Raw genomic sequence first — 57,671 nt, forward strand, 5'->3', positions numbered from 1 at the left:
TTAGGCTTAAAGATTATTCCGTACATCCAAACAAGATGGGTTCAAATTATATTACCAATCATTTTTTGTTCTTAATTGGTCAGGTCGTTTCGGATTTAATAAAATAAATCACCCTTATTACTAAGATACCAAGTGATAACAACATACAGTTTAATAATTTAATATGATTTTAAAAAGGGTATGTTAAGAAGCGATTGCTCTTATTGAACAATCGCCTCTTCCCCTTACCTGTATGTATTGGAAAAATGAAACACTATAATGAATCATCCATTTATCTTGTTTTATTGCCTCAGCAATTTTTTTGATTAATTCTTCAAGTTCTGCTGATTGATATTCGACATTGGCTTCACTCACCATATTTAAAAATTGTCTATGAAAGCTCGGTGGTGTCAAGGTTATTCCCCAATAGACGAGACTTTTAAACGGTCTATTTGTGTTGTGGGCGAATGTTTCAACGTGATGTATTTTTTACTAAAAACCTTAGAAAGTTATACAAGAAATGATTCCAAACTCGTGAATGTATGGCATAGTATCACTCCACCCCATTTCTATAATAATTTCCTTTATGACCCGCTAATGATTACGTTTCTTGCAAGAGGATTTTTGCGAGACGAAAAATACCTTCCTCAATTGCTAACTCATCCATTTTAGCAAATCCGAGTACCCATCCTTTTCGATTATTTTCTAAGCAATACTTACTAAGTGGATAAACACGTATCCCCTTTTCGAGTGCGAGGCTCGTCATTGCTTCTTCATCAAACGATTCTTCCGCTTCAAGAAGCATATGCAAGCCCGTTTCAATGCCACTTAGCTTGAAACGTTCCGCTAGTCCTGACGCTATGATTGCCTTCGTCATAGCTTCATGTCTACGTCGATAGACATTTCTTGCTCTCCTCATGTGACGCATAAAATGACCGTGCTCAATAAAATGAGCAAGTGTTAATTGCTCCATAATTGGGAGATGTCGATAAGTTAATTGTTGTACTTGCGCAAGTTGGCGAATGGCATCTTTTGGACCAATGACAGCCGAAATTCGTATGCCAGGAGCAACCATTTTAGAAAAACTCATCATATATAATGTGTTTTGGGGTTGTTGGCTAAACAAGGTAGGAAGCGGGCCACCCCGATACCTAAATTCACCATCATAATCATCTTCTACAATCCAAAATTGATCTTTCACAGATTTTTGCAGCAATTGTTGTCGGCGTGGCTCAGACATAATGACACCAACTGCACATTGGTGAGAAGGTGTAACAAAAACGAGCTTGGTTTGTGGATGAATAGAATCCACTTGTATTCCGTACTCGTCAACAGGCACAGCAATAACATTCATGCGCCGATATTTCATGGTCATCCAGGCAGCAGGAAATCCAGGATCTTCAACAGAAACTGTTTCTCCTTCCTTTAAAAGAGCTTGGGCAATCAGATCGATGCTATGCTGTGCGCCAGAGGTTAAGATGATTTGGTCAATATCTACATGTACACCTCTTTCAAATGTCAGGTAACGTTGAATTTGTTCACGTAGCGGTGTAAAACCGTAGGCATCGCCATAACCCCAATTGGTCAGGTCTGTTTCTGCTGAAGCCTGTAAAAAAGATTGTCTCCATTTTTTTCGGAAATGCTCGTCCAAATACGGCTCATGGGGGCAAAAATCGATTGCAACGTTTTGATTTGCTTTACCTCTAAACCAACTGTTTAACTCATCAACTGCCGCGTTTAATAAAGGTAATACTGGCGTAGATGGTCCCTGAAGAATGACCTCTTCTGACGAGTTCTTTTTATATCCCCATTCACTTACCCTTGTTCCACCACGCCAATTTGTCACGGTATATCCACGACTAAATAATTCCTCATAAACAATTTGTATAGTTGAGCGTGAAACACCTACTAATAAGGCGAGTTCTCGGGATGGAGGAAGCAACTCCCCTGGTGGCCATTTTCCTGTTGTAATATGATGAATAGCTTGGTCAAGTAACTGCTGCCATATAGGATTTTTATCGTCTCGGTTAACTTTTAACATTCAATTCACTTCCAATTAGAATAAAGATTGTTAAATTAAGTGAAAATTAATAGTTTCGTACAGTCAATCATTATTATACTATCAAATCGATAATTTTATAGGAATAGGATGGTTTTAGTATACTTTGCTTCATCTAAACAAATGCTATTATTCTTTTAAATGCTACTTCTGCAGCATGAATCGTTCTATCAATATCATGTATGGAATGGGCAGTCGATATAAATATGCTTTCATATTGAGACGGAGGTAAAAGTATACCCTGTTTAAGCATTTCCCTATAAAAACGACAAAACATCTCGGAATCTATTTTTTGAGCATCATCAAAATCTTGTAAAGGATGATCGATGAATGCGTATCCAATCATTGTCCCAGCTTTTGTTGTTTTAAGGGGAATATTATAGTTATGAGCTACTTTGGATAAGCCTTGAATAAGCCTATTAGATAACTTTTCTATATACTCGTAACTGTCAAGATTTAATTTATTTATTGTCGTATACCCCGCTACCATCGCTATTGGATTACCTGATAAGGTTCCAGCCTGATAAATATTCCCTTCAGGAGCGATTTGATTCATAATCTCTTTTCTTCCACCATATGCGCCAACAGGCATCCCCCCACCAATGATCTTACCTAAACAAGTTAAGTCTGGTTTTATGTTATAAAGCCCCTGAGCAGAATGATAATCTATCCGAAAGCCAGTCATGACCTCATCAAGTATAAATAGCCCACCATATTTTGTAGTGAAAGAGCGTATCGCTTGAAGAAATTCAGGATTAGCTGGTATTCCTCCCATATTGCCTGCAAATGGTTCTACTATAACGGCTGCAATTTGTGAGCCATATTTATCAAATATTTTCTTCAAGACTTCGATATTGTTATAGGGAATGGATATTGTATTTTTAGTTATTTCTAAAGGTACACCTAGACTATCAGGGAGGCCTAATGTAGCAATTCCTGAACCTGCCTTTACTAATAGATGATCACTGTGTCCATGATAGTTTCCATCAAATTTCACAATCATGTTTTTGCCAGTAAAGCCTCTAGCTAGTCTAATGGCGCTCATTGTCGCTTCTGTACCTGAGTTAACCATTCGAATCTTCTCTATGGAAGGAATACGAGTAGTTATTAATTCAGCTAGCTTATTTTCTTGTAAAGTTGGCAATCCAAAACTTGTCCCACTATGAATGGCTTCAAGAAGTGCACCTAAAACCTCCTTATCTGCATGTCCATGAATTAATGGTCCCCAGGAAAGAACATAATCTATATAGCTATTGCCATCAATATCATAGATTTTCGAGCCTTTCCCATGGCTAATAAAAATGGGCTTCATCCCAACCGATTGAAATGCTCTTACTGGGCTGTTTACGCCACCAGGCATAAGCTTTTTTGCTATTTCAAAGGCTTCTATTGATTTCATCGTATTTATTTTAAAAACCGCCTTTCTTATTGAACGATCTTAGCATAACGTATTACGGATTGATAAAAAACATCCAAAAATGCGAATTTTAACAGTCCATAAAGTAGGTACACTAAAAAACCACTAACCCTAGATAACTAGGATTAGTGGTGCTTAAAGTGATTTGATTTAACAAGTTTTGAAAACCAGTACTATGTATGTGGGATTTTTTCAATATTGAACATTTCCCCTAGTGCAATTGGATTTTCTTTCGCGGTAATATGTTGTGGAACAATTCGGTAAACTTGAACCGGCCCTCCGAAAACGGCTGATCGATATTTGTCCACATGTTGCTGGGATAAGGGACGGTTATAGTAACCAGGTACATATTTATTTATCATTTCTTGCAACATATGTGTCGCTTCATTTAGATCGACGATAGGTTGAGCCTTACCAAAAACCATGACACTCATATAAGCGGTGTCCGTTTTAGCGGGTACTGGATTAGTAATCGTTCCATATTCTTCGCAAACTGTAAAGCAGACCTCTGGATTCTCTTCCATCACTTGATTTCGTCTCCCGCCAGTGGCTCCATGGAAATAAAGCACCCCATTTGTCCACACAAAATTAAGTGGGATAACATATGGCAAATGACCGTCAACCATACCTAGATGCCCAATGCGAGCTTGCTGCAAAAATGTATCTATTTTGTTCTTGTCCAACACTTCTCTTACTTTGTAACGTACCTTAACCATGGTTATCACTCCTACTTGTAGTATGATGTGATTTTATCAGCCTTTGGATTGAATAAAAACGTCCATAATTATAGCAATCAAGCAATCCATTTTCAGAGGAGCGTTAAATTTTAAAAATTATGATTAACTATTAGCTGGTATAGTTCAAAGTTTTATTATGTGTAAAAGAAATGAGAGTGAAATAATGCTCAGTGCCATTGTTTCATATTAGTCATATTTAGTTACAGAAAAATTCTTTAACCTCATAGGATTCTCTTTGAACGAAAAGTTAGTGAGTTTAATAGTATCTCTGCGTCAAAGTGGGCGCTGAAAAACAGGATATTTTTCATCTTAAATTAAAACACTAATGTTCTAATCTAGTTAAACCACTAGCCTCTACTTCCGCTAGATAATTATTTTGATTTAAATGTTTCCATAGACGTTGTATTGCTTTATTTTTTAGGTGAATAAAACTTAGTATTCTTACTTACCTTATTACTTTTTTATATTGTTTATATGATTTTTTCATAATTTCCATTTGAAACCTTTCCTTACTATTTCCTAAAAACTAAAACCAGACTGTCTATTTCATTTACGTATCCTTCAAGATTGTAATCCGTTAATAGAACAGAGACTATATTTATCTTTTTCATTGCTTCCTGTCACCCCATTTGTAATTAGTCGCTTTGTATCTTATGGCTGTTGCAACTCTTATTCAACTATTTTACATCGTTAATCAAATAAGAGTTAACAACTTTATTGTCAGTTAATAGTCTCCATATTGTGTACTTTTAATACTGAGGAACTTTAGCCGTTTTCTCCTACGATTGTAGATATGACATCAGAAATTTCAGCTTTAATAAAAGTACCTTCTGGAAAACAAAGAACAATCTCATCCACCGTCGTAATGGGTACATCAAAGTGACAAAGAGATTCCCCGTTACAGTAGTATTGAATGCGTATATTGATAGTGAATCGAATTGGAACCAACTTCCCTGCATGAATTCCAGACAAAGGTTTTATGTCGTTATCCAAAACAGTAAAGCTGCAAGTATTTGGAATTGTTTTACAAAGGATCGTTAGTTCTTCGCCAGCTCTCCGACATTTGAGAATTTGCCTATTACAATTTTCCGGAATTGGAACCTTTCTTTGATGTTCCGTACAAAAAACGACCCAATCATGCACACACTGTGCTTGAATACATTCGAAATGGTTATTATCTTTTAGATAATGTTCATTTAATTTTTGACGCTTTCGAAGTTCATTCCGTGGTTCACAAAGGGTCCCTTGAATTTTTAATACCTCTTTAGATTGTACTTGTACATTTTTAGACAAGACAATATCTAACAGTAAAGGACAAGTTGTACAACATGGATGTGTTGCAGGAACTAATACAAGCTCCAACCTAAGATTAGACGCATATCCGTCAAAGTTTGGCCCACAAGTGCAACCGGGTCCAATAAATGTTTGACCAACTACAAATAATTCAACAATAATCGGTTGTTCGACCAGGGTTGATGATGCAGCTACTTCAAGTCCAACAAAGGGATCAAATAATTTAATTATTGATTGTCCTGATTGCGTCGGCTGAAAGTCAATAATCGCATCTGAGTACGATAAAAATATACTATTTGGTGGTACTGTATTAACCACAGCTTGGAATTCACCTGGAATTATATTGCCAGTAAAAGTAGCATTACCAGTTGTGATTACCGCAAATATTTCATCTATACTTAGGCCGCCAGCTGTATTTGGTTCACAAGCAAAGTTTAGTAAGGTGTTTAGATTAATAAAAAATGTTTCATTGGAACAAATGATTTGAGGTGCGAGTAGAGTATTAGTGATTGCTCCGCATACAGCAGATTGGGTGTCACTTACGGTTTCTGAACAATTGATTGATAACTTCATCGTATAACCTCCCAAAGTAGGCTTTCGTTCTTTTTTAAATGGCTGTTTGTAGTATATGAATCTTTAATAAAAATGGATAGTCTTATAACGATGAAATCAAATAAAAAGTCTATGTATAAACAAAACCATCATTCGAACAAATAATGCTCAAACGACGGTTTCGATTTTTATTAGAAAATGTTTAGCCAGTGCTTATAAGCTTATTGGCTGACTAACTTCGCTATATTTGCCTTCAAAGAATGCAAGTGGTGATCCATCGCTCATCGCGATATCGGTTACTTCTCCAATAAAGAGTGTATGGTCTCCCGCAATTTGTTTGCTATGAACATTACATACAATATTTGCTAATGCATTTTTTAATACTGGTAGCTCATTAACCCAGTCAAATTCTACTTCGCGCTCTTCTTTAATTTGTCCTGCAAAATGCATGGATAGTTCCTTTTGTTCCTCTGATAATATATTCACAGCAAATTTGCCCGAAGTATTAATTTTATCCAGCATTCTAGCTTTTTCGCCAATAGATATTAATACTAATTTAGGGTCGAGCGAAACAGACATAAATGCGTTTGCTGTCATACCGTGTGCTTCTCCTTCAATCACTGTCGTAATTACTGTTACCCCAGTAGCAAATTTACCCATTGCGTTTCTAAAAGTTCTATCATCCATCATGTTACTTCCTCCTTAAATTATAAGTATTTTAGATAGTGTTTAACCCCCTTGGAAATCAGAAATAGTAATTTCCAAGAATTATTATTTAAATATTCAGACTTATTAATAAATACTTTTAATCTTCTATTTAACAACCAGCTCTTCCTGAGGTGATGATTGATCTATTAGGCTTTCTTCCGTGACTTGCACTTTGCGTAAAAATGTTACAGAGATAAATGAAGCCACAGAAAGAATCGCAATAAAAATAGCTAGTGGAATCCATGAGTTATTGTAAGTACTTAGTAAAACTGTAGCTATCATGGGAGCGGTTCCTCCAAACAATGCTGACCCTGCTTGATAACCCAGTGTAATTCCCGTATATCCAACATTGGTACTAAACATTTCTGTAAACATTGTTCCAATAATACTTGCAATGGAAGACCAAAGAATGCCTAAACCGATAATAGAAGCGGCATAAACCCAAAATGTTGATGCTGTTGATAATAAATAATAGTAAGGAAAAGAGAATAACGCAATTCCAGCTGCTCCGGTCATGAAAAGACGTTTACGGCCCCATAAATCAGATAATTTTCCCATGATTGGTATACACAATGTCGTCACAATGGTTGCCACAGTAATGATGTTTAATGCTGTAGTCCGCGAGAAACCAATGTTATCTGTCGCATAGGAGATAAAAAATGTGGTGAAAATATAGAATGGACCCACTTCCACACATTTTGCACCCAATGAAATTAAAACAGCTTTCCAATGATAACGTAAAGTCTCAACAAGAGGAACTTTCACAACATTGCCTTTTTGTTTTTCTTCACTAAATGCCGAAGTTTCCTCGATGCCACGACGTATCCACAAACCAGTAATCACTAGAGCTGCACTTAGTAGAAAAGGAAGTCTCCAGCCCCATGAAAGAAACTGTTCTTCTGGAAGTAAACTTACAATTGAAATAGCAGTTGTTCCAAGTAACATGCCAAGAGGGATTCCCATCGCAGGGAAACTACCATAGAACCCTCGTTTTTCTTTTGGTGCATTTTCAACAGCTAAGAGAACAGCTCCTCCCCATTCCCCACCAACAGCAATACCTTGAAGGAGTCTTAAGAACACAAGTAGAATAGGGGCAAAAATTCCGATTGTACTATATGTTGGTAACAAACCTATACATACTGTTGAAATTCCCATTAACAGAAGTGAAACGACAAGGGTGTTTTTCCTACCAAATTTATCGCCCATATGACTAAAAATGAGGCCACCGAGAGGTCGAATAAAAAACGTAACACCAAAAGAAGCATAAGCAAGTAACAAACTTACGTATGGATCATGGCTTGGGAAAAATAATTTATTAAAAACAAGCGCTGCTACGGTACCATAAAGAAAGAAATCATAAAATTCAATTGTACTGCCAACTAAACTAGCAAATAATACTTTTCGGGAACTTGCAGTCGATTTTTCTTTTCCCATTCATCTCATTCCCCTAACTATTTTATTTTAAATACAAATTTGTACATCAACTTTAATTCTTAATAGGAACCTTATCCATGTAAGCTACTCTATCTAAAAATTTAACAGTGATTTCTTGTTGATTGACTTCTTTCAACCTTTCTAGTTTATTACTGCTCAGTTCAAATCTGTTTTTAGGAGAGCCAGAATATTTTAAAAAACCTTGAATAGCATAATCTCTATTAGCGATTTCTACTTTATATAAGCCTCTTTTCGGCAAAACATACTTCCCCTGAATTTGAAACTCTATACGATTTAATTTCTGTTGTATAGTCAAATCTTTCGGAAAATTGATCAATCCTTTTATTTCATAATGTTTTCCCAAGTAATATGGAACTAATTGAACATCACCTTCACGTATTAATTCTCGAATTAACGTTGAGCTTATCTTGTGATCGTTCGTGATTCTTTTTGAGATCACAGTAACATCAAAGAGATTGTATTTACGGGCCTTTCGTAAATAATCTACATTCCCTTGAGCTTTGTAACCAAAGGTAAAGTCAAAACCTACGACAATATGTGTAGCATGTAGATTCGTTATATATTGATTAATAAATTCACTTGCAGGAAGTGAAGCGAAAAGCATTGTGAATTCCATTACAAAAACTTTATCAACATCGAAATGAGACATCTCTTCTAGTTTAGAAGACAATGGGGTTAAATATTTTCTATCGGTTTCACATTTGATAATCTCACTAGGATGAGGATCAAAAGTCATTACTGATAATTTACAATTTTTTTTATGAGCGATTTTCTTTGCTTGCTGTAATAAAAATTGATGACCTAAATGGACACCATCGAAAAAACCTAAAGCCATCACATGAGGTTCTTGAATTTCAAAATGCTCTTTCATTGGATGTGTTAAATGTATGGTTTCCACTATGCTTCACCTTCCTTACAAGCTAATTAGTAATCAAAGAAACAAATCCTATTATCACCAATGCATACTGTATTGTGTATACATTGATGAACAATAAAAATCGCAAAATATTGTATAGCTTCAGAGGTTTTTAGATGAGACTCATCACCTCATCTAAAACATCAAAATCTACTTAATTTTATAGGACCTTTGAGTAATAACGAACTTCGAATATTTTACAGCCATTTGGCGATTGCCATGGTCCATGTTCCATTCCAGGAGGACGACATGCCACCATTCCAGCTGTAAATTCTTCGTTCAGACGTAAGTCGATTAACGATCCCTCAATAATGTATAATTCTTCCCAGAAATCATGGATTTGCACACCATCTGGAGATGTATCTGTTCCTGCATCGAGTTCTAGAATACGTGTTGCTACTTCAGTACCTGGAATTTGTGCAATAATTCGTTGTGAAGAGCCTTCTACAGTTTTTGAAGGGACTGTCTCAAACGTCTTGAAGTCAACAAATTCATGCTCTTGTTTTTCCTGATCAGCATAGTAACGAACTTCAAAAATTTTGCAACCATTAGGTGATTGCCATGGCCCATGCTCCATTCCAGGAGGACGACATGCAACCATTCCTGCTGTAAATTCTTCGTTCAGACGTAAGTCGATTAACGATCCTTCGATAATATATAATTCTTCCCAGAAATCATGCATTTGCACACCGTCTGGAGATGTATCTACTCCAGTACCAAGTTCTAGAATACGTGTTGCTACTTCAGTACCTGGAATTTGTGCGATAATCCGTTGTGAGGAGCCTTTTACAGTTTTTGAAGGAGCTGTCTCAAATGTTTTATAATCAACAAATTCATGTTCTGGTTTAATAACCACTTCTATTTCTGAATTTCCCATTTCACACTACCTCCGCATCTGCTAAAATATGAACCTTATAATGTAATTTGATTTTTCGGTCTGCTAAACGATCATATAATTCTGCTGAAAAACCGTTGCCGTAAATAAATTCTCCAGTTATAATTGGTAAAGTTCCACAAAACACCATCATATCCTCACAATAATAACCACGTTCTTCTATAATTTTAAGTAAATCTTTAGGCTGCAAAAATTCTCCGAGTGTTCCAGCCTGATACTCTTGTTTAATTCCATCAACAATCATCCAACTTCTCATTTCAATGTCATCCCAGCGGCTTTCTATATCATCTAGTAACCAAAATTGTGTTGAAATTGGCTTGCCGCAAACTTGTTTGGATTTTTGAATGGACAGTTTTTCAAGTTCACGATCTGTGTGATCACTTCCAAGTCCTACATACCATATCCCTTTAACATTCATAATAATTACTTCTGCTTCCCCACTACTACTTTCTTGGACAACTGAAATAGATTGACTTGTCGTAATAAGATTTGTTGAAACATCGTAAATCATCGGAACCTGAGGTGGAGCTGGTACGCCAATCTCTCTTAATTCATCAATATGTTTTTTTACAGATGCCTGATCTTTACCCGTATAGCCGGCAATAAGTAGGCGTTTAGGGGTAGCTTCAATGCTCTTTCCCGAAACGAAAATATTCATCCACTGAATTCCTCCTGTCTATCTAAAACTCGATGCTTTAAATTAGGAAAGGCTTCACGAATAGCAGCGATTTGAGAAGGAGCAATTTCTGTTTTGACAATAGTCTCTTCATCGCCTCCGCTTGCCATTACAATTCCCCAAGGATCAACCACTTGACTATGACCACCTAAATGGATGCCATGCGTATTACCAACACAATTACTCGAAATTAAAAAACATTGGTTTTCTAATGCCCGAGCTGTATTAAATATTTTCCAATGTTCCAATCTGGCATGTGGCCAAGCAGACGTAACAAGAAGTAATTCTGCTCCTAAATCTACTTCTGCACGATACAATTCAGGAAAACGTAAATCGTAACAAGTGGATAATCCTACCTTCCCAAAGTCTGTATCCACTACAGTTGTTTCATTTCCTCTTGTTAATATTTTCCCCTCTTGTGAACCATAACGGAATAAGTGAATTTTTCTATAGATTCCAATGAGTGCACCCTCTGGTGAAAATAGAACGCTAGTGTTATAGAATTTTCCGTTATTTCTTTCTATGAAACTGCCTGCAAATAGATAGGATTGGATTTCCTTTGCCTTTGAAGAAAATCGTTGTACAAAATCGCCATTTATTTCTTCTGATTCATCAACATAACGATCAAATGCAAAGTACCCTGTCGCCCATGTTTCGGGTAGTATAATTAAATCTTGTCCCTTTAATTGATCAATCATTGCTTCTACACGATCGATACGAGCGTTTTTAGATTCATGATCTTTAATTTCTAACTGTATTGATGCAATCTTCATTTTTTCAACATCCTTTTATCTGGATTTCCTAAACCAACTCCTCCACTTGTGTAGGAAGAGAATAACTTTCTAAAAATGTCTCCACCATTTTTACAGGCTCTTCATATCCATAATTTCTAAATGAATAGCCTTTCGTCACGAATGGTGCACCATTATAGAACAATTCATATTGTTGATGTCTACCACCAAACTCTGAGCCTATGATATCCCATACTAACTTAAATAATTTGATTCTCTCTTCAGCCCCAACCCCTGTTGAACGTATATATTGATAGATATCATCTTTCGTCTCTGGATTGATCAATTCTTTGTATGAGGAAGGTAATTGCAAAACACCTCCACCACAAAGCTCTCTTAAAATTCGAATAGTAGATGCATAGATAATATCCTGTTGACCGATTACACCATAAAGAAAACGCGGATCTGGTCGAGCAACTCCATTTTTATCAATGATACAATTATATTCTGAAGCTAATAGGTTACCTTCTACAGAGGCTGCAATAGATGCAAGTTCCCCTAACTTTTCTTGAACAGAAGGAATTTTATCTATACCGTTCATGGCTGTAACTTTTCGAGCAGCACCAATTAAAAATTTCAATTTATTACTAAATCTGATTTGTGCTTGATTATTGCCTAATACATGGGCAGGTGTTTCATGGAACTGAGCCTTCACAATATCAATATCTTTATAAACAAAGATATCTGACCATGGAATAAATACATCGTCAAAAACAACTAAGGAATCGCTCTCATCAAAACGAGAAGATAATGGATAATCAAATGTACTTGGCGATTTGTCAGCGTAACTAGGTCTCGCATAAAATTTTAACCCTTTTGCATGAATCGGTAATACAAAGGATAAAGCATAGTCTTCATCACCAGGACGTAGTGGCGTAAGACAACTAACAAATAAGTAATCCGATACTGCAGATGCTGTACCAAGCATTTGGGAACCTCTTACCACAATGCCGTCCTCTTTCTCTTCATAGACGCCTACTGGGAGGTATTTATCTTCCAGCTCATGTGCTGCTTTACTTCGATCAATTTGTGGTGGAATGATTACATATGTTACATATAAATCATTATCTCGAACATGTTTATAGAAATTTAAAACATTTTCTGCAAAACCTTTTCTCCCTCGTTCAAATACTTCCGGTGAACTGGCGAATGAGGCTAAAAAACTAGCGACATGATCGGGACTTCTGCCAACAAAACCACAAGTTGCTTCAGACCATTTAGAAATGGCCAATCTGCGTTCTTTCAGTTCTTCACGACTCCTGGGAATCATATAAATTTTGTTTGCTAACGTTCCATCATCCGTTTTATAAATCATATTGTGTGATTCATCTAACGCTAAATCATATAAACCAGCAATCGTATTTGTAATTCCTTTAAAAGCAGGGTGTGTAGCTACATCTTTGACTCTTTCTCCATTTATGTAGATCACACGATCGTCTTTCAATGCTTGTAAATATTCTTGACTTGTTCTCACCATATTTAATTCCCCCTAATGTGTTGTTTAAATAGATGCTATAAGTAACAATCTTTCAGAAAATCATTAACCACGGAAGTTTAATGTACACTGTATTGTGTATACATTAATTTCTGTAATAATTCTAAAAATTACAATAATTTAATACAAACTAATACGCAAGCGCTTACAATGAAGCAAAATAGTATTGGGTCTACTTATTGCTCAATTAGGAATTTGTAAACATCCTAGCGATTAATTTAGCTTGTTTGAAGTAAAACCCTACCGGATAATAGTAACCTCCTTAACACCTCCCTTCAAACATTAATGGCTATTAGCTATTATCAATAACCATTAATGTTTCCTTTGTCTTTTCTAAATGATTTAAAATCATCTTTGATGCTAAATCAGGATTTTTTTCCTCTATAGCTTGTATGATTTGTTGGTGTTCTATTAAAACACTTTTCATTCTACCAGGCTGCCTAACTGCTCTTAAACCCATAAGCTGTGTAAGGTTGTGAAGATTAGTCAAAATTTGTTCCATTATCGTGAATTTAGCCAACTTTGTAAGAGAAAGATGGAATTCATGATCTAACCCAATAAATCGAATAGCATCATCATTTTGCAAAGCTTCTTCTTGTTGCCTTAAAATTAGCTTCAGTGACTTTAATTGTTCAGGAGATGTAATTATTTTTATTAGCTTCTTTACTGCCTCAACTTCAATAGCACTTCTTAATAAAAAGATTTCTTTCTGTTCATCTTCAGTAAGTTTTTTTACAGTCATTCCTTTTCTGGGAATAGAAACAAGTAAACCTTCCTTTATCAAATCTTGAAGAGCTGCTCTTACTGGCGTTCTTGAAGTATTTAACTTTTCTGCCAATTGAACTTCTGTAAAGATTTCATCGATAGTTATACCACCGTATAGAATCGCTTTTTTAATTTCTTTGTACACTTTATCTTGCGTTGTTTTTTCTTTCTCAATTGGCTTTAATTGTGCCCCTTCCATAATAATCCATCCTTTTTACTAAGTCTTTACCATACGAAATTAAAAATTTGAATTTATATAATGGTTTAAACTTTTTATGTTTTATGTATACATAATACATAATACGTTTATTATAAGTCAACACTTTTTTGTTTTTTCTGAAATTTCAGATTAGTAGATTACTTAATTTAATTCAATTCAATTCAAGTAAAGGAAAAAGTCTAACCTCTAGCTTATTATACAAAAATGTCAAAAAAATCATTGCAAATTAAAGAACAAATAGCAGAGACTTCACCCTAATTCTTAATTAGCTAAATAGGTCTCCACTTGCCTTCCCCGTCAGCACCAGAAAAAAGCTGTCTGAAATGGCAGCTTTTTTTCTGGTGTAACTATGGTTTTTTATAAGTTATCTATTGCTTCCTTTCCTTTCTTCCAATATTGCGAATTCGCCCCACCCCGCTTAACAAAGCAGGAATTAGAATTGGCAACATGACAAAAGTAAGTAGAACAAGCCCTAGAATAACCGTTATGGCTATTTCAATAAGCGTTATGACACCTGAAGGCATTAATGCCGCAAATGTACCTCCAAGAATGATCGCTGCTGATATCACCACACCTCCAATGTGACGTGTGGCATCGATAATAGCTTTTGTCGAATTCCCCTCCAGCTCTCTATAACGCATCATCAAGAAGATACTGTAGTCTACTCCTAATGCAACAATCATGATGAAACTAAAGAATGGTACATTCCACGCTAGTTCACTCATATTGAGAAATTTAGCGCTTATAATACTACTCATACCTATGGCAGTATAGTACGTTATGAGTAAAGAGGCTAAAATAAAAATTGGTTTTAGGAAAGAACGAGTAATAATGATCAGAATGATACCAATGCCTATTAGCATGATGGCTGCTGTTCGAGTGAAATCCCCACTCGCAATTTCTTCAAGATCCACATTTTGCGATGTTCTTCCACCGATTGCTACCTTCGCATCACGAAACTCACTACTTTTAATGATCGCTTGTATCTCTTGCTCAATTTGGTCAACAATTATCATGGCTTCCTTTGAATAAGGATTCACATCTAAAATGATGCCCATCTGAGTTATTTTCCGATTATCGGACATATACATGTTCAATGATTTTTGGAACTCATCACTCACTAAAACATCCTTTGGCATATATAACTTTTCAGAAGCCTCTGATTCACTAAGACCTGTTAAATAGTCTTGCACATTTGTTAAACCTGTGCTGACGTCTTGTAAACCTTTTGTGCTTGCTGATAATCCTGATTGTAAGGTTGCCATTTTATCTGCTAAATCCGTTAGTCCTGTTTGCAGTTGCTTTTGTCCCTCGTTAATCGTCATTAATCCTGATTCAAGGGAGGGTACTTGGCTTGCGATTTGGTTAGACCCCTTTGCTGCAGATTGCAAACCATGTGTTAAGCTAGAAGATGCTTCATATAGTTGATTCACACCTGCTTGTAATTGGGAGAAGCTACTGTTCACTTTGGCAAGAGAAGCATTTACTTCCCTAAATGATGTCATGGCCCCTTCGAATTGAGCTGTCACTGTGTGTAATTTCTCTGATAATTGCTCTAATTGCTGCCTTTCAGTTGATGCAATGCTAAGCGTTGTTTGTACATTCATATCATTAGCTAACTCTGGTTTTGACTGTACGAGTGCATGCGTTGCACTTTCAATTTGTCTATATCCTTTTTCTGCACTTTCAATCCCTTGCCCAATGCTGGTAAAATTCGTACTAAATGAGGACAAACCTTTTTCAAGTTCCGTATAACCATTTAATAATTGTGACATCGAAATGGATAAAGTGTTCGTATTTTCTTTTACAGAAGCTAAACCATTTTCTAGTTCTTGGACGCCATTTGCTCCTGCACTTACGCCGTTTGTTAATTGATCAATAGCAGTCCCTAAACTAGAAACACCTTTTGTCATTTCATCTGTTCCTTGAATTAATGCCTGAACATTTTGAGCAGCATTTGTATCTGTTTGTTGGAATTGTTGCTCAGCTGAAGACAAACCATTACTAATCCTACCTACACCTTCATTCGCATCACCTAAGCCACTCTTTATTTGTTTAGATTGCTCCGTGATGTATAGGTCATCCATTTTTTCTCCAACTGGTCGTGTAGCTGTTAATACTTTAGATACACCGTCAATCTGCGAAATCTTTTCAGCTATTTCATCTAATGCTTGTAATGATTTTGCATTATCCAGTGCTTCATTTGACTGTAAGGCAAGTGTAGTAGGTGATGAAAAACCTGCTGGGAAATGCGCTTCAATCACATTAATCCCTTGCTTTGAAGCATAACGATCATCGATTTCCAACAAGTCATTATAGCTTAGAGAATGACTAGAATTCATGATAAAAGGAACGCACAAAATCGCTGTAAAGACTAGTGCAACGAAAGGTCTTAAAACAGATAGCCTCGCTAAAAATCCCCAGATTTTACTGTCATTATGACCAGTAAAAGTTTTCGCTGGCCAGAACATCTTTTTCCCCAGTAAAGCCATAAAAAAAGGATTTAAGGTCAATAAGACCAATAAGAGTACAGCTACGCCAATTGCTACAGCTGAACTTGCTCGGTATAACCCGAATTCCGCCAAATAAAGAGCCATAAATCCAATAAACACCGCAAGCGCACTATACAGAACCGTTTTTCCAGCTGTTTTATACGTGCTGCGCACTGCTTTCCAACGATCTTCCTGCTTCACCAGTTCTTCCTTAAATCGAGTGAAGAGTAAGATATTATAATCTGTGCCGATACCGAATAAAATAACAACTAAAAATACTTGAGTAAAATTCGAAAATGGGTAATTAAACTGATCTACTAAGTGTGCAATGATTCCTAGTGACACTAAGTAAGCTACTCCAACCGATAAAAGAGAGACGAATGGCACTATTGGTGATCGGAAAACAAGAATGAGCACAGCGATAATAAAGATAATCGCTATTATTTCTGTTTTCTTAATCCCCTCTTGTGTGGATTGAACGAAATCTTCCATTACCAGACTGTTTCCTGTTAGATAGGTATCTACATTTTTACTATCTATAATTTTAGTAAGCTCCTTCGTTATCTCAGAAATTTCTCTATTATTCTGCTCAACAGAAAGCTGAGCTAGAATGGTAGTTCCATCTTCAGAAATGAGCTGTTTTTTCGTTTGCTCATTATCTAAATGAGTCATAATCTCCTTCATACCAAGCTGAGTTTGTTCTTTTTTTAATTCTTTAATGATTTTTCCTACTTCTTCTTTTTGTTCCTTTGTTAATGCTTGATCATTCCCACTATTGAAGACAGCAATAATTTGATACCTTTCCCCACTGTCATTATCCATTTGATTAAGCAGATCTTCTGCAATATTGCTTTGAGCACTTTCGGGAATAGTAATTTGCCCTTTTTCTCTAACCAATTGATCTAAATTAGGCATCGTCGTGACGATAAGGACTGTCATGACTATCCATAAAACGAACGATGTTACTCGCCAATTCATGATTTTTTTCATCATCATTTCTCTCACTTTCACTTTACTAAATTAATAATTATCTAGAGAATGCTAACCTCTAGATAAACGATTATAAAATCATACAGGTGTATACTTTTATTCGTAAATCAAGTATACTTAGCCTCAGAAAACGGGACAATGTTCAATTTTCGTCTATATGTACAACTTTGAACATTGACATATCAATGTGTTCAACTTTAGAAAAATATTTTAGGAGTGCAAAAAAAATGAGTGGGAAAGCAGAATACAAAAGCGCAATTCGCTCAAGAAAAATGATTAGGCACGCATTTGTAGAATTAGTGCTGGAGAAGGATTTAGAAAAGATCACCGTAAAAAATATTGTTGAACGAGCTGAAGTAAGTAGAGGAACATTCTATGCTCATTACTCGGATATTTTGGCGGTTATTGAGGAAATTGAAAATGAACTAATGGGCAAAATGGTAGAGTTTCTGAATGATTTTAAAGCGGTCGAAATCATTCAAAATCCGATGCCTTTCTTTTTAAAAATGGTGGACTTTTTACAACAAGATATTGAATTTTACCGAAAGTTAATCTTTGTACAGGGGGCCTCTTGCTTTGTCGTGAAATTAAAAGACATTCTGATCGAGAAAATCATTAGTTTTCAAGAAACTATTCATCCCAGTCAAGAACGTCAAGAATTTGTATTACGTGTCCATTTCTTAGTAGGTGGGCTAATGTCGATGTATCAAGATTGGTTAGCAGGAAAATTCGATTGTTCATTAGAAGAGCTCACAAAGTCCATCAGTCGAATGATGATACAAGGGCTACAATCTTATACGTTCAAATAAAGTGCTATTTACTGCAAAAAAGAAGCTGCAATCACAGCTTCTTTCATATTTACCTCTATATATCAGCTAGCTTTTGCCCATAAGCACTTGCATAAATTGCTTAATGAATTTTAGCTTGTAAGAGGAAAATCTATTTATGCCAAAATATTCAATGTGAATTCAGCGAAAAAACAACGAAGGAATCATCAAGATCGAAATATCATTTTCTAGCATAGGCATTTTTGGAAGCATGTGCCAACACCATTATATTTTCCTTCACCATGTTCATATTAAGCGTGGTCACTCCGAAAACTAGTTAAATTGGCCATTAAATAAGAAGGAAACACCCCTCTATACATTTAATAATTCAGATCAATAGTAACCAAGATAGCTTAGATGACTACTTGATTTTCACAATTATCTTCCCCTTTGCCCTTCCAGACTCAGCATATCCCATCGCTTTTTGAGCTTCTTCAAATGTAAAAGTTCGATCAATGACGGGTTTGATTTTACCAGATTCAATATAGTCCGCAATTATACGTAATTGATCACCGCTTGGCTTCATAAATAAAAAGGAATATTGCGCATGATGCTTCTTTTCAAGTGCAGTCAGTTTATAACTTGCTGCTGAAAATAATAGGGTTTTGAAAAATCCTGAATCATTTTCTTTAGCAAAACGGGCATTTGGCATGCCAGAAACAGAAACAATTTTCCCTCCATTTTTGATGATCCCGAAAGATTTTTCAAGCGTCTCACCCCCAAGTGTATCAAAGACGGCATCATAATTTCCCAATATTTCTTCAAACTTCTCTGTCTTGTAATTGATCACTTCGTCTGCACCAAGAGATGTGACTAAGTTTGCACCAGCTTCACTAGCAGTTGTTGCTACTGTGGCACCCATTACTTTAGCCAGTTGAATAGCAAAAGTGCCTACACCACCAGACCCTGCATGAATTAAAATCTTTTGTCCTTTTTGTAAGTGCATGATGTCATGTAATGCTTGATATGAAGTTAACCCAACGAGAGGGATGGATGCAGCTTCCTCAAAGCTCAAGTTTTTAGGTTTTAGGGCTATATCATCTTCATGTATTGCGATAAATTCGGCAAAAGTACCGATTTTACTTTTACGTGGACGTGCATATATTTCATCGCCCACTTTAAAACGAGTTACTTTTGTGCCAACCTTTACCACAACTCCCGAAAAATCATTTCCAAGGATTAGAGGCATTTTATATTGTATTAACAACTTCACTTTCCCATCGCGTATTTTAAAATCAATAGGATTAATACTAGCGGCATGAATTTCTGCAAGTATCTCATATTCACCAATTTCAGGTGTAGGTATTTCTGCTAACTGCATCGGGGCTTTGCCATATTGATTGATAACCATTGCTTTCATCGTTTATTCCTCCAAATAACTTATCGTATTCTCAATAAAATTCCTTTAATAGCGTCTCAATATCCGTAACAAGTGTTTTTAGTAAACCTAATTTTGTGCGTATATCTATATAATAAAAGTTTTTTGTCCCTTCTTTACGCATTAAAATAACACCGGCATCACGTAAAATTTTAAGGTGATGTGACACAGCAGGTCTAGAGAGATGGGTTTGTTCTGTGATTTCGCCTACACGTAATCCTGTTTGACAATCCGTAGCCATTAACACAAGTAAAATAGATTGACGTGTTTCATCACCAATGGCCAATAGTACCTTTTGACAGTTGATAAAATTTTCTTTAATGGTGTGTAGTTGGTCCTGTTTAGTCATGTAAATAATCCCTCCTTTAATTAGTTGAATAGTTTAAGTTATTGAACCATCCTATGGATACAACCATAAAGTACAATGCTATTCTGTGCAATATTGAGAAAGAAAATCGAGACGAATCCAATCTTTGGAGGTGAATTCTTTCTCGACAACAAAAAAACACAGAAGTCACATGGACCTCTGTGTTATTTGCTTTCCTTAATGAGTGCCTTCATATCTCCAACAATAGTTTCAACTGGTACGTTTGTCGCGCCATCATAGTCTTTTACAACTGTGCCGTCTGCGTTCACTAAATAATAGCTCGACATATGTATGACTTGGTCTGAGTTTGGATCATTTTTGACTAATGAATTGAATGATTTACGTGCAAATTGTTCGATAAATTTTTGTTGATAGCCCGTTAATAGCTGCCATTTGCTTTCATCGACAACATTATACGTATTTAAATAGTTCGTTAATACCTCAGGCTTATCCACCTCTGGATCTACACTAAATGCGACAATTTGATAATCCTCAAGGCCTTCATCCTGTAGTGCTTGCTGGACCTCTGTCATATTAAATGTCATTGGCGGACAGATCGTCGTACAGTTTGTAAAAATAAACATTGCTAGCCAAGGCTTACCTTTTAAATCATCTAGGCTCACTTGTTCATTTTTTTGATTCATTACATTGAAATCTTGGACCTCAATGTTTACAGATGGCTCAAATTTGTAGCTTCCGCAAGCAGCTAAAATGCTGCTGAATGCTAGAACTAAAACGAGCAATATACTTTTCTTTTTCATTTGTGGTACCACTTCCCTTCATTTCATCATCTTATTTTATTCATTCTAGAAGCCAAATACAAGATAATGGACTTACCCCCAGATTGCTATTTGTATAACATGTGAACATTAACTAATTCTGGTATTTCATTACACTACATCTTCCAAATGACACATCCTTTTCAAAATTTTTTTGAAAGCTTTTTTTTATTATTTTCGTTATTTCCCAAGAGAAAGAACAGTTGTTATATAACAAACTAGTTCTACCTTTTACACTTCTCTGGGTTTTAATAGAAGAATAATAAAATACAGAAAATTCTCTTTTGTGAGTATATTTTCTCCTACATTCAACTTTATCAGCAACAAACTATTTCAATAATATTATTTCACTCGAAATTCTCGTTCTCTTTAATACCATTTTATTCTATTAAACACTTAATATTTCTATGTTATTTCTACGTAACTAAACTGACTAAAAATTATAAAAACTCAAAATTTAGTATTGCATTATAAGAATATCCCCCATAAAATAAGTGAATATAACGACGAAAGAAAAAGAAATATGTCGTTTAAAACAGAAATATATAACTTTAGGGGGAATAATAATGGCGAATGTTTCTAGTGAAAAACAGGCTCAATCAATTGATTATCATGCAATTGAGGCAATGGAATCGTTTAATACCTTTGTGAAAAAGAAAAATACCTTTCTTTTCTCGATTACAGCAGTGTTTCTAATTCTTTATATTTTGCTTCCGATCCTTGCCTCCCAACCTGTACTACAACAAAAATTATTCGGAAATATTACGGGTGTATGGGTATATTCTGCAGGGTTATTTATCATGACCATTGTGCTCTGTACAGTATATGTAAAAAAAGCTGCTTCATTCGATAAAGCTGCGGCTGCTGTGCTAGCCGAGTATCATGCGAAAGGTGGTAACTAAATGAATATTGTATCTGTAGGTTTCTTTTTAGCCATTGTTGGATTAACACTTGTCGTTACCTATATTGCAGCAAAACGCACTTCCTCAGCTGCTGATTTTTACACAGCCGGTGGTGGATTAAAGGGGTGGCAAAACGGCTTTGCGATTGCTGGTGACTATTTATCAGCAGCTGCCTTTCTTGGGGTGTCTGGTGCGATTGCCTTAACTGGTTTTGATGGTTTCTTCTTCTCTGTTGGCTATGTTGTAGCAAATTTAGTGCTTCTTTATGTCATTGCTGAGCCTATGCGTAATTTGGGGCGTTACACATTAGCAGATATGTTAACGGCTCGTTTTAATGAAAAACGAATTCGTGGCGTGGCTGCATCAGGTACGATTATTATTGTGATTCTTTACATGATTGCACAGCTTGTAGGTGCTGGTGCATTAATTAAACTACTATTTGGAATTGAATATTGGATTGCTGTGTTAATTGTCGGCGTTATGATGACAACATATGTATTGTTTGGCGGCATGACAGCAACTTCGTGGGTACAAATTATTAAAGCAAGCTTGTTATTATTTGGGACAGGTCTATTAGCGGTATTAGTGTTAATGAAATTTGATTTCTCTCTTATGAAAATGTTTGACACAATTGCAATGGATCATGGGGAAGAATTCCTTGTGCCTGGGATTAAATACACAAGCACAATCGACTCCGTTTCGATGATGATGGCGTTAGTTTTAGGAACATCAGGTTTACCACATATTTTAATGCGTTTCTTTACCGTAAAAGATGCCAAGACAGCACGTTCTTCTATTTCTTGGACAACTTGGATTACAGCTATTTTCTTCTCACTAACGATCTTCTTAGGGTTCGGTGCGCTAAACTTTGTTGGATTAGATCAAATTCTTGCTGAAAGTAAGGCTGGTAATACGGCTGCCCCACTTCTAGCGCATTATTTAGGCGGAGATGTCTTGATGGCATTTATTGGCGCCGTAGCCTTTGCGACGATTTTAGCTGTTGTGTCAGGCTTAGTGTTAACGGGGGCTTCTGCTATTTCTCATGATATTTATGGAGAAATCATAAAAGGAGGGAAATTAACTGAAAAGCAACAGGTTGTAGCTGCACGTACAGGCTCTATTTCGATTGCGATTGTGTCTATTATTCTTGCATTGTTTGCCCAAAGCTTAAATGTTTCGTTCCTAGTATCCTTTGCCTTTTGTATCGGTGCCTCAGCCAACCTACCTGTGATCCTTTATACAATCTATTGGAAGAAATTTAATTCCACAGGAGCTGTAACAGCTATGGTAACGGGTTTAGTGTCCTGTTTAATTTTAGGCGCAATGGGACCGAATGTCTGGAGCCCCGTTGAAGGTGCAGCCATCTTTGTTGGTCAACCGCTTGTACCACTTGCTGTTCCTGCGATTATTACGATTCCATTAGGCTTTATTGCTGGGTACCTTGGTACAGTTTTGACAGCTAGCAAAGTACCACAGGAAGAAGCTGAACGTATTTATCAAGAAATTCGTGTGAAAGCGAATACAGGCGTATCTGTTTCTGATATTTCTCATTAATATTTATTCACCTCTTGCATAATGAATTCCAATTCAAAAAATGCAAAAAAATAGGCAAAAAATTCGATTTTTCATCGAGTTTTTCGCCTTTTTTGTTATTCAATATCTACTAATTTATTTATTGAACAATACTATTTCTCTTCCAAAAAACAGAAAAAATCCAATTCCCACTAGGTAAATGGTGTTTAATTTTAATTGAAAAAACAAGATTTTCTTGTAAATTTACCCTTCTATTTTTGTCAAGAATCTAGATTTCCCTTTGCTTTATTTATTTATCTGAATTTTCTAAAACCCCCTATATTCTTGAGTTTGTGCCATTTTTTCTCTCTCAGGACTATTTTCTGAAAAATTTTTTTTGCATAATTTTTCTGAAATGTATTGCAATTTTGTGAACTGTTTCATAAAATGAAAATGTGAATTCACTAAACTAGCAAAATCAAGTCTTGAGGTAGAAAAAATATACACAAAATGGGGAATGTTAATGGCGAACAATCAGGCAAAAAAAGGTATCGTGATTGACTATGATGCAATTGCAAACCAAGAATCATTTAAATCTCTTGTACGCAGAAAAAATTCTTTTCTTTGGTCTATAACTGTCATATTTTTATTGGCATACATGTTGTTACCAATTCTGACATCGTACACGACAATTCTACATCAAAAGGCATTTGGGGAAATTACTTGGGTGTGGATCTATGCAGCAGGGCTATTCATCATGACATGGGGGTTATGTCATTTATATGTAGCTAAGGCAAACAACTTTGATAGAGAAGCAAAAGCGATTATCGCTGAATACGAAAACGGAGGTGGCCGCCGATGAGTAACGGAATGAGTTTTACAGCCATATTCTTCTTCGTAGCCATAGTTGGTTTAACATTAGTTATTACATGGTGGGCATCTAAACGTACATCTTCCGCAAGTGATTTCTACACTGCAGGTGGTGGCTTAACAGGCTGGCAAAATGGACTAGCTATCGCTGGAGACTATTTATCAGCAGCCTCTTTCCTAGGTATCGCTGGTGCAGTGGCGTTATTTGGATTTGACGGATTCTTCTTCTCTATTGGTTATTTAGTAGCTTACTTAGTGGTGTTATACATCGTTGCTGAGCCATTACGTAACCTTGGGAAATTTACATTAGCTGACATGATTACAGCGCGCTTCAATAATGCAAAAGTTCGTGGAACAGCTGCTTTAAGCACGATTACAATTGTTTTATTCTACATGATTGCACAACTAGTTGGTGCAGGAGCACTTATTCAATTACTTTTAGGAATCGACTACTGGATTGCCGTGTTAATCGTAGGTTTCATGATGACAACATACGTATTATTCGGTGGTATGACAGCGACATCTTGGGTGCAAATCATCAAAGCTTGTCTGTTAATGCTTGGTACAGTGATTATTTCGTTCTTAGTATTAAAAGAGTTCGGCTTCAGTATCTCGACAATGTTTACAGAAATGACAACAGCTACTGATAGTGGTGCTGCTTATTTAAATCCAGGTCTAAAATACACAAATGGACTTGATACAATCTCTATGTTAATTGCCTTAGTATTGGGTACTGCGGGTCTTCCACATATTTTAATGCGTTTCTTTACAGTAAAAGACGCAAAAACAGCTCGTTCATCGGTTATTTGGGCTACTTGGATCGTAGGTATTTTCTACGTTCTAACAATTTTCTTAGGTTTCGGTGCAGCAGCATTCGTTGGAAAGGAAGATATTATCGCTGCAAACGCTGCTGGTAACATGGCTGCCCCACTGCTTGCAGAAGCACTTGGTGGAGACATCCTATTCTCATTCGTTTGTGCGGTAGCCTTCGCAACAATCCTAGCGGTAGTAGCAGGTCTTGTACTTTCAGGTGCATCTGCCCTATCTCATGATATTTATGGACAAATTATTAAAAAGGGTAAAATTACAGAAAAAGAGCAAGTTCTTGCAGCTCGCATTGGTTCCATTACAATCGCTGTTATTTCTATCCTATTAGCACTTGGCGCACAAACATTAAACGTTGCATTCTTAGTATCTCTAGCATTCTGTATTGCGGGATCTGCTAACCTTCCAGTTATTATCTATACAATTTATTGGAAACGCTTTAATACAGCTGGTGCTGTAACGGCGATGTTAACAGGTTTAATTTCTGCATTAGTGTTAGTTGCTATTTCACCAAACGTATGGAATCCAGTTGAAGGTAAGGCGATTTTCGTTGGTGAACCATTAATCATGTTAACGAACCCAGCCTTAATCTCTGTACCACTTGGTTTCCTTGGTGGTTTCATCGGTACATTACTTTCTAAAGAAACGGATGACGCGAAGTATCGTGAAGTTGACGTTAAAGCAAACACAGGTATTTCTGTACAGGACGTATCTCACTAATCACTCAACACCCTCGTAAGCATCTCGCTTACGAGGTTTTACTTTTTCTTCCCTATTCGCTACTATAGAATGAGAAAAAGATTGGAGGTTATGCTCATGTCACAATCAAGGGCTAAAAAGAAACGGATGCATGTTAAACGAACTGTCGGCAAGGATGTTGAAAAAAACCGTCAATCTATATCCTTCAGTACACACGAGCGCATAACAAAAACAAAGAATGAGAAACTCGATCATGATTTCACAAAACATAAAAAGCAGTATAAGGACGACTAACGTTCCCTATACTGCTTTTTCTTTTAAAGCCGATAAAAGGCATTGGTGTTTTGCGTGATAATTTGAGCCACTTCCTGTGTCGACAACCCCTTGATGGACGCTATGACCTCAATGGTCGAATGCATCATCCACGGAGATGTACGCTTATTTGTAAACGGTCCTTCAAAAGGCCAAGGACCATCCGTTTCCACCATCATTAGTTCAATGGGATAAGCTTGTATCAACTGTTGAATTTCTTGTTCATACAAACAATCAGGGGTGATCGAAATAAAATAGCCATGCTGAATCATGCGTTTCACCACAGCCTCATCCCCTTTAAACCAATGAAAATGTGCTTGGCGAAGCTGATGTTTGTCAAGTAAATCACAAACGATGCTAGCATCCTCATAGACAGCGTGTAACACTATTGGCTTATCCAATTCCTTTGCCAAGACTATAAAACGCTCTAATAGAGCCACATAAAGTCGGTCATCTATCGTTTGCTCTTGTTTTAAATAATAAGGTAGACCCACCTCACCAATAGCAACCATATCATCCTGATGCGAACGAATCCAATCAAATAAAGCTGTCTCATCATTTGGACTTAGTAAAGGCTGTTCCGGATGAAAGCCAAAAGCAGCCTTTACTTGCTGATAGCTATTCGATAAACGCAACGTTCTTTCACAAGAGGAAAGTTGCATACTAACCGCGATTACAGCTTTCACTTCTTCTAATAAGGAAGGAATTTCCTCATCGGTGTACTGATCCAAATGAATATGCGCATCAATCAACATACATATCACCCTTTTCCTCCTGTAAATACATAAATAATTGTTGCTTTAACGCTGTGAATGCTGCAGAATGTCGAATTTCCTCTTTCCGAGGTCTCTCAAACGGCACGATGATTTCCTTTTTAACCGTCGCAGGACGTTTGCTTAAAACAAGGATCCGATCCGCTAAAAAGAGTGCTTCCTCAATACTATGCGTGACAAATAGTATTGATTTACGATAGGCTTCCCAGATGGATAATAGCCACGCTTGCATTTCCAGTCTGGTGAATTCATCCAGCGCAGAAAATGGTTCATCTAAGCATAAAATAGGCTTATCACTGACCATCGCACGTATAAAAGATACACGCTGTTGCATGCCGCCTGACAATTCGTTTGGATAAGCATGGATAAATGAACCAAGCCCCACCTTTTCAAGCCACTCTATAGCACGTTCAGTATTTGGTTGATGCTGTAATTCCTCTACGAGTGTGACATTCTCTAAAATCGTGCGCCAAGGTAGTAGACAAGGCTGCTGAGGCATATAACCAATCGTTCCTCTTTTTCGCTGAATGTCCTCTTCATTTAATAAAATGGACCCTTGATCAATCGTAGAAACGCCACCAATTAATTGAAAAAGGGTACTCTTACCACTGCCAGAGGGACCAACAATGGCCACAAACTCTCCAGCTTTAACGTCAAAGGATACATCTTCAAGAACTTGCAGGGTATCAAAGGATTTAGCGATGTTTTGAATGCTGAGCATGATAGCCTCTCCCCTTCACCATGAATTTTTCAAGTAAGCGAATACTGCTAAACAACAGTAAGCTTAATAAAACAATCGCAAAAATGGCTACGAATACACGATCAGTGCGGAACGAGGACTGTGCTAGGGTCATATAAACGCCTATTCCTTTTTTTGCACCAAGCCACTCCGCAATAACAGCGCCCATCACACTATACGTCGCAGCAATTTTTACACCTGAAAAAATCGTTGGGTATGCATGAGGCCATTCAAGCTTCCAAAAAGTTTGCGCCTTTGTAGCACCAACCATGGCAAAATAATGCTTTAACTCAGGTGCTGTTTGCCGAAATCCGTCCATTGCCGCAATAACAATGGGGAAAAAGCACACGAGGCAAATAATGATGAGCTTTGGTAATAAACCAAAGCCAAACCAAATAATGAGCAATGGCGCTAAGACAAGAATAGGGATATTTTGCGACATAATTAAAATCGGATAAAACAACTCCCGAATAAATGTAAATCGATGCAAGACAATCGCCACCATTAATCCACAGGCAATACCAATGGCAAGTCCTAATAAGGCTAATTGCATCGTAGCCCAAGCATGTGGTAAAAAGGTTTGATAGGCTTTAAAAGCTTCCAACAAAATACGACTTGGTGCAGGTAATAACCAATGAGGAACTTCAGCCACATGCACAATGAGCTCCCACACGAATAAGAGGAAGGCGATAAAAATAATCGTCCTTCCCTTTTGCAAAGCTTGTTTCATTACTGGTATTTCTCCGTTAATGTATCCATTGTTATACCAGTTGGCTGATATAATATTTTCACTTGTGTAATGACATTGATAGCACCAAGCTCAATCATCTTGTCATTCATTTTTTCAATGATTTGCAGCAACATTGACAGCTCACCTTCCATCGTCGTTTCCAACGGATGTACCTCATATTTCACACCAGCAGCATCTATCACAGCAATCGCCGCATCGACATACGGTATAACATCCTCAAATTTCTCTGTTTTTGGAATGATTTGAACACTGATTAATGAATTCGCCATCTTATTTGGTCTCCTTTTTAGGTAAGAAATCGTTTGTAAAGGCTTGTTTCGCATTAAATTCGCCCTCTAACACGTTGTTGCTAGACATCCATTTTGCATAGTTTTCCCATACAGAAAGCTTTTGCTCTCCCCATTGCTTGGCATCATCCTGATATTTATCAGCTAGCCATTCCTGACTTTTATGCACTAACGCTTGATCTAAATCGGGAGCCGCTTCTATTAAAATATCAGCCGCCTCACTTGGATGTGCTATGGCGTATTCATAGCCCTTCGATGCAGCCGCCACAAACGCTTGAACTAGGTCAGGATTGTCCTGGATCATTTTTTCATTTGTAGCTAGAACAGGTGTATAATAGTCCAGCTGATCACTATAATCTGTTAAGTACAGCATATTAATCTTTTCACCCCGTAGCTCAGCTTCAATACCTGTCCACGCGTAATAAATCCAAGCAAAATCAATATCCTTTTGCATCATCGTGAAAAAATCTAAATCTCCTGCATTGACGATATCTAGTTTATGAATGTCTGCCTTTTCTGTTTGCATCAATGATTGTAGGACAGCTTGCTCTAGTGGAGCCCCCCAACCGCCATAGGTTTTACCTTCGAAATCCTTTGGTGATGTAATACCTTTTGATGCAATAGAAGCAAAGCCAGATGTATTATGTTGAATAATAGCAGCAATGGAGACAAGAGGCACATCTTGCACACGAGCCTGTGTAATCCCTTCCTGATAGCTCACACCAAACTCTGCCTTGCCAGAAGCAACAAGCTGATCGGCTCCTGCCTCCCCAGGCATAATAATGTCAACATCTAAGCCCTGCTCCTCAAAATAACCGAGTTTTTTTGCGACATACAGTCCTGTATGATTTGTATTTGGTGTCCAATCTAAGACCACTGATACTTTTTTCAGCTGATCAGTAGCCTGCTTGTCCTCCTTGTCACTACAGCCCACTAACGTTAAAAGTGCAGCCACTAGAATAAATAACCATTTTTTCATGCGAAGTCCTCCTAGTCGATAATGTGAAAGTGTTCATGATTGAATGTTGTCACCAGAAAGAAAGCGTATGCGTTTGGCAAGATATTGCTTGAAAACATAAAAAAACGCCTAGGATTCCTCCCAGACGTATTGCAATCAATCTTCAAAACTTTGCTTTTTTGAATAGATGTTCCCTACGCTGGTACGAGCCAAATCAGGTTCAAAGGGTCAGCGTCTATCGGACACAATCTCAGCTAGCAACTACTAGCCCCCCTACATTCTTGTGCTATGAACTTTTCGTTGATTATTATACCCATAGTTACGCTAAAATGACAAGATGCTATTTTTGACTAACGACTGCTCTCGTAAAAAAACCCAGCACTCCTAAGAGACTGGGCTTATCATTAGCTTAGTTTCTGTTCTTTTTTAGCCGTTAAAACATGGGAAATAGCCCCATCTGTTGCAATATCCACTTTAAACGAACCGTTGGAATGGCGATCAGCACGCGTCAATGTTTGGACATCAATGAGCTCTTGTACACCTTTTTCCGTTTCAATCACTATTTGCTCCTCATTCGTTGCTTGAATAACTGCCACAATACGGTGAGGATTTGCTTTTAATTCTGTTAATACTTTTAGACCACGTTTTGCACGACTTGCCACTTCAACTTCTGCAACATTCATTTTCTTCACGGCTCCACGCTGTGTGACGATTACCACATATTGTGTAGCATCAGGCTGTAGCACATTGACACCGACTAAGGCTTCTCCATCCTTTAGCGTGATGCCTTTGACACCGCCTGTTTTCACCCCTGTAACTGGTAATTCTTCCAGTGGGAAACGAATCGCATAGGCTGTATCCGTTGTTAACATCAGTTCCACATCATCTGTCACAAACGATGCAAAGATCATCGCATCGCCCGCTTTAACATTCATTGTTTTTATTGGCTTCGAATAACGCGTCACCGCATAATCTGCCAGTGGGGAGCGTTTAATTTGACCATCTTTTGTAGCTGTTAAAATATACGTATTTGGCTGTTCGAATGTTTCAAAGCCATACACTGCAATAATAGACTCATCTTCCCCTGTTGGCACAATACTTGAAATATGCTGTCCAAGATCCTTCCAGCGAATATCAGGTAGCTCATGAACAGGCTGGTAAATATAATTGCCTCGATTTGTGAACAGTAACAGATGATGCTGTGTATTTAAGGTTGCTTCATACAATAAGTAATCCGAATCCTTCATCGCAAAATCCTGACCATTGGAAGCGGCATGTGAACGTGTGGATGTACGTTTAATATAGCCATCCTTTGTCACCGTCACCACAACCTCTTCACTTGGCACAAGGACATCTAGCGTAATTTTAATTTCTTCTATTTCCTGCTCAATTTTCGAGCGACGTGGCTCTGTGAAGCGTTTCTTAATCTCTAGTAACTCTTGTTTAATGACACGTACAAGCTTGGCTTCACTTTGTAAAATTCCTTCTAGCTTCGCAATCAACTTATTTAACTCGTCTTGTTCTTGACGAAGCTCTGTAATGTCTGTATTCGTTAAACGATATAATTGTAAGCTAACGATCGCCTCGGCTTGTACCTCTGTAAAATCAAACTTCGCTTGTAAATTAAGCTTCGCATCCTTCTTATCGTTAGAAGAACGGATTGTCGCAATCACTTCATCTAAAATGGAGAGTGCTTTAATTAACCCTTCTACAATATGAGAACGATCCTTTGCCTTTTGTAAATCATAAATCGAACGGTTCGTCACCACTTCTTTTTGATGCGCAATATAGGCATCTAGCAATAATGGCAATGTCATCATCGTTGGACGACGATTATGAATAGCAATCATATTAAAATTATAAGCTACCTGTAAATCTGTTGTTTTAAATAGGTATTGTAAGATTCCTTTTCCCGGAACATCTTTTTTCAGCTCAATTACAACACGTAAGCCTGTACGGTCTGATTCATCTCGGATTTCCGCAATACCCTCTAAACGTTTATCTACACGTTGCTCATCAATTTTTTTCACAAGATTCGCTTTATTCACATCATATGGTAATTCCGTGATGACAATTTGCTCTTTGCCACCCTTGATCGGTTCTACTACGGCTTGCGCACGGACAATGATTTTACCTCGACCTGTTTCATAAGCCTTTTTGATGCCATCTACCCCTTGGATAATCCCACCTGTCGGGAAATCCGGCCCTTTAATCACAGTCATTAATTCATCTACTGTCACGTTCGGCTTGTCTAAGCGCATTAACACAGCATCTAGCACTTCATCTAGCGCATGCGGGGGAATATCTGTTGCATAGCCAGCCGAAATCCCTGTAGAGCCATTGACTAGTAAGTTTGGAAAACGTGCAGGTAAAACAGTCGGCTCCATATCTTGATCATCAAAGTTTGGTACAAACTCGACCGTTTTCTTGCCAATATCTCGTAGCATTTCACCAGCAATAGCAGACAGTCTCGCCTCTGTATAACGCATCGCAGCTGGAGGATCACCATCAACCGAACCATTGTTACCATGCATCTCAATAAGCATATGACGTGCCTTCCAGTCCTGACTCATACGTACCATTGCTTCATAAACAGAGCTATCACCGTGCGGATGGTAATTACCGATTACGTTCCCGACAGTTTTTGCGGATTTTCGAAACGGTTTATCCTGTGTATTGCCTTCTGTAAACATTGCATATAAAATACGACGCTGTACTGGTTTAAGACCGTCACGTGCATCAGGCAACGCGCGGTCTTGAATAATATATTTACTATAGCGACCAAAACGATCACCCATCACTTCTTCTAGCGGTAAATCTTGAAACTTTTCTGTACTACTCATGCTTGGTCCTCCTCTTGTTGGATGAATTCATTTTCTAAAATATTTGAATCATCCTCCATACCGAAGTCAACATTGGCTTCGATCCATTTACGACGCGGTTCTACTTTATCACCCATTAACGTCGTGACACGTCTCTCTGCACGTGCACCATCCTCGATTGTGACACGAATTAATGTCCGTGTCTCAGGGTTCATTGTCGTATCCCATAGCTGGTCAGCATTCATCTCACCAAGACCTTTATAGCGCTGCAATATGTAACCCTTTCCAACTTTCTGGATGGCCTTTTGTAAATCGTTTTCTGTCCAAGCATATTCAATCACTTCTTTTTTACCAGTACCTTTTGATACCTTATAAAGTGGTGGTAAAGCGATATAGACTTTGCCTCCTTCAATGAGTGGACGCATATAACGATAGAAGAACGTTAAGAGCAAGACTTGAATATGTGCCCCGTCCGTATCCGCATCGGTCATAATCACTACTTTATCGTAGGCTGAATCCTCCACAGCAAAATCCGTGCCAACACCTGCTCCAATCGCATGGATAATCGTTGATATTTCTTCGTTTTTCATAATGTCCTGTAGCTTGGCTTTTTCTGTGTTGATGACCTTACCGCGCAAAGGCAAAATCGCTTGGAATGTACGATCACGACCTTGTTTGGCAGAACCACCCGCAGAATCACCCTCAACTAAATACAACTCATTCTTGGCCGCATTGCGAGACTGAGCTGGTGTTAATTTGCCTGATAGAATCGTACTACCTTTTTTGCTTTTCTTGCCATTCCGAGCGTCCTCACGCGCTTTACGAGCCGCTTCTCTTACTTGCTGCGCACGGATTGCTTTACGTACAAGAGAAGCCGATAACTCTGCATTTTCCTCTAGCACATACAAAATTTGCTCAGACACTACGCTATCTACGGCAGAGCGAGCCTCACTTGTACCAAGCTTGCCCTTGGTTTGTCCTTCAAATTGTAATAAATGCTCTGGAATACGAACAGACACGATTGCTGCTAAACCCTCACGAATATCTGTCCCTTCAAGGTTTTTATCCTTGTCCTTTAGCAAGCCGATTTTTCTTGCATATTCATTAAATACACGCGTCAATGCCGCTTTTGCACCCGTTTCATGTGTGCCGCCATCACGAGTACGTACATTATTAACGAACGACAAAATCGTTTCTGAATAACCATCGTTATATTGGAAAGCGAATTCTACTTCAATATCATCTTGTATGCCTTCTACATATTTCACAGGATGAAGAACATCCTTTTCTTCATTCAAATACGCAACGAAAGCTTCAATGCCATTCTCATAAAAGAATACATCTTGTTTGCCTTCCTCGCGCTCATCGATTAATTCAATTTTTAAGCCCTTTAATAAAAAGGCTGATTCACGTAAACGTTCTGCTAACGTATCATAATTGAATTTTGTGACAGAAAAAATCGTTTCGTCTGGTAGGAAATGAACAAGTGTACCTGTTTGCTTCGTTTGCCCAATTTCTTCAAGTGTTGTGACAGGATGTCCACCATGCTCAAAGCGCTGACGATACTTTTTACCATCACGATGAATCGTCACCTCTAAAAATGTTGATAGTGCATTAACTACAGAGGAACCTACACCATGCAAGCCACCACTTGTTTTATAACCACCTTGTCCAAATTTACCACCTGCGTGTAACACCGTAAAAATAATTTCAGGGGTAGGTTTACCCATTTTATGCATACCTGTTGGCATCCCACGGCCAAAGTCGCGCACACTCATACTTTGATCCTTATGAATTGTGACAATAATATGAGATCCAAAGCCGGCCAGTGCTTCATCCACCGCATTATCTACGATTTCATACACAAGGTGATGAAGTCCACGGCCATCCGTTGAACCGATATACATGCCAGGTCGTTTGCGTACCGCTTCTAATCCTTCTAATACTTGTATAGCGTCATCATTATAAACGCTAGTTGACTGTTTATTCGTCAAAAAATTCCCCTCCAAAAAACAAACACATGTTCTATTTATGTTCTCATCCTAATAATAATAGCATTTCCTGTCAATAGCTAGCGACAGGTCCATTAAATTTTTAAAATTTGCTCACAGTTTTGATCATCTTTATCAATAGTAAACATCTGCAACAGTTGCTTAAAATTGGTATTTAAGCAGGGCAGACTGCTACTAGTATCCATAAACGTTTGACGCATAGTAGCCGATTTAGTTTCAGCATACATAGAATCTAGTTCAGTGTAAACGCTACAATGTTTATTACGGTTAAACTGGATAAAGTTAGACTTCTATTCTACCAAAGGAATGAAGGATTGACAAAATTGCCTTTTTGCCTATATTTTTATAAAGGCTTTTTTTCACTTTCTAGAATCTCATGTCTGAAAGCCTACCCCTTATTAATAGGTTTTCTTTTGTATTGAATTCAAGGCTCCTAATGAAATCTCCTTCATAACATTGTAGATTAGCAAGAAAAAGTGTAAAATACTTGTTACAAACTATTAGTACCAAGTGATGGACTATGAATGAAAGGAGTCCAGCTATGATCAATGGACTTATTATTTTATGTGCTTATCTAATCGGCTCTATACCTTCTGGATTATGGATAGGTAAAATTTTTTATAATACCGATATTCGTGAACACGGGAGCGGTAATCTTGGTGCAACCAACACATTCCGAACATTAGGGAAAAAAGCAGGTATTGTTGTAACCGTAATGGATGTGCTCAAAGGAACAGCTGCGGTTTTATTAGTAGCACTTCCCGTTTTCTCTGACAGCACACTGCATCCCTTATTACTTGGTCTTGTTGCCGTAATCGGTCATATGTTTCCGATCTTCGCCAATTTCCGTGGTGGAAAAGCAGTGGCAACATCCGCAGGTGTTTTATTAGGCTATTCGTGGCCACTCTTTGTCCTATTATTTATTACCTTTATTGTGACATTAAAAATCACAAAGATCGTCAGCCTAACATCGATGATAGCCGCTTTAGTAGCACTTATCTATGCAATCGTTTATTATTTTGTTACGGGTGACTTTGCATTAGGCATCTTGGTAGCCTTTTTATTTACCTTTATTATTTATCGTCACCGTGCCAATATTACACGTATTAAAAACGGCACTGAGCCAAAGGTAAAATGGCTTTAGGAAGAGAGGAGCATTCGAAATGAACATTGCATTGACAGATGAAGCACTCCAGTGGTTCAAACACGAAATGGAAGTAGAACCAGGTGATACGATTCGTTTTTATGCACGCTATGGTGGCTCTAGTCCTTTTCATGAAGGTTTTTCACTTGGCATGACTCGTGAAGAACCTATTGCTATAGGCGTACAGACAGTGGTTGATGATGTAACCTATTACATTGATGAGAAAGATCTCTGGTTCTTTAACGATCACAACTTACATGTTGACGTTGATGCTAGTAATGATGAATTGCAATATGACTATCGTACATAAAACAGTCTATCCTTTCAGTCCATGAAAGGATAGACTGTTTTTTTATTTGGCTCCATCATGCCAATAGTTAGATTTTCACCCTCACCTCGTTTATCTCTCAAAAAAATTGTCCACTCTATAAATAATGAGCGTATATTTGAGGAGGAAAACACATGTCTATGTCTAACAATATCGATACCTCCCCATCCCATACAAACGATTTGTTGTATACATCCCTAGCTAAAAATAAAAAAATCATTGAACAGGCGCTTGGTCACAGTAATGACATCATCATACGTGAAATCACAATTGGTGAATCTCCCCCTCATAACATCGCTATCATTTCGATTGATGGCTTGTCAGATAAAACGACAATCTCCGATTCTGTTATTGATAAGCTTATGGCAAATATCGAGGAAGAACAAGACATTGAAATAACGACCATTAATCAATATGTACGAAACTCCTATTTAACAGTTGGGGATGTGTCGAATATCGAGCATTTCACAACACTCTACAATGCCATTCTCAATGGGGAAACGGTTATTTTATTAGATGGGTTTGCAGAAGGGATTGTGACAAGTACCAGAAGTGCAAAGGATCGAGCCGTTACAGAGCCATCGACTGAATCTGTTATTCGAGGTCCTCGGGAATCCTTTACAGAAACCATACGTACCAATACAGCGCTCATCCGTCGCAAAATAAAAAGCCCGAATCTCTGGATAAAGTCACGAGTTATCGGTGATGTGACACAAACAGATGTAGCGGTTATGTATATAAATGGCATTGCCAGTGACAAAATCGTCGCAGAGGTATTAGCCCGATTAGACCGCATTAATATCGATGGCATACTGGAAAGTGGCTATATAGAGGATTTTATTCAAGACTCTAAAAACTCTATGTTTCCAACAGTTTACAATTCAGAACGTCCAGATGTTATCGCTGGTGAATTATTAGATGGCAAAGTGGCGATTCTAGTTGATGGTACTCCCTTTGTCTTAGTAGTACCAGCGTTATTTACATCCTTTTTGCAATCAGCGGAGGATTATTATCAGCATTGGATGATTAGCTCACTTGTACGCATACTTCGCTTTTTTGGCATCGGTCTGGCATTAGTCGCGCCATCCTTATATGTGGCTATAACTACCTTTCACCAGGAAATGCTGCCAACACCAATGTTGATTAGTATTGCTTCACAAAGAGAAGGCGTTCCCTTCCCCGCAGTTGTGGAGGCACTCATTATGGAGATTGCCTTTGAGGTATTAAGGGAGGCTGGGCTTCGTATGCCTAGAACAATCGGCCCAGCGGTGTCTATTGTCGGTACTTTAGTTATTGGTCAGGCGGCAGTTGATGCGGGTGTGGTATCTGCTGTAATGGTCATTATTGTAGCTTTAACAGCAATTTGTAGTTTTCTTTTCCCTGCCTACGGTTTGTCGAATACGATTCGTGTGTTACGTTTCCCATTAATGATTTTAGCAGCTATGTTTGGTTTATTTGGTGTTATGTTCGGTATTATGGTCATTATTCTCCATTTATGTAGTATTCGTTCATTTGGTGTACCTTATTTAAGTCCATTTGCACCGTTAGTTTTAAAGGATCAAAAGGATGCCTTTCTTTTGTTCCCTCGTAGAAAGTTACTAACACGACCTCGTTTAGTTAATCAAAAAAATATTGTTAGAGGACATAAATATGTCAATGTAAAGGGCAGGAAATAACTACTGGATAAATGAGGAATGGAATATGGCAAAAATAAAAGTGATTTGCTTACTATGTATCCTCACTTTACTGTTAAGTGGCTGCTGGAGTAAGCGTGAATTAAATGAATTAGCCATTGTCGTAGCACTGGGTATTGACAAAATAGACGAAGAATATGAGATTACCGTTCAAATTGTTGATCCAAGTGAAATTTCGATGCGACAGGCTTCCACGCAACGCTCTCCTGTCGTTAGCTATCATTCGAGAGGCGAGACCATCTTTGAGGCAATTCGAAAAATGACAACCAACGCTGCCCGAAAACCGTATTTTGCCCATCTTCAAGTGGTTGTTTTAGGGGAAGATCTAGCAAAAGAAGGAATTAGTGATTCACTTGATTTAATTGTAAGGGACCATGAATTTCGTAAGGATTTCGATGTCATTATGTCTCATGAAGCGACAGCGAAGGAAGTGTTAAATGTACTAACACCCATTGAAAAGATACCCGCTAATAAAATGTTAAATTCCCTTGATGTCTCTGAAAAAGCTTGGGGCGCCACAATAGCTGTCAATATAGATGAGTTAGTCAATACATTAACGACTAAGCATAAAGGGGCATTAATTACTGCTATTGAAGTACATGGTGATAAGAAATTAGGTGTAGATCAAACAAATGTGCAACGAGTTAAAACGCCTGTGCTGTTGCAGTATGCAGGATTAGCGGTCTTTAAAGGGGATAAATATATTGGACTATTGACTGAGGGAGAAAGTAAAAGCGTTAGTTTCCTGAATGATAAAATACAGAGTACGATCGAAATCATAGCCTGCCCAAAGAAAGGAACTCTATCATCTGAAATCACTCAATCCACAACAAAAGTGAAAGGGTCTTTTGATAACGGAATGCCGAAAATTGATGTCCGTATTAATGTTGAGCAGAACATAGGAGAGGTCGAATGTGATATCGATCTTACAAAAAATAAATCCATTGATTATGTCAATAAAAAAACAGCTAAGGGCATTGATGAACGAATTCAAAAAACATTGGAGAAAATACAACAGCAATATGAGGTTGATGTGTTTGGTTTCGGTGATGCCTTACATCGTGCAGATCCAAAACAGTGGAAAAAAATTAAGGATGAGTGGGCTTCCATCTTTCCAGATTTGGCGGTAGATGTGCAAGTGAAAGTAACGACACAAGGTTTAGGTACGATGCAAAATTCATTATTAAACAAGCCAAAGGAGGAGTAACGAAATGGTGCTAGCTGTAGCCATCTTTATCATTTCAATGATCCTAGCACTTATTTTTATACCAAAGCTAAAAAAGCAGCATGATTCAAAAACCATTGTCGTATTTTCTATTTTGCTTCTCATCGGAACGGCTTTGAATATGGGAAATGCGCTAAAAATCCATATTCCAAGCCCATTGGATTTGATTACCTTTATCTTTACACCAATTAAAGATTATATTGTGTCATTAACAAAATAGATAGAAGGATAAAAAATGGAGGGTTGCTCGATGGAAAAAGAGATTATTAGTTCAAGACAATTTACAATCATTACATTCCTCTATTCTATCGGAACGGCAATTTTAATTATCCCTTCTAGTATTACGGGTGCCGCTAAGCAAGATGCATGGATTGCCGCCTGCATTGGAGTTGTCCTTAGCCTGCTGGCCGTTAAATTATTTTTAACACTAGCCAACCAAACACCGTCACTTAATTTTGTAGAGGCAAATGAAAAAATTCTTGGTCGTTTTTTTGGAAAAATCACAGCCAGTTGTTTCCTAATCTTAACCTTTCTATCTGCTGGAGAATTACTCTATTTTATCGGTATTTTTATGAAAACCGAAGTCATGCCGGAGACTCCGACATTAGCATTTGCCTTGATGTTTAGTATTATCATTATGTACGCTGCTTATTTAGGCATTGAGACCTTTGCCCGTTCAGCAGAAATTATTTTTCCAGCATTTGTCTTTATTTTTATTTTTTTTATGGTTTGTATTACGCCTCAAATTCATTTTGAGAACATTCAACCCTTATTAGAAGCAACCAAAACATCTATGCTTTATAGTATTGCACGCTTTATGAGTATCTTTTCCTTTCCACTACTGGTGTTATTAATACTGTATCCTGCTGGTGTCAATGTACAGCCATCTGCACAGAAAGGGTTATATTTTGGGACAATCCTCGGTGGCATCGTCTTAATTACGTTGATTGTGCTATCGATTCTTGTTTTAGGACCTGAGAATACGTCATCTAGAACATTTCCTAGCTATGCCTTAGCGCAAAGAATATCGATAGGGAATTTTTTGCAGCGCATTGAAATCATCATGGCCTTTATGTGGATTTCATCTATTTATATTCGCACATTTATGTATTTCTATACGACTGTTGTCGGTCTTGCGCAAATTTTAAAAATCAAGGATCATCGCCCTCTCATATTACCGATGGGTCTAATTGTCATTGGGCTTTCTCAAATTATTCATCCAGACATTGTACATTCAACCAATTACAATAATGAAATTTGGCCAATCTTTTCTTTTATAATCACCATTTTATTACCGATACTTTTATTGATTGTCGCAGTTATACGAAATCGCAAAACCAAAGCTCAAAGTACCGAAACGCCTAATACAGAAACAACGAATGACAATCAAAAAGTCTAATTTCTTTTATGGTGAGAAAAGAAATTAGACTTTTTATTAATTAAATATGATATTCAATTTCATCTACAAAATCCCATTCGTATGGTGTTTCTTGGTAAACATAGTAGTTCAACCAGTTAGAGAATAATAAATGCGTATGGGCACGCCATGTATTCATTGGCTCCTGTGATGGATCATCATTCGGGAAGTAATTCACAGGAACAGCGATATCTATGCCCTTTGCGACATCACGGCTATATTCATCGGCTAATGTTGTCGCATCATACTCCAGATGCCCTGTAATCATAATGTTTTTATTATCTTTTGATTGGACGATGAACACACCTGCATCCTCTGAATAGGATAATAATCGTAAGTCTGGATGATTGCGAACCTCGTCGATCGAAACAGAAGTATAGCGTGAATGTGGAGCGGTAAATAAATCACTGAAGCCACGTACTAAATCCACTGTTAAATCGGTGATTACATGGGAATAGACACCTGAGCATTTAGCTGAAAGTTCTACCTTTCCTATCCCATAATGATGATACAGTGCCGCCTGTGCCCCCCAACAGATATGTAAAACGGATGTCACATTCTTTTTGGACCAGTCCATAATTTCTGAAATTTCCCGCCAATAGTTAACTTCTTCAAAGGCCATTTTTTCTACAGGTGCTCCTGTAATAATCATCCCATCATAGCGACGGTGACGAATTTGGTTGAACGTTGTGTAAAATAGCTGTAAATGTGATTTACTGACGTTTTTCGACTCATGTGTGGCCGTATTTAAAAAGGTTATATTTACCTGTAGCGGTGTATTCCCTAATAAACGTAGTAATTGAAGCTCCGTTTTTTCTTTTTCGGGCATTAAATTCAATATTAATATGTTTAACGGACGAATTTGCTGTGTTTTCGCACGGTCCTCTTCCATGACGAAGATTTTTTCCTCACGTAAATGTTCTCCAGCTGGTAAATTTTTCGGAATATTAATTGGCATCTTGCGTTCCCCTCTCTTTGATCACTCTCTTTTAGCAAACCTTGCTGACAAATTAAAAAATCCTCCTCATTCCATACGAGATAGAATGAGAAGGATTTTTTCACGTCCACTCTTATCTCTCAAAGGAAAAATCCTTCGCTGGAATTAGCACCTTTCTAACAATTGTTAGAGGTTGCTGAAGCGTCATCGGGCCAAATCCCTCAGCTTCTCTTGATAAGATTATTTAATTACATCGAATTGTAGCATGAATTAGTTAGAATATCAATAATTCATAGAATATTTTGTGATTCAAATGCATGTTCCTCGTTTATTTGATGTACACTAAGCTTGCTATAAGTAGTGTTTCTACATTTAAAATTTATGGTAAACATGCCGTATTTATGTTACCATATAACTTTAGTAACAGAGAGGAACGTGAATACTTTGATTAAAATTGAATTTCCAAAACCTGATGTAGTCATCCGTCAACGTGAACAAGAAGTAAAACCTGGTGATGTGCCTATCACACCATACTTTGGTTTTATTGACTTCCATAAAATCACACGTGATAAAGGCGGCATTTTTTTATTCTATAATGACAAGAATGAGCTATTATTTGTCGGCAAAGCACGTAAAATTCGTCAACGTATTAAAAAGCATTTCGAGGACAATGTATCTCCGATGAAAAATCATCGTGATGAAGTGTTCAAAATTGAGGTCTATGAAGTAGAAGATCCAATGGAACGTGAAATTTACGAAACATATGCGATTAACACTTTCCGCTCCAAATACAATGTAGAGAAAGTCTTTTATTAAGATATCTTGTAAAGAAACCGAAATCTCATTTAATGGGATTTCGGTTTTTGTCTTATATAGAGGTTACGCGATCTATTGGCGTACTCTCGCCGTTTATTCGCAAATCAATCGTGTATAGCTCAGGATCTTTGGTGATGATTTTATATACATAGGGTTGAGCCACTTTTCGTTGCTCGCTACCTTCTTTCAGTTGGATGACTTGACTATTTTCTTCAGCCGCAATACTTGCCAGCACATTCCCTTTCGAATAATAAACAAGATAATACGTAGAGTCATCTTCATACAATAATTGAATCTTATCATTAGCCTCAATTTTTTGTTGAATATTGTCTGGAACGACAGTTAGCTCATGAATCATTAGTGATTTGGTAGGCGTTTTAGCGTTACATGCTCCTAACATTAATAAGCTCATTAAACCTAGCAACACGAATTTTTTCACGTTACTCCCCTTCCCTTATGACTATTCTAAGAAAAAAGCTTTACGCTCCTTAGCAATCCAGTCTTCTAATTCCTGATCATCACGTTTTACCAATCGATTGATAAGGACGTCATGCCAAACATAATCCTCTAACAAATAAATATGGACAGGGTCATTGGTGATAAAGGCCATTTCTTGCGTAGATGGAGAGTGACCATAAATCATTTCCTGACCATCTACCGATAAAATAAACCAATGTGGTGTAGACGTTTTTTTCGTGTAGTGTGTAGCTCTATGCTGGTCAATCGACTCTAGCTGTTCCCCTACATATAGGGTAATACCATGAATAGGAACATGCTGTGCCACTTCTTGAATATCTCCCCTTAAAGTATCATACATATCTTCCCACATCGATAGAATCACTTTTTTCTTGGCTTTTTTTAAAAGTGACTGGCAATAGTTGATGATCGCCTCCTTGCCCTTTAGCATGACTACTTTTGGCTCCACTTCCTGCACTTTTTCCTCTAATTTTTCTAATTTCGTACTCATGGATGTAAAATTCGATTGCCAGCGCTGCTGCATTTGCTGTAAAAACACAGACACAGGCATAGCCGCATAGGTCGTTTGTTCAGCCGTTTCTTCTTTTAGCACAATTCCCTTTTCTACAAGGACGTTTAAAATATCATAAATTCTTGCGCGTGGTATACCAGAATTTTTACTGACCTGATAGGCACTAACATGACTTTGCTGCACAAGTGCCGTATAGGCCTTTGCTTCATATTCTGTAAAGCCCATGTCTTTCAACTGGGCGATTAATTCCTCCATGTAATCCCTCCATTATCTTTATTATAGGCTACTGTTGTGAAGATTTGCCAATGAAAAAATGAGGGTTTACAGCGTAATTAAAATTAGTTACTATTTCAGTAGTAACTAATTTAAAAGAGGTGTAATATGTTTTTTGAAGTCGATGTACATATTCTTATCCTGTTAATTTCATTTGGATTTCTGGCGGCTTTTGTCGACTCAGTAGTGGGAGGAGGCGGTTTAATTTCATTGCCAGCTTTATTGTTTGCTGGCCTCAATCCAGCCGCTGCTGTTGCAACCAATAAACTTGCCGGGACAATGGGCTCACTGACATCTTCCATTTCCTTTTATCGTTCTGGTCAGCTTGAAATACGATCCGTTCTCAAATATTTCCCGCTTGCCTTTGTCGGCTCCTTATTTGGTGCATGGACCGTGCATTTAATCAATCCAGCATTACTAAAGCCATTAATGCTCGTGATGCTGGCAGCCGTTGCGGTTTATACAATTTTCAAAAAGGATTGGGGCGCTGTCTCTAGCGTAAAAACTCTCTCTAGAACCCACTTACTATTATTTATGGGATTATTATTTGGCATTGGTTTTTATGATGGGTTTCTTGGACCTGGTACAGGCTCTTTTTTAATCTTTAGCTTCTTGTTGATAGGCTTTGATTTTTTAAAGGCGGCAGGAAATGCAAAGTTTTTAAATTTGGCAAGTAACGTGGCAGGCCTTTGTATGTTCGCCTACTTAGGTCAAATCCATTTTGTTTATGGCTTCGTGATGGGCATTGCTCAAATTGGTGGCGCTATGCTTGGTTCCCGAATGGCGATCAAAAAAGGAAGCGGTTTTGTTCGTACGCTCTTTATCGTAGTGACAGTGACATTGCTTGCGAAAAATGCCTATGATTTTATGATTCATTAAACACAAAAACGCCACAGACTTGTATCTGCGGCGTTCTTTGATTTAAATCATGAGTTGCTCATTTTTGAATTTATGACTTGTGGCTAAGCTAACGAGAATAAAAATAATGAAGGATGCAACAATGGGAATCGTAACCGTGTGCATACCAAAGACGGAAGGATAAAAGCGATCAATCATAATATACAAGGACATGCCTGTAATCATGGACGCCATCGCACCATATTTATTGGCTTTTTTCCAATACAATCCTAAAACTACTGTCCAGATAAAGACAGCCTCTAGCCCACCAAAAGCAAATAAATTCAACCACACTAATAAATCGGGTGGGTTGAGCGCAAAGATAATAACAGCTAAGCCAATAACCGTTGTCACAACAAAGCTTGCACGTTTAATCTCTGCATCACTAGCTTGTGGCTTCATGTAATTTAAATAAATATCTTTGACAACCGTGGAGCTGACCAGCATAAGCAGGGCATTGACAGTTGACATGGTAGCAGCCATTGGCGCAGCTAAGACGATCCCCGCTAAAAATGGTGGCAATACCTTTAATGTCAGAAGCGGCATTACTTTATCACCAATCTCAATGCCAGGTAAGACAGGTCGTGCTAATACACCAATTAAATGCATGCCAAACATGATTGTCCCGATGGCAATCGTGCCAATAATGATGGCTAAGTGCATACTTTTAGAATCCTTATAGCTCATGGCACGGACAGCAATTTGCGGAAGCCCTACAACCCCTACACCAATTAAAATCCAAAATGTCGAAACATACAATGGTGTTAAATCTCCTTGCGCTCCAAATGGTGACACAAAATTAGGATTTTCAGCGACAAGTGAGGCCATAATATTATCGATGCCACCACCTGCAATAATAGTGCCGATTAATAGAATAATTGTGCCAACGACCATAATCGAACCTTGCACAGTATCCGTTAAAGCAACAGCTCGGAAACCACCAATAATGACATACACTAGCACTGAAATCGCAAAAATAAATAGTGCCGTTGTGTATTTTAAGCCTGTTAATGACTCAATTAAGCGTGCACCACCTACCCATTGCGCCATCATAGCCGAAAATAGAAAAACAATGATACTAATGGCTGATAAAATGACAATGACATGGCTTTTGTAGCGCTCTCGTAAAAAATCGATTAACGTAATAGCTTGGTAACGACGAGCAATAATAGCAAATTTCTTGCCTAAAATCATCAGTACAAAATAACCTGCAGGCAGCTGTGCCATTGCCAATAACACCCAGCCAAGCCCTTTCGTATAGGCCACACCAGGTCCTCCGATAAAGCTGCTCGCACTGCCGTATGTAGCAATCATTGTCATCGCCAGGATAAAACCACCCATTTCACGACCACCAAGAAAATACTCCTGTAGGAATGAATTAGAGGACCGAATATGCTTATTGGACCAAACACCAATTCCGAAAATAATAATTAAAAATAATAGCAATGGAAATACAACTTGCCAGTGCATTAGCGATCCCCCTCCTCATCATCAAATGGCACCTCTTTGAAGAAGAGCTTCATTACAACCCAGATGAGTAGGATCATAAAGCCTGTCCCTGCAATACAGCTATAGAAAAACCAAGCAGGGAAACCAAAGACATATGAATAATTTTTGGGGTCTCCCGAACCTAATCCATAGGCAAAGCCAAACCAAATCGCAAAGTTGACAAGGACTAGTCCTATCCCAATAAGCGCCTCTCGATGCGCTATTTTAAAGCGTTGATCTTTCACATGCAATCCCCCTAACCTTCTCTATTTTACTGATATGTTGGTCTGATGGGAAGAGATGCGAAAAAATTAGGGTAAGCTTACAAGAAAAATCTGTCTAAGGAAATCAAAAGTAAGAGCCCTAAGATGAACATGCATTCTTCTAAAAGCTTAGTACGCCACTATTTGAATCAAAAACAATGCATTTTTTATGTAAAAATATGGGATATTATTTTACATCCCATATGACATCTAAATGCTTTTCAACACAATCGTTTATGATGATAAAAAATAATAACCTTCGTCACACTAGTTGGACGAAGGTTATTTCCTATTTATAACGGGCGTTGTTCCCAAGGCTGTAGCGTGCCAACGATATTGATAGATCGATCATACTGAATAGCATCGATGACTCCTTGTGAAATTTCCTTATGTGTAAGCCATCTTGACTGACCGTTTTCCATTATGAAACCTGGCTGGACTTGACGATAGTGAGTGATATCAAGTAGATGGATTTTATCTTTGATTTCATTTAGATTAGCGCTACTGCCTAATACATGAAACAGCTTCCATATTCCTGAAATTTCACTAGCTATGCTCTCTAATACAGTTTCAGCATAGGAGTGAATCCAAGCAATGACCAATTCAATGGGTCCATTATGCGCTATCGTTTCTTCTAGCTTCTCTTTTAATAAGGCTATATCAAGATAATCAACTAAAATTGGTGTGCCACGTGATGGATTTGATGATTTACTTATGAAACATTCCATTCGATTGGCATTACGTCCAATTACCGAAACGTCATATCCGTTCTTCACTAACCAAAGGGTTGTGTCAGCTAACATTCCTGTCCCACCAATAACTAATGCGTGTGCCATTCATTTGTTCCTCACTTTTAATTCTTATTTAAGAGAGACTCATCATACTTAGCAGGTGGAATCGACTAGCCTATGCAATGCCTTTTTATCAATTTTACCAACACTTGTTTTCGGTAGTTGGTCTAAAAAAATGATTTGTTTCGGAATCTTATAACATCCTAATTGTTGATGACACAGTTCGTTGAGCTCATCTAAGATAGTCGCTACTTGATGACAACAAACAATAAATGCGGTTACAATCTCACCCCAATAATTGTCTGCTACACCAATCACGGCAACCTCCTGTACGTCCGGATGCTGCAGCATACATTGCTCCACTTCCTGAGGGTAGACATTTTCACCACCGGAGATAATCATCTCTTTTCTACGACCGACGATATAAAAATCACCATCCTCATCCATCATCGCCAAATCACCTGTTTTTAACCAGCCATCTTGTAGGATATTGGCGGTTTCTTGCTTGTTATTCCAATAAAAACGGAACATATGCTTACCTCTTACTAGCAGCTCGCCCACTTCACGAGGTGCACAACTTTGCCCAGCTTGATTAATGATTTTCGCCTCATTAAACTGCATGCTTTTCCCAACAGCCCCTTTTTTCGCGTAAGCATCTTCTCTTGCAATATAAAAATTATTAGGTCCCGCCTCTGTTAAGCCATAGCCCTCCTTAAAGAATAACCCCTTTTTATGAAAGACATCATAAATGGGATGTGGGCATGGGGCACCACCAGATAAAAATACGTTCATCGAGGGGAAATGATTTTCTCGAAAGTATTCCGTAGCAATCATCGCTTGATACATCGTTGGGACAAAAAGGGAAATCGTCGTTTGATATTGATTCGTTGCCCGCAGTGCGGCTTCCGCTTCAAACTTATCGCCAATGATGACGGTTCCTCCCACCATAAGAAGAGGTATGCATAAAGCATTTAAGCCACCTGTATGAAACATCGGCATATAATTTAATGTCCGATCTTTCTCCTGTAAACCCCAGCTAATAATTGTATTGATTGCGTTCCAATTGACCGACTGAAAGGATAGCACAACACCCTTTGGACGACCTGTTGTGCCTCCGGTATAAATCATTAGCCATGGATCATTCAAGTCCACGTCTTGCCTACTTGGTAGCGTTGCCTTCTCGTGCTTGATGAGATGAAGTGGAAACATTTTTTCTACCACCAAAGAACAATGACTCTCTTCTTCATACAAGAGAATGGAAGGGGTCGCATCCTCCAAAATTTGTGTTAATTCCTCTCTACTTAATCGCCAGTTTAATGGCACATAAATAAGCCCTCGTAGCCCACAGGCAAATAGAATAGCAAAAAGTTGGATATGATTTCTCGCAAAAACTGCGACTCTACTGCCTTTTTTTAGCTGCTGACGCTCGAAAAATTGACTCCATTTGCCGATTTCCTCTGATAATTGCTGATAGGTCCATTGCTCCTCTGACGCTAGATTAATCAAGGCGATGTGATGAGGCGTTAAGGCGGCACGTTTTAAAATCCATTCTTGCTCAACAAACATCTTGACACCCCCATCACATCATAATGGCGCCATCTACATGAAGCGTATGGCCATGAACATACGATGCCTCATCAGATGCTAAAAACAAATAGGCATTGGCTATATCCCGTGGGGTTCCTAAACGTTGTAACGGCACGATTGCCCGCATTTGAGCCAAAATATTTTCAGGCATCTTTTTGACCATAGCTGTTTCTGTAAAGCCAGGTGCCACTGCATTGACATTGATGCCTTTACGCCCTAATTCCTTTGCCCATGTTTTGGTCATCCCTACAATGGCAGCTTTCGTCGCTGCATAATTCGTTTGACCAACATTGCCATAGACCCCACTAACCGATGATGTATTAATGATTTTGCCACCTCCAGCTGCCACCATATGGGGAATGACCTCCTGTGTGCAATGAAAAACGCCTGTCAAATTGACATCTAACACCTGCTGAAATTGGTCATCTGTCATCTTTGTTAGCATTGCATCTCTTGTAATACCTGCATTATTCACTAAAATATCAATGCGTCCAGCCTGTTCGATCACTGCTGTCACCAGCTGGTTAACGCTCTCTCTACTTGCCACATCCACCTGTATAAATATAGCGTTTCCGCCTAGTTGTTGAGCTGCGAGATTCCCTGCCTTCTCATCGAAATCAGCGATAAATACCCATGCCCCTTCTTCGATGAAACGCTCGGCAGCCGCATAGCCGATGCCATTGGCTGCACCTGTAATAATGGCTACTTTATTGTTTAAACGCATACTGTCTTCCTCCAATTTCTAAAAAAGCCTCGATTTCAGCTGTTAATTGTGCTAAATCATCCATCAATGGTGAATGTCCACAATCTTTTAAGCTAACAAACTGTGCCGTTTTGCCTAAGTCTTGCAGTAATTCCGCATTCATTTCCTCTGTAATAACTAAGTCACGATCCCCTCTCAGTACTAAAATCGGTATCTGGAGTAGGAGAGCTTCGTGTGACCCTTTTGTCACATCATTGTCAACAGCACTTATATTAAATGTATTGAGTGCATGATACACCTCTGCTAAGTTGCGCTGTGTTAGCATATCCTCTATATATTCTTGGTATTTTTCCTCGTTTGGTTGCTGATGGGTATAAATTAAAGCATTCCATATCGACCGTAAACCTTCGCCGTTTTTTGTGTCATAAAAGCCTTGGATAAGCTTTGTTTTCGATGTATCCACAAGTACATCTTCATAGTTATAGGCTCGCTTAAAGCAGGCTGGATCGCCTGTTCCTAAATCCGTATAAAATGGATAGCCACGTGTAGAAGCGGAGGCCAGTAAGATTAATTGCTGGCAATAACCTGGATAATTGGCTGCAAACTGCATACAAACAGCTCCGCCAGTTGACCAGCCAATCATGTCAAAGCTTTGCAATTGCATCGCATCCACAAATAGCTTAACATCATCACTAAAATCTTTAATGGTATAGATTGGCTGATGATAGGATGAACCTCCAAAGCCTCGTAAATCGATTGCATAGATGGTGTATTTATCATCTAAAGCATCTATCAGCACATCCCAATGCTTAGAGGAAGTCATATTGCCATGAACCAACACTAAAGGATGACTTCCTCCAGCTCTTTTGCGATATGCCATCGTCTCACCATTTGCTAGTTGAATTGTTTGTAACATACCATTTCCCCCTTATCCCCAACGTATTGTGATAGCCCCCCAAACATAGCCAATGCCTGCACTCACTAGTGTCACAAGAGCACCTGCTTGAATACGATTTTGCTCCTGAGCTAGCTGTAAGGACAATATTTGATCGATTTGCCCAATATGTCCATAGTCTTGTAAATAAATAGACTGTTCCTGCTGTAAGCCAAGCTCTGCTAAAATATAATCATGTGCAGACCTTTTCATATGCAGCATCGCTAAGTAGTCGAGCTGTTCTTCACTGTATCCACTTTTCGCTAGAGAACGGCGAATAACCTTCAAAAAATGGCTTAATGATTTTTGTTCTAACCTCTCCTTCATCCCAATCGGGTCCAAAACGTCAAGCTGATATAAATTTTCTGTTAAATGGAATGGTGTTAACGGTGTTTTCGTACCTCCAACTGGTACAACTACATCCTCTGAGAAAGAACCATCTGTTATAATTTCCGCCTCTAAAAGCTGATTTTTTTCATAGTTTTTTTGTAGCAATATGGCACCTCCACCAGCCGCCAAATTGTACATAAAGCGCGTTCGTGGATTGCTGTAATCGATAAAATCCACATTGCGATAGCCACCTGCTAAAAGAATGGTATGAATTGTGTCATCTGATGCCATTAAACTTTTCGCTACTTTCAATGCCATGATCGTCGTGCCACAGCGCAATTGCACATCAAATGCCCATGCATTAACCGCACCAAGCTCCTCTTGCATTTTGATGGAGGCTGTCCATAGTGGGTATTCCTTATGCTCTTCACCCATATAGATGATCACATCAATATCTTTCGGGTCCAGATTTGCTTTTTTTATCGCATCCTGTGCTGCCCATATGCCCATTTGCACGGTATGATCATGCTCACCAGGGATTGGCTTTTCATGAATACCCATTTTTTGACGGATAATGTCCTCTGGAATATTTGAAAGAGCCGCAATGTCCTGCGAAGTCATTTTATTTTGAGGTAGATAGATACCTGTACTGACAATACCAACAGTCATTCAAATCGCTCCTTTTCCTGGGGCAGAGCTACGGGCTTTTTTCTTTGCTTTAGCTTTGCTCGCCATTTCCAAAACAGCAGTCTTAGTGAGCCAATAATACCTTTCGGGAAAAAGATAACGGCTAAAATATAGAGAATCCCAAAGAAGATAATCCAACGTTCAAAAATAGGGTAATCTCGTGCTAGCCCTGATAATGCATGCTGTGCATATTCAATCACTGCTGCTCCTAGTAATGGCCCTACTAAAGTGCCGACCCCACCAATAATCGTCATTAATAGCGCATCGAGTGTAATATCCATCGCCATCACACTCGTGTTAACGAAGCGTAAAGAAATCGCATATAAGGAGCCTGCAAAGCTCGCAACAATGCCTGCAACAACGGAGGCAATCACTTTATAGTGCAAGGTATTAAAGCCTAATGATTTCGTCCGTTGTTCATTTTCCCGAACAGCAATTAGTAGTCGACCTGTCGGCGAGTTAACAAAACGGTGGAGCGCTAAAAAGATGACAACTAAGCTTGCTAACACAAAGAAATAGAAGGTCATCCGATCTCTAAAAATATCTGGTGCTCGAAAAGTAAAGCCATCATTGCCATACGTGACAGAGCGCCACTTTTCAGCTACTACTAAAAATAACCCCGAGAAGGCTAGTGTGAGCATCGCAAAAAAATGACTTTTCAAGCGCAAGGTTAATAAACCTACTAAAAAACTAACAAAGCCTGCTATTACCATGCCTATCACGATGGACACCAGAAAGATGAATAGTGTGTTATCCATTTGCTTGAGCATGACCGCTGTCGTGTAAGCGCCAATACCAAAAAACATAGCGTGCCCAAAGGAAACGATTCCTGTATAACCGAGCAAAATATCATAGCTCATCGCCAGTATGCCAAAAATGAAAATTTGTGTCAGTAAAATAAGCAGCGTCCTTGAATCATTGACAAAAGGGAGTACGATAAAAATCGCCAATAACAGGAAAAAAGCGATAGAGCGTAAGGACATTTTCTGGTTCATGATGTTCGCTCCTTTCGCATCGTAAACAGCCCCTGTGGACGGAAAATTAAAACGCTGGCCATTAAAATCATATTGACTGCTAGTGATAGCACAGGCACATAATAAGCCATAAAGCTACCTGCTAGCCCTACTAAAATAGCAGCCAACAATGAGCCTGAAAAACTACCCATTCCGCCAATGACGACGACAATAAATCCTAAAATGGCGTACTCCATGCCCATCTCCGCATAGATGACGCCCGAATACGGAGCCATCAACATTCCACTAAGTGCCGCCAGAGCCGCACCCACCATAAAGACATATAGAAATACACGCTTAATATGAATACCAAGAGCCTGTGCCATTTCCTTATCCTGCACACCAGCTCGAACGATCAACCCAATCTTCGTGCGTTTCAGCATATATTGAAAAACACCAAAAATCACAAACCCTATAACAATAATAAATAGGCGATATTTGATGATAATCACGTCACCAAATTCCCAGCTTCCCGCTAAATAGCTCGGCGTTTTTACGGCCACACCATTTGGACCAAAAACCACCTTGATGAATTCCTGCAAAACGAGCATAAGCCCTAACGTAATTAAAATTTGCTGAATATGATTGCCGTAAACAGGCGTAATAATCAATTTCTCTGTAAGCAGTCCAAGTAACGCACCTGTCACAAGCGCACCTATAATTCCTACGATAAAGCTTTCTGTCCACATATAGGTAAAGATTCCCGCATAGGCTCCCCAAACAAATAATCCACCATGCGCAAAATTCAACACATCCATTAAGCCAAAAATTAACGTCAAACCTGCCGCCAGCAGAAATATCAACATCCCTGTTGCCAAGCCATTAATGAGTAAATTGATGAAAAGCTCCAATGATGGTCACCCCCTTTATCCAATTCCTAAATACTTGCGTTTTAGTTCTTCATTGACAATCAAATCCTCCATCATGCCCGAATTTACTGTTCTGCCATCATCGATCAAAGTATAGGTATCACCAATCCGGCTAGCCATCATAAAGTTTTGTTCAACAAGAACAATGGACGTTTTCTTTTTCATTTCCATAATCGCTTCCATCACCTTCTCCACCACTATGGGCGCAAGCCCCTTGGAAGGCTCGTCAATTAATATTAATTGGCTATCATTGATAAAGGCTCTTGCCATGGACAGCATTTGCTTTTGCCCTCCTGATAAATGCCCGCCAGCCTTTTTCCAAAACTTCTTCAAATCGGGAAACAGCTCCAGCACATATTGCTGTCGTTCTAACGTGGCAGTATCTTCCTTATACATGGCTACCTTCATATTTTCCTCTACCGTTAAATCTGCAAAAATCCCTTGATTTTCAGGCACATAACCTATCCCTAATTTAGCCACCTTGTATGTTGGGCTTTTTTTAATGGAGTGGGAGCGAAAGGCGATTTCGCCATTTGTCGCAGGTGTTAATCCCATAATTGTTTTCAAGGTCGTTGTTTTACCTGCACCATTTCGTCCAAGCAGTACGCTAACCTGTCCCTCCCTCGCTTCAAAATTAACTCCCTGCAAAATGTGATATTGGCCGATATGCGTGTGAACCTCATTTAATGTCAGTAAGGTGGTCATCGTACAGCCCTCCTAAATATGCTTGTTGTACGGTATCATTATTCATAATTTCCACGGGTGAACCATCTGCTAGTAGCTGACCATTAAATAACACCATAATGGAATCCGATAAATCTAAAATCATATCCATTTTATGTTCAATGAGCAGAATGGTTTTATTCCCTTGATTTTTAATGGTCCGAATGACCTCTAAAATCGTAGGTACTTCCTCTAAAGACATACCAGCTGTTGGTTCATCGAGTAGCAGAATTTCCGTATCCAACGCAAGTAGCATGGCAATCTCAAGCTTTCTTTTCTCTCCATGGGATAGCATCGTTGTCAGGGCGTCCCGTTTATTGTCGAGTAAAACGAGTGATAATAGCTCCTCCGCTTTGTCGGTAATCGCCTTATAGCTTTTGTAGTGTCGAAATAGCTGATAACGAATCTTTTCCTTTGACTGCACGGCTAAACGAACATTTTCGAGAACCGTTAAATTTGGAAACACATTCGTGATTTGAAAGGATCGACCCAACCCCATACGTGTTCTTTCGATGGCCGACTTTTGGGCAAGTGATTGCCCTTTAAAATAAACATCACCTGCAGTTGGTTTTAGCTCTCCACTAATCAAATTAAAGAATGTTGTTTTCCCAGCACCGTTCGGCCCTATAATGGACTTTAAATGCTTTTCAGGCATTTGAAAATTAACGCAATCCACCGCCGTATGTCCCCCAAACTGAATCGTTAAATTGTCTGTGTGTAGTATTGGCTCCATCCTCTACTCCCTTCTCCTCTAATAGTTATGTAGAAAGACAGCCATGCTGCCTCTCATTTGTTTAATTCATAACAGGTGGTGCTGTTTCCTCAGGACTTAACTCCCGAATAAGTACGGGTACTGGATAATCCACGCCATCCTGTTGCTCTAAGCGAATCGAATACATCGATTGAAGGGCTTGATGGTCCTCTTCACGGAACGTCATCGTACCTTTTGGTGTCTCAAATGACATCCCCTCCATTATGCCGATCAGCTTGTTGGCATCTGCATCTCCCTCCGATTTTTTCAATGCCTCCATAATGGCAATCGCCGCAGACATGCCGCCAGGTGTAAATAAGTCAGGTACTTCATTGAAACGTTTTTGATGTTCCTCAACTAACCATTTATTGACATCATTTTGCGGTAGCGTGTGGTAATACACCGAAAAACCTTCCATACCAACCAATGGATTCATAAATTGAAGCGCTATAATATCAGGTGCTCCCGTTGAAATTTTAATGCCCTTTTCTTGAATTTTAAGATCTGCGATTTGATTCCATGGTGAATTTGCTCCTGCCCAGACAACGAATAAATAATCAGGCTTAGCATCTAGCACCTTTTGTAAATTAGACGTAAAGTCTGTTGCTGCTGGGTCTGCATACTCCTCTAACACAATGTCAGCACCTAATTTCTCCGCTGCCGTTTTAAACGCATTCACCCCATCCCAGCCAAACGAATAATCTGGGGCAAATGTAGCAATCTTCACACCTTTACCAGCAATAGCCGCCGCGGCTGCATAGGCATCCTGTGATGAATTACGACCTGTACGGAAAATATACTCATTAAACTCAGAACCTGTAATACTGTCAGCCACCGCAGGCTCCACCACCATAATTTTTTCATACTCCTCTGCCAGCGGTAGAACAGCAAGGGTATCACCAGAACTTGAAGAACCTACTAAAAAATCAACCTGGTCATCTTCTAATAGCTTTGTTGCTTTCTGCACGGCCACCTCTGGCTTTGTCTCCGTATCCTCATACACAACCTCGATTTTCTTACCATTGACCTCCATCGTCCCACCAGTCGCATACTCAATCCCTAAATCAAATCCCCGCTGCGTCTGCTTCCCATATGATTCAAGCGCCCCCGTTAACGAAGCAAGCACCCCAATCTTAATCGTGCCTCCTTCCGCCGTCACCGCTTTTGTCTCACCATCGGAGGAATCTGCATCTGTTGCATCATCCTTCGTATCCTCCCCACTACAAGCTACCAACACCACAGCCAACATTACTAAAAGAAACCAATACCACCGCTTCTTCATCCTATAACCCCCTTTAAAATAAGCTCCATAGAAAGCGCTTTCTTGCTATGACAACACTATACAAAAGTCCAGTTACAAATTAGTTACAAAAAATGCTTTGCACAAAAGTACAAAGCATTTTTCTGTATCGAGGTTATGGAATTATTTATTAAAAATTTAAAAGTGTTAAAAGATTTATCGCTACGCTACTAATTACATCAGGTAAAAAGAAAGACAAAAACGTTGAATGTACAACATTTTTGTCTTTTGTATTAGGAACTATTTTTTAGTGTTTCAAACTGCATTCTGTAGTACGCTTCATGAAGACCATTCCTGCTTCAATACACTATACAAGAAGGAATCTCGCCAAACACCGTCTTTAATTAACATATTTTCACGTAATATTCCTTCTTTGGTCATTCCAACCTTTTCTAAAACCTTTGATGATCCAATATTTCTTGGGTCACAGGTTGCATAAATACGATGGAGCTTTAATGTGTCAAAACCGAAAGTGATCACTAATTGAGCACTCTGCGTTGCTACTCCCTTCCCCCAATAGTCAGGGTTAACAATATAGCCAATTTCCCCCACCTTATTCGTGAAATCCCTAATCATTATCTCAACCGAACCTATTAAAGTTTCTTGATAAATAATAGCAAAAACATATCTTTCCCTTGGTGTTTGTCTTGCTTCATCGAGTGCATCCTGAATGAATTCTTTTGAATCCTCCTCTGTATTCGGTCCCCATGTTTGATACCTACAAACAATCTCCTGTGAGGCATATTTATGAACATCAATCCAGTCATGTGGCGTGAATTCCCTTAAAAATAATTTTTCATTTGCAAGTATCACTTTAATTCATCTCTCCTTCTACACGATTCAACCATTCACTCATCTTGTTCAATCTGCAAATTGTGGCCAGCCTTTTATTTGTCTGACAAAATGGCATTTAAATATGTTGCTTTTTTTAACTTGTTCATATAGTTCATTTCTACTTATGAGTGGCTCTCCCTACACTACAAATTTGTACCACCCCAATAAGATTCCCTCATTTAAACGACGGAACTGGCTATCCCATAATTAAATCATAGACAGCCATGGTCGACTCCATAGGGGTTGTATTTAATTCGCTCTGTAACTGCTGGACACATTTTTCGTACCATTTGCATGCTAGAGAACGGTTTTGGAGTTGGTAGTAGCTGTACATAAGCAGGCGATAGCCCTCCTCCCATAGTGCATCCTCTCCAATTATTTTCTCTGCATAGTGGATGGCTTTTTTATATTGCTGCTGCCTTGTGGCATTTTGTGCCAAACGTTCTAGAACTTCTATATATAAAAATTGTAGCTTTTCGCGATCTTGAGTAAGCCAGTCGATTTGCTTTTTTTCTGCATATAAGGCGTCTGGATAACTCGCTTCCGCTAACAGTAGCCATTCATCGGACAACTGTGGATCAAATTCCTCCATTCCTAGGTTGTAATAATAGTGAAATCGTTCCACGTCAATTTGGAGAAAGGGAATATTTTGCAACTGATACATATTATTCTTACGTTGAATAAAAAAGCTCTCCTGCCTTGCATGTCGTTGTGGCTCCAACACTTTTAATAATGTATTTAAGACCACTTTAAAATCCCGATCTAAGGACTCGACAGTGCGGTCTGGCCATAATGCCTGCGCTATTTCTTCCTTTGGTGTAAAACGATTGCGATGACAATATAGATACACGAACAATTCCTTCGATTTATCACGTTGCCATTCTTTATCTTCGAGCTTTCTTTGTGCTCGAATTAAACTTAAACTCCCAAAAAGATTGATTTGTATTGCATCATGCGGATAATTGATACTGTCCTCCACTTGAAAATAGCTTCGTAATGTAAGAATGGCTGCATGTTCCACACCTCCTGTTTGGCTAAAATGCAATAGCTCATAGAAAATCATTCGATCACTTGGACCAAGTATCATTTTCCTTTGTAAAAAATAGTCATAGCCATTTGCCAAACATAATTGCGCAAACTGTTGAAAATACGGATGAAATTGGTCTCTATTATTTTCTTGAAACGCGATAACGGATTGATAGAATAGAACATGCATCAAGCCATTGCGATCTCCGCATTCCTGAAATAGTTGTTGTGCCTTCCTTACTAATTGCTTCGCTCGTTCTGTTTCTTGCTGGGAGAGAATGATTTTCACTTCCGCTAAAAGAATGAGGCCTGTCATCCAAGCATCTTGTACTTGCTCGGTTTCTCGTAAGCCCAATGCCAAGTATTTCTTAGCCGCTACTATATCTCCTAAATAATGTTT

At 38.4% G+C, this 57,671-nt stretch carries 55 protein-coding genes and 2 riboswitches (1 of these 57 cut by a window edge); of the genes, 14 read left to right on the forward strand and 41 right to left on the reverse strand.

Annotation, left to right across the window (positions count from 1 at the left end):
- Positions 1–183 precede the first annotated feature (183 nt).
- The 14 genes from MHI04_RS11780 to MHI04_RS11845 all read right to left on the reverse strand — a co-directional run bounded on the left by MHI04_RS11780 (position 184) and on the right by MHI04_RS11845 (position 17,440).
- Complete coding sequence (locus MHI04_RS11780; RefSeq protein ID WP_230593923.1) at positions 184–393, reverse strand: hypothetical protein; 210 nt, start codon at positions 391–393, stop codon at positions 184–186.
- A gap of 187 nt (positions 394–580) precedes the next feature.
- Positions 581–2,020, reverse strand: a complete 1,440-nt coding sequence (locus tag MHI04_RS11785; RefSeq protein WP_089932825.1) for a PLP-dependent aminotransferase family protein — start codon at positions 2,018–2,020, stop codon at positions 581–583.
- A 133-nt stretch (positions 2,021–2,153) separates the two neighbouring features.
- A complete protein-coding gene (gene hemL, locus MHI04_RS11790; RefSeq protein ID WP_340812697.1) occupies positions 2,154–3,446 on the reverse strand; it encodes a glutamate-1-semialdehyde 2,1-aminomutase in 1,293 nt (430 codons plus the stop codon).
- A 182-nt stretch (positions 3,447–3,628) separates the two neighbouring features.
- Entirely contained in the window at positions 3,629–4,171 is a 543-nt protein-coding gene (locus MHI04_RS11795) for a pyridoxamine 5'-phosphate oxidase family protein (RefSeq protein WP_058843546.1), read from the reverse strand.
- Positions 4,172–4,957: 786 nt separating this feature from the next.
- Positions 4,958–6,058, reverse strand: a complete 1,101-nt coding sequence (locus MHI04_RS11800) for a hypothetical protein (RefSeq protein ID WP_342534855.1) — start codon at positions 6,056–6,058, stop codon at positions 4,958–4,960.
- 192 nt (positions 6,059–6,250) lie between these two features.
- A complete protein-coding gene (locus MHI04_RS11805) occupies positions 6,251–6,724 on the reverse strand; it encodes a flavin reductase family protein (RefSeq protein WP_342535772.1) in 474 nt (157 codons plus the stop codon).
- A gap of 126 nt (positions 6,725–6,850) precedes the next feature.
- A complete protein-coding gene (locus tag MHI04_RS11810; RefSeq protein WP_271913504.1) occupies positions 6,851–8,179 on the reverse strand; it encodes an MFS transporter in 1,329 nt (442 codons plus the stop codon).
- A gap of 52 nt (positions 8,180–8,231) precedes the next feature.
- Entirely contained in the window at positions 8,232–9,098 is an 867-nt protein-coding gene (locus tag MHI04_RS11815; protein ID WP_271909936.1) for an FAD synthetase family protein, read from the reverse strand.
- A 178-nt stretch (positions 9,099–9,276) separates the two neighbouring features.
- Entirely contained in the window at positions 9,277–9,993 is a 717-nt protein-coding gene (locus tag MHI04_RS11820; protein WP_271909937.1) for a hypothetical protein, read from the reverse strand.
- Position 9,994: 1 nt separating this feature from the next.
- Positions 9,995–10,669 carry a DUF2848 family protein gene (locus MHI04_RS11825; RefSeq protein WP_271909938.1) on the reverse strand — a complete coding sequence of 225 codons (675 nt, stop codon included), beginning with the start codon at positions 10,667–10,669 and terminating at the stop codon, positions 9,995–9,997.
- Positions 10,666–11,460, reverse strand: coding sequence for a carbon-nitrogen family hydrolase (locus MHI04_RS11830; protein WP_271909940.1), 795 nt, complete (start codon positions 11,458–11,460; stop codon positions 10,666–10,668). Before MHI04_RS11830 ends, MHI04_RS11825 begins: the two co-directional genes overlap by 4 nt.
- Positions 11,461–11,488: 28 nt before the next feature.
- The gene (locus tag MHI04_RS11835; RefSeq protein WP_271909942.1) at positions 11,489–12,955 is read right to left on the reverse strand and encodes a 4-hydroxyphenylacetate 3-hydroxylase N-terminal domain-containing protein; all 1,467 of its coding nucleotides are present in this window, start codon (positions 12,953–12,955) and stop codon (positions 11,489–11,491) included.
- A gap of 310 nt (positions 12,956–13,265) precedes the next feature.
- The gene (locus MHI04_RS11840; RefSeq protein WP_271909943.1) at positions 13,266–13,937 is read right to left on the reverse strand and encodes a GntR family transcriptional regulator; all 672 of its coding nucleotides are present in this window, start codon (positions 13,935–13,937) and stop codon (positions 13,266–13,268) included.
- A gap of 389 nt (positions 13,938–14,326) precedes the next feature.
- Positions 14,327–17,440 carry an MMPL family transporter gene (locus MHI04_RS11845; RefSeq protein ID WP_342535773.1) on the reverse strand — a complete coding sequence of 1,038 codons (3,114 nt, stop codon included), beginning with the start codon at positions 17,438–17,440 and terminating at the stop codon, positions 14,327–14,329.
- A 227-nt stretch (positions 17,441–17,667) separates the two neighbouring features.
- On the opposite strand from MHI04_RS11845, the gene MHI04_RS11850 reads away from it, so the two are divergent.
- Positions 17,668–18,249, forward strand: a complete 582-nt coding sequence (locus MHI04_RS11850; protein ID WP_036126188.1) for a TetR/AcrR family transcriptional regulator — start codon at positions 17,668–17,670, stop codon at positions 18,247–18,249.
- Between the two features lie 379 nt (positions 18,250–18,628).
- Here the strand turns inward: MHI04_RS11850 and MHI04_RS11855 are convergent, their stop codons facing one another.
- From MHI04_RS11855 to MHI04_RS11865, 3 genes are all read right to left on the reverse strand, one after another.
- Positions 18,629–19,627, reverse strand: a complete 999-nt coding sequence (locus tag MHI04_RS11855; protein ID WP_342534856.1) for an NADP-dependent oxidoreductase — start codon at positions 19,625–19,627, stop codon at positions 18,629–18,631.
- Between the two features lie 31 nt (positions 19,628–19,658).
- Positions 19,659–20,003, reverse strand: coding sequence for a metalloregulator ArsR/SmtB family transcription factor (locus tag MHI04_RS11860; RefSeq protein ID WP_036126183.1), 345 nt, complete (start codon positions 20,001–20,003; stop codon positions 19,659–19,661).
- A 173-nt stretch (positions 20,004–20,176) separates the two neighbouring features.
- The gene (locus MHI04_RS11865; protein WP_036126181.1) at positions 20,177–20,773 is read right to left on the reverse strand and encodes an SCO family protein; all 597 of its coding nucleotides are present in this window, start codon (positions 20,771–20,773) and stop codon (positions 20,177–20,179) included.
- A 584-nt stretch (positions 20,774–21,357) separates the two neighbouring features.
- Between MHI04_RS11865 and MHI04_RS11870 the strand changes: the two genes are divergently transcribed.
- The 5 genes from MHI04_RS11870 to MHI04_RS11890 all read left to right on the forward strand — a co-directional run bounded on the left by MHI04_RS11870 (position 21,358) and on the right by MHI04_RS11890 (position 25,893).
- Complete coding sequence (locus tag MHI04_RS11870) at positions 21,358–21,693, forward strand: DUF485 domain-containing protein (RefSeq protein ID WP_342534857.1); 336 nt, start codon at positions 21,358–21,360, stop codon at positions 21,691–21,693.
- Positions 21,694–23,247 (forward strand): cation acetate symporter, encoded by a 1,554-nt coding sequence (locus MHI04_RS11875; protein WP_101966697.1) that lies wholly within the window; start codon positions 21,694–21,696, stop codon positions 23,245–23,247.
- A gap of 481 nt (positions 23,248–23,728) precedes the next feature.
- Positions 23,729–24,067 (forward strand): DUF485 domain-containing protein, encoded by a 339-nt coding sequence (locus MHI04_RS11880; RefSeq protein WP_036125957.1) that lies wholly within the window; start codon positions 23,729–23,731, stop codon positions 24,065–24,067.
- 8 nt (positions 24,068–24,075) lie between these two features.
- On the forward strand, positions 24,076–25,620 hold the full coding sequence (locus tag MHI04_RS11885) for a sodium/solute symporter (protein WP_058843561.1): 1,545 nt from the start codon (positions 24,076–24,078) through the stop codon (positions 25,618–25,620).
- A 96-nt stretch (positions 25,621–25,716) separates the two neighbouring features.
- Positions 25,717–25,893: a hypothetical protein gene (locus tag MHI04_RS11890; RefSeq protein WP_170829828.1), complete on the forward strand. Its 177-nt coding sequence runs from the start codon at positions 25,717–25,719 to the stop codon at positions 25,891–25,893.
- Between the two features lie 23 nt (positions 25,894–25,916).
- Here MHI04_RS11890 and MHI04_RS11895 read toward each other — a convergent pair whose 3' ends face one another.
- The 7 genes from MHI04_RS11895 to parE form a co-directional block, all read right to left on the reverse strand.
- The gene (locus MHI04_RS11895; RefSeq protein WP_036125954.1) at positions 25,917–26,666 is read right to left on the reverse strand and encodes a TatD family hydrolase; all 750 of its coding nucleotides are present in this window, start codon (positions 26,664–26,666) and stop codon (positions 25,917–25,919) included.
- Complete coding sequence (locus MHI04_RS11900; RefSeq protein ID WP_342534858.1) at positions 26,656–27,405, reverse strand: ABC transporter ATP-binding protein; 750 nt, start codon at positions 27,403–27,405, stop codon at positions 26,656–26,658. Before MHI04_RS11900 ends, MHI04_RS11895 begins: the two co-directional genes overlap by 11 nt.
- Positions 27,380–28,153 (reverse strand): ABC transporter permease, encoded by a 774-nt coding sequence (locus MHI04_RS11905; protein ID WP_036125944.1) that lies wholly within the window; start codon positions 28,151–28,153, stop codon positions 27,380–27,382. The genes MHI04_RS11900 and MHI04_RS11905 overlap by 26 nt, the downstream gene beginning before the upstream one ends.
- Positions 28,153–28,443 (reverse strand): thiamine-binding protein, encoded by a 291-nt coding sequence (locus tag MHI04_RS11910; RefSeq protein ID WP_036125941.1) that lies wholly within the window; start codon positions 28,441–28,443, stop codon positions 28,153–28,155. Before MHI04_RS11910 ends, MHI04_RS11905 begins: the two co-directional genes overlap by 1 nt.
- A 1-nt stretch (position 28,444) precedes the next feature.
- Positions 28,445–29,440: an ABC transporter substrate-binding protein gene (locus MHI04_RS11915; protein ID WP_342534859.1), complete on the reverse strand. Its 996-nt coding sequence runs from the start codon at positions 29,438–29,440 to the stop codon at positions 28,445–28,447.
- 153 nt (positions 29,441–29,593) lie between these two features.
- Positions 29,594–29,704, reverse strand: a riboswitch (TPP riboswitch).
- A 119-nt stretch (positions 29,705–29,823) separates the two neighbouring features.
- Positions 29,824–32,262 (reverse strand): DNA topoisomerase IV subunit A, encoded by a 2,439-nt coding sequence (gene parC, locus MHI04_RS11920; RefSeq protein WP_058843538.1) that lies wholly within the window; start codon positions 32,260–32,262, stop codon positions 29,824–29,826.
- Complete coding sequence (parE, locus tag MHI04_RS11925) at positions 32,259–34,235, reverse strand: DNA topoisomerase IV subunit B (RefSeq protein WP_036117619.1); 1,977 nt, start codon at positions 34,233–34,235, stop codon at positions 32,259–32,261. Before parE ends, parC begins: the two co-directional genes overlap by 4 nt.
- A gap of 559 nt (positions 34,236–34,794) precedes the next feature.
- Between parE and plsY the strand changes: the two genes are divergently transcribed.
- The 6 genes from plsY to MHI04_RS11955 all read left to right on the forward strand — a co-directional run bounded on the left by plsY (position 34,795) and on the right by MHI04_RS11955 (position 40,043).
- Positions 34,795–35,397, forward strand: a complete 603-nt coding sequence (gene plsY / locus MHI04_RS11930; RefSeq protein ID WP_036117616.1) for a glycerol-3-phosphate 1-O-acyltransferase PlsY — start codon at positions 34,795–34,797, stop codon at positions 35,395–35,397.
- Positions 35,398–35,416: 19 nt separating this feature from the next.
- A complete protein-coding gene (locus MHI04_RS11935) occupies positions 35,417–35,707 on the forward strand; it encodes a HesB/YadR/YfhF family protein (protein WP_036117611.1) in 291 nt (96 codons plus the stop codon).
- A gap of 152 nt (positions 35,708–35,859) precedes the next feature.
- On the forward strand, positions 35,860–37,401 hold the full coding sequence (locus tag MHI04_RS11940; protein ID WP_342534860.1) for a spore germination protein: 1,542 nt from the start codon (positions 35,860–35,862) through the stop codon (positions 37,399–37,401).
- Between the two features lie 25 nt (positions 37,402–37,426).
- Positions 37,427–38,626: a Ger(x)C family spore germination protein gene (locus tag MHI04_RS11945; RefSeq protein ID WP_340811160.1), complete on the forward strand. Its 1,200-nt coding sequence runs from the start codon at positions 37,427–37,429 to the stop codon at positions 38,624–38,626.
- 4 nt (positions 38,627–38,630) lie between these two features.
- Positions 38,631–38,864, forward strand: a complete 234-nt coding sequence (locus MHI04_RS11950; protein WP_036117602.1) for a hypothetical protein — start codon at positions 38,631–38,633, stop codon at positions 38,862–38,864.
- 30 nt (positions 38,865–38,894) lie between these two features.
- A complete protein-coding gene (locus MHI04_RS11955; protein ID WP_089932808.1) occupies positions 38,895–40,043 on the forward strand; it encodes an endospore germination permease in 1,149 nt (382 codons plus the stop codon).
- 40 nt (positions 40,044–40,083) lie between these two features.
- Here MHI04_RS11955 and metA read toward each other — a convergent pair whose 3' ends face one another.
- The gene (gene metA / locus MHI04_RS11960; protein WP_036117598.1) at positions 40,084–41,019 is read right to left on the reverse strand and encodes a homoserine O-succinyltransferase; all 936 of its coding nucleotides are present in this window, start codon (positions 41,017–41,019) and stop codon (positions 40,084–40,086) included.
- A 109-nt stretch (positions 41,020–41,128) separates the two neighbouring features.
- Positions 41,129–41,239: riboswitch (SAM riboswitch) on the reverse strand.
- A 149-nt stretch (positions 41,240–41,388) separates the two neighbouring features.
- Between metA and MHI04_RS11965 the strand changes: the two genes are divergently transcribed.
- The gene (locus MHI04_RS11965) at positions 41,389–41,814 is read left to right on the forward strand and encodes a nucleotide excision repair endonuclease (protein WP_170829836.1); all 426 of its coding nucleotides are present in this window, start codon (positions 41,389–41,391) and stop codon (positions 41,812–41,814) included.
- A gap of 52 nt (positions 41,815–41,866) precedes the next feature.
- Here MHI04_RS11965 and MHI04_RS11970 read toward each other — a convergent pair whose 3' ends face one another.
- Positions 41,867–42,253: a hypothetical protein gene (locus MHI04_RS11970; RefSeq protein WP_330493291.1), complete on the reverse strand. Its 387-nt coding sequence runs from the start codon at positions 42,251–42,253 to the stop codon at positions 41,867–41,869.
- Positions 42,254–42,274: 21 nt separating this feature from the next.
- Entirely contained in the window at positions 42,275–43,057 is a 783-nt protein-coding gene (locus MHI04_RS11975; RefSeq protein ID WP_089932801.1) for a TrmB family transcriptional regulator, read from the reverse strand.
- Positions 43,058–43,183: 126 nt separating this feature from the next.
- On the opposite strand from MHI04_RS11975, the gene MHI04_RS11980 reads away from it, so the two are divergent.
- Positions 43,184–43,954 carry a TSUP family transporter gene (locus MHI04_RS11980; RefSeq protein ID WP_089932798.1) on the forward strand — a complete coding sequence of 257 codons (771 nt, stop codon included), beginning with the start codon at positions 43,184–43,186 and terminating at the stop codon, positions 43,952–43,954.
- 42 nt (positions 43,955–43,996) lie between these two features.
- Here MHI04_RS11980 and panF read toward each other — a convergent pair whose 3' ends face one another.
- The 14 genes from panF to MHI04_RS12050 all read right to left on the reverse strand — a co-directional run.
- The gene (gene panF / locus MHI04_RS11985; RefSeq protein WP_141905757.1) at positions 43,997–45,442 is read right to left on the reverse strand and encodes a sodium/pantothenate symporter; all 1,446 of its coding nucleotides are present in this window, start codon (positions 45,440–45,442) and stop codon (positions 43,997–43,999) included.
- Entirely contained in the window at positions 45,442–45,705 is a 264-nt protein-coding gene (locus MHI04_RS11990; protein WP_342534861.1) for a YhdT family protein, read from the reverse strand. The genes panF and MHI04_RS11990 overlap by 1 nt, the downstream gene beginning before the upstream one ends.
- 311 nt (positions 45,706–46,016) lie before the next feature.
- Positions 46,017–46,559, reverse strand: coding sequence for a short-chain dehydrogenase (locus MHI04_RS11995; protein WP_330493288.1), 543 nt, complete (start codon positions 46,557–46,559; stop codon positions 46,017–46,019).
- 48 nt (positions 46,560–46,607) lie between these two features.
- Complete coding sequence (locus MHI04_RS12000; RefSeq protein ID WP_036117579.1) at positions 46,608–48,080, reverse strand: AMP-binding protein; 1,473 nt, start codon at positions 48,078–48,080, stop codon at positions 46,608–46,610.
- A gap of 13 nt (positions 48,081–48,093) precedes the next feature.
- A complete protein-coding gene (gene fabG, locus MHI04_RS12005; RefSeq protein ID WP_101966704.1) occupies positions 48,094–48,825 on the reverse strand; it encodes a 3-oxoacyl-ACP reductase FabG in 732 nt (243 codons plus the stop codon).
- Complete coding sequence (locus MHI04_RS12010; RefSeq protein WP_058843536.1) at positions 48,809–49,720, reverse strand: alpha/beta hydrolase; 912 nt, start codon at positions 49,718–49,720, stop codon at positions 48,809–48,811. Before MHI04_RS12010 ends, fabG begins: the two co-directional genes overlap by 17 nt.
- Positions 49,721–49,732: 12 nt before the next feature.
- Positions 49,733–50,737 (reverse strand): 3-oxoacyl-ACP synthase, encoded by a 1,005-nt coding sequence (locus MHI04_RS12015; RefSeq protein WP_058843535.1) that lies wholly within the window; start codon positions 50,735–50,737, stop codon positions 49,733–49,735.
- Positions 50,734–51,750 carry a branched-chain amino acid ABC transporter permease gene (locus MHI04_RS12020; RefSeq protein ID WP_342534862.1) on the reverse strand — a complete coding sequence of 339 codons (1,017 nt, stop codon included), beginning with the start codon at positions 51,748–51,750 and terminating at the stop codon, positions 50,734–50,736. The genes MHI04_RS12015 and MHI04_RS12020 overlap by 4 nt, the downstream gene beginning before the upstream one ends.
- Positions 51,747–52,619 (reverse strand): branched-chain amino acid ABC transporter permease, encoded by an 873-nt coding sequence (locus MHI04_RS12025; RefSeq protein WP_058843533.1) that lies wholly within the window; start codon positions 52,617–52,619, stop codon positions 51,747–51,749. The genes MHI04_RS12020 and MHI04_RS12025 overlap by 4 nt, the downstream gene beginning before the upstream one ends.
- A 15-nt stretch (positions 52,620–52,634) precedes the next feature.
- Entirely contained in the window at positions 52,635–53,342 is a 708-nt protein-coding gene (locus MHI04_RS12030; RefSeq protein WP_058843532.1) for an ABC transporter ATP-binding protein, read from the reverse strand.
- Entirely contained in the window at positions 53,317–54,093 is a 777-nt protein-coding gene (locus MHI04_RS12035; RefSeq protein ID WP_058843531.1) for an ABC transporter ATP-binding protein, read from the reverse strand. The genes MHI04_RS12030 and MHI04_RS12035 overlap by 26 nt, the downstream gene beginning before the upstream one ends.
- 61 nt (positions 54,094–54,154) lie before the next feature.
- A complete protein-coding gene (locus tag MHI04_RS12040) occupies positions 54,155–55,393 on the reverse strand; it encodes a substrate-binding domain-containing protein (RefSeq protein ID WP_036117673.1) in 1,239 nt (412 codons plus the stop codon).
- Positions 55,394–55,690: 297 nt separating this feature from the next.
- Positions 55,691–56,224, reverse strand: coding sequence for a GNAT family N-acetyltransferase (locus MHI04_RS12045; RefSeq protein ID WP_342534863.1), 534 nt, complete (start codon positions 56,222–56,224; stop codon positions 55,691–55,693).
- Positions 56,225–56,441: 217 nt separating this feature from the next.
- Positions 56,442–57,671, reverse strand: partial view of a BTAD domain-containing putative transcriptional regulator gene (locus MHI04_RS12050; RefSeq protein WP_342534864.1) — the end only. Its footprint extends 1,956 nt past the window's final position; the window shows 1,230 of its 3,186 coding nt (coding positions 1,957–3,186); its start codon lies beyond the right edge, outside the window; its stop codon occupies positions 56,442–56,444.

This window comes from Lysinibacillus sp. FSL K6-1151 (assembly GCF_038630755.1).
Lineage (GTDB): Bacteria > Bacillota > Bacilli > Bacillales_A > Planococcaceae > Lysinibacillus > Lysinibacillus fusiformis_D.

Coding starts and splice junctions, on each gene's coding strand:
- MHI04_RS11905 (WP_036125944.1), bottom strand. CDS start 28,153: ATGAAACAAGCTTTGCAAAAGGGAAGGACGATTATTTTTATCGCCTTC.
- MHI04_RS11890 (WP_170829828.1), top strand. CDS start 25,717: ATGTCACAATCAAGGGCTAAAAAGAAACGGATGCATGTTAAACGAACT.
- panF (WP_141905757.1), bottom strand. CDS start 45,442: ATGCACTGGCAAGTTGTATTTCCATTGCTATTATTTTTAATTATTATT.
- MHI04_RS11935 (WP_036117611.1), top strand. CDS start 35,417: ATGAACATTGCATTGACAGATGAAGCACTCCAGTGGTTCAAACACGAA.
- MHI04_RS11895 (WP_036125954.1), bottom strand. CDS start 26,666: ATGTTGATTGATGCGCATATTCATTTGGATCAGTACACCGATGAGGAA.
- MHI04_RS11910 (WP_036125941.1), bottom strand. CDS start 28,443: ATGGCGAATTCATTAATCAGTGTTCAAATCATTCCAAAAACAGAGAAA.
- MHI04_RS11835 (WP_271909942.1), bottom strand. CDS start 12,955: ATGGTGAGAACAAGTCAAGAATATTTACAAGCATTGAAAGACGATCGT.
- MHI04_RS11995 (WP_330493288.1), bottom strand. CDS start 46,559: ATGGCACACGCATTAGTTATTGGTGGGACAGGAATGTTAGCTGACACA.
- MHI04_RS11805 (WP_342535772.1), bottom strand. CDS start 6,724: ATGGATGATAGAACTTTTAGAAACGCAATGGGTAAATTTGCTACTGGG.
- MHI04_RS11825 (WP_271909938.1), bottom strand. CDS start 10,669: ATGAATATTTTCGTTTCGGGAAAGAGCATTGAAGCTACCCCTAAACGC.
- MHI04_RS11785 (WP_089932825.1), bottom strand. CDS start 2,020: ATGTTAAAAGTTAACCGAGACGATAAAAATCCTATATGGCAGCAGTTA.
- fabG (WP_101966704.1), bottom strand. CDS start 48,825: ATGCGTTTAAACAATAAAGTAGCCATTATTACAGGTGCAGCCAATGGC.
- MHI04_RS11840 (WP_271909943.1), bottom strand. CDS start 13,937: ATGGAAGGGGCACAATTAAAGCCAATTGAGAAAGAAAAAACAACGCAA.
- MHI04_RS11915 (WP_342534859.1), bottom strand. CDS start 29,440: ATGAAAAAATGGTTATTTATTCTAGTGGCTGCACTTTTAACGTTAGTG.
- MHI04_RS12010 (WP_058843536.1), bottom strand. CDS start 49,720: ATGTTACAAACAATTCAACTAGCAAATGGTGAGACGATGGCATATCGC.
- MHI04_RS11955 (WP_089932808.1), top strand. CDS start 38,895: ATGGAAAAAGAGATTATTAGTTCAAGACAATTTACAATCATTACATTC.
- metA (WP_036117598.1), bottom strand. CDS start 41,019: ATGCCAATTAATATTCCGAAAAATTTACCAGCTGGAGAACATTTACGT.
- MHI04_RS11850 (WP_036126188.1), top strand. CDS start 17,668: ATGAGTGGGAAAGCAGAATACAAAAGCGCAATTCGCTCAAGAAAAATG.
- MHI04_RS12000 (WP_036117579.1), bottom strand. CDS start 48,080: ATGTTTGTTGAGCAAGAATGGATTTTAAAACGTGCCGCCTTAACGCCT.
- MHI04_RS12015 (WP_058843535.1), bottom strand. CDS start 50,737: ATGACTGTTGGTATTGTCAGTACAGGTATCTATCTACCTCAAAATAAA.
- MHI04_RS11845 (WP_342535773.1), bottom strand. CDS start 17,440: ATGAAAAAAATCATGAATTGGCGAGTAACATCGTTCGTTTTATGGATA.
- MHI04_RS11830 (WP_271909940.1), bottom strand. CDS start 11,460: ATGAAGATTGCATCAATACAGTTAGAAATTAAAGATCATGAATCTAAA.
- MHI04_RS11795 (WP_058843546.1), bottom strand. CDS start 4,171: ATGGTTAAGGTACGTTACAAAGTAAGAGAAGTGTTGGACAAGAACAAA.
- MHI04_RS11940 (WP_342534860.1), top strand. CDS start 35,860: ATGTCTATGTCTAACAATATCGATACCTCCCCATCCCATACAAACGAT.
- plsY (WP_036117616.1), top strand. CDS start 34,795: ATGATCAATGGACTTATTATTTTATGTGCTTATCTAATCGGCTCTATA.
- MHI04_RS11820 (WP_271909937.1), bottom strand. CDS start 9,993: ATGGGAAATTCAGAAATAGAAGTGGTTATTAAACCAGAACATGAATTT.
- MHI04_RS11810 (WP_271913504.1), bottom strand. CDS start 8,179: ATGGGAAAAGAAAAATCGACTGCAAGTTCCCGAAAAGTATTATTTGCT.
- MHI04_RS11950 (WP_036117602.1), top strand. CDS start 38,631: ATGGTGCTAGCTGTAGCCATCTTTATCATTTCAATGATCCTAGCACTT.
- MHI04_RS11900 (WP_342534858.1), bottom strand. CDS start 27,405: ATGCTCAGCATTCAAAACATCGCTAAATCCTTTGATACCCTGCAAGTT.
- MHI04_RS12040 (WP_036117673.1), bottom strand. CDS start 55,393: ATGAAGAAGCGGTGGTATTGGTTTCTTTTAGTAATGTTGGCTGTGGTG.
- MHI04_RS11885 (WP_058843561.1), top strand. CDS start 24,076: ATGAGTTTTACAGCCATATTCTTCTTCGTAGCCATAGTTGGTTTAACA.
- MHI04_RS11965 (WP_170829836.1), top strand. CDS start 41,389: ATGCCGTATTTATGTTACCATATAACTTTAGTAACAGAGAGGAACGTG.
- MHI04_RS11945 (WP_340811160.1), top strand. CDS start 37,427: ATGGCAAAAATAAAAGTGATTTGCTTACTATGTATCCTCACTTTACTG.
- MHI04_RS11875 (WP_101966697.1), top strand. CDS start 21,694: ATGAATATTGTATCTGTAGGTTTCTTTTTAGCCATTGTTGGATTAACA.
- MHI04_RS11975 (WP_089932801.1), bottom strand. CDS start 43,057: ATGGAGGAATTAATCGCCCAGTTGAAAGACATGGGCTTTACAGAATAT.
- parC (WP_058843538.1), bottom strand. CDS start 32,262: ATGAGTAGTACAGAAAAGTTTCAAGATTTACCGCTAGAAGAAGTGATG.
- MHI04_RS11880 (WP_036125957.1), top strand. CDS start 23,729: ATGGCGAACAATCAGGCAAAAAAAGGTATCGTGATTGACTATGATGCA.
- MHI04_RS11980 (WP_089932798.1), top strand. CDS start 43,184: ATGTTTTTTGAAGTCGATGTACATATTCTTATCCTGTTAATTTCATTT.
- MHI04_RS11800 (WP_342534855.1), bottom strand. CDS start 6,058: ATGAAGTTATCAATCAATTGTTCAGAAACCGTAAGTGACACCCAATCT.
- MHI04_RS12030 (WP_058843532.1), bottom strand. CDS start 53,342: ATGACCACCTTACTGACATTAAATGAGGTTCACACGCATATCGGCCAA.
- MHI04_RS11870 (WP_342534857.1), top strand. CDS start 21,358: ATGGCGAATGTTTCTAGTGAAAAACAGGCTCAATCAATTGATTATCAT.
- MHI04_RS11855 (WP_342534856.1), bottom strand. CDS start 19,627: ATGAAAGCAATGGTTATCAATCAATATGGCAAAGCCCCGATGCAGTTA.
- MHI04_RS12035 (WP_058843531.1), bottom strand. CDS start 54,093: ATGGAGCCAATACTACACACAGACAATTTAACGATTCAGTTTGGGGGA.
- MHI04_RS12020 (WP_342534862.1), bottom strand. CDS start 51,750: ATGAACCAGAAAATGTCCTTACGCTCTATCGCTTTTTTCCTGTTATTG.
- MHI04_RS11865 (WP_036126181.1), bottom strand. CDS start 20,773: ATGAAAAAGAAAAGTATATTGCTCGTTTTAGTTCTAGCATTCAGCAGC.